The sequence below is a fragment of the Streptomyces sp. NPDC088794 genome, from assembly GCF_044750545.1.
Classification (GTDB): Bacteria; Actinomycetota; Actinomycetes; order Streptomycetales; family Streptomycetaceae; genus Streptomyces.
This window is the reverse complement of sequence record NZ_JBIVKB010000011.1, coordinates 112225-167158: the sequence shown is the minus strand read 5'-3', so window position 1 is coordinate 167158 and position 54934 is coordinate 112225. Positions and strand designations below refer to the sequence as shown.

Annotated in this window: 55 protein-coding genes and 2 pseudogenes (2 of these 57 running past the window's edge); 33 read left to right on the top strand and 24 right to left on the bottom strand. The window is 72.0% G+C overall.

The genetic code is table 11. From position 1 onward, the window contains the following. A protein-coding gene (locus tag ACIP6U_RS28730) for an AfsR/SARP family transcriptional regulator (protein ID WP_401723454.1) crosses the window boundary here: on the bottom strand, nt 1-724 show its beginning. 2207 nt of this gene lie to the left of the window's left edge; 724 of the gene's 2931 nt are visible here — the first part of the coding sequence; it begins with the start codon at nt 722-724; its stop codon lies off the left edge, out of view. Nucleotides 725-835: 111 nt separating this feature from the next. Further along, a complete protein-coding gene (locus tag ACIP6U_RS28725; RefSeq protein ID WP_401723918.1) occupies nt 836-991 on the bottom strand; it encodes a hypothetical protein in 156 nt (51 codons plus the stop codon). Between the two features lie 42 nt (nt 992-1033). On the opposite strand from ACIP6U_RS28725, the gene ACIP6U_RS28720 reads away from it, so the two are divergent. Continuing rightward, nucleotides 1034-1561 carry a DUF2867 domain-containing protein gene (locus ACIP6U_RS28720; RefSeq protein ID WP_401723451.1) on the top strand — a complete coding sequence of 176 codons (528 nt, stop codon included), beginning with the start codon at nt 1034-1036 and terminating at the stop codon, nt 1559-1561. Between the two features lie 24 nt (nt 1562-1585). Here the strand turns inward: ACIP6U_RS28720 and ACIP6U_RS28715 are convergent, their stop codons facing one another. The 3 genes from ACIP6U_RS28715 to ACIP6U_RS28705 form a co-directional block, all read right to left on the bottom strand. Beyond that, nucleotides 1586-3136, bottom strand: a complete 1551-nt coding sequence (locus ACIP6U_RS28715; protein ID WP_401723448.1) for an acyl-CoA synthetase — start codon at nt 3134-3136, stop codon at nt 1586-1588. Further along, on the bottom strand, nt 3133-4242 hold the full coding sequence (locus ACIP6U_RS28710) for an NAD(P)H-dependent flavin oxidoreductase (protein WP_401723445.1): 1110 nt from the start codon (nt 4240-4242) through the stop codon (nt 3133-3135). The genes ACIP6U_RS28715 and ACIP6U_RS28710 overlap by 4 nt, the downstream gene beginning before the upstream one ends. 86 nt (nt 4243-4328) lie before the next feature. Next, entirely contained in the window at nt 4329-5180 is an 852-nt protein-coding gene (locus ACIP6U_RS28705) for a helix-turn-helix transcriptional regulator (RefSeq protein WP_401723443.1), read from the bottom strand. An 87-nt stretch (nt 5181-5267) separates the two neighbouring features. On the opposite strand from ACIP6U_RS28705, the gene ACIP6U_RS28700 reads away from it, so the two are divergent. Next, nucleotides 5268-6062: an SDR family NAD(P)-dependent oxidoreductase gene (locus tag ACIP6U_RS28700; RefSeq protein WP_401723441.1), complete on the top strand. Its 795-nt coding sequence runs from the start codon at nt 5268-5270 to the stop codon at nt 6060-6062. A gap of 57 nt (nt 6063-6119) precedes the next feature. Beyond that, nucleotides 6120-6464, top strand: coding sequence for a DUF2750 domain-containing protein (locus ACIP6U_RS28695; RefSeq protein ID WP_401723439.1), 345 nt, complete (start codon nt 6120-6122; stop codon nt 6462-6464). A 66-nt stretch (nt 6465-6530) separates the two neighbouring features. On the opposite strand, the gene ACIP6U_RS28690 is transcribed toward ACIP6U_RS28695, so the two are convergent. Both ACIP6U_RS28690 and ACIP6U_RS28685 read right to left on the bottom strand, forming a co-directional pair. Next, on the bottom strand, nt 6531-8099 hold the full coding sequence (locus tag ACIP6U_RS28690; RefSeq protein WP_401723437.1) for a phytoene desaturase family protein: 1569 nt from the start codon (nt 8097-8099) through the stop codon (nt 6531-6533). Nucleotides 8100-8195: 96 nt separating this feature from the next. After that, nucleotides 8196-10490: a tetratricopeptide repeat protein gene (locus tag ACIP6U_RS28685; protein WP_401723435.1), complete on the bottom strand. Its 2295-nt coding sequence runs from the start codon at nt 10488-10490 to the stop codon at nt 8196-8198. 265 nt (nt 10491-10755) lie between these two features. Here ACIP6U_RS28685 and ACIP6U_RS28680 point away from each other — a divergent pair, with 265 nt between their 5' ends. Together ACIP6U_RS28680 and ACIP6U_RS28675 are read left to right on the top strand one after the other, a co-directional pair. After that, nucleotides 10756-11910: a PucR family transcriptional regulator gene (locus ACIP6U_RS28680; RefSeq protein WP_401723433.1), complete on the top strand. Its 1155-nt coding sequence runs from the start codon at nt 10756-10758 to the stop codon at nt 11908-11910. Nucleotides 11911-12025: 115 nt separating this feature from the next. Continuing rightward, nucleotides 12026-12847, top strand: a complete 822-nt coding sequence (locus ACIP6U_RS28675) for a class I SAM-dependent methyltransferase (protein WP_401723432.1) — start codon at nt 12026-12028, stop codon at nt 12845-12847. Between the two features lie 27 nt (nt 12848-12874). On the opposite strand, the gene ACIP6U_RS28670 is transcribed toward ACIP6U_RS28675, so the two are convergent. Then, nucleotides 12875-14053: an acyl-CoA dehydrogenase family protein gene (locus tag ACIP6U_RS28670; protein ID WP_401723430.1), complete on the bottom strand. Its 1179-nt coding sequence runs from the start codon at nt 14051-14053 to the stop codon at nt 12875-12877. A gap of 116 nt (nt 14054-14169) precedes the next feature. Then, nucleotides 14170-14544, bottom strand: a complete 375-nt coding sequence (locus tag ACIP6U_RS28665; RefSeq protein WP_401723429.1) for a ferredoxin — start codon at nt 14542-14544, stop codon at nt 14170-14172. Nucleotides 14545-14620: 76 nt separating this feature from the next. Here ACIP6U_RS28665 and ACIP6U_RS28660 point away from each other — a divergent pair, with 76 nt between their 5' ends. Then, the gene (locus ACIP6U_RS28660; protein ID WP_401723428.1) at nt 14621-14929 is read left to right on the top strand and encodes a DUF6479 family protein; all 309 of its coding nucleotides are present in this window, start codon (nt 14621-14623) and stop codon (nt 14927-14929) included. Nucleotides 14930-15022: 93 nt separating this feature from the next. Here ACIP6U_RS28660 and ACIP6U_RS28655 read toward each other — a convergent pair whose 3' ends face one another. Next, a complete protein-coding gene (locus ACIP6U_RS28655; protein WP_401723427.1) occupies nt 15023-15610 on the bottom strand; it encodes a hypothetical protein in 588 nt (195 codons plus the stop codon). Nucleotides 15611-15747: 137 nt separating this feature from the next. Here ACIP6U_RS28655 and ACIP6U_RS28650 point away from each other — a divergent pair, with 137 nt between their 5' ends. The 11 genes from ACIP6U_RS28650 (at nt 15748) to ACIP6U_RS28600 (ending at nt 26508) form a co-directional block, all read left to right on the top strand. Beyond that, the gene (locus tag ACIP6U_RS28650) at nt 15748-16719 is read left to right on the top strand and encodes a YihY/virulence factor BrkB family protein (protein ID WP_401723425.1); all 972 of its coding nucleotides are present in this window, start codon (nt 15748-15750) and stop codon (nt 16717-16719) included. Nucleotides 16720-16792: 73 nt separating this feature from the next. Further along, nucleotides 16793-17155 (top strand): STAS domain-containing protein, encoded by a 363-nt coding sequence (locus ACIP6U_RS28645; protein WP_401723423.1) that lies wholly within the window; start codon nt 16793-16795, stop codon nt 17153-17155. 71 nt (nt 17156-17226) lie between these two features. Continuing rightward, the gene (locus ACIP6U_RS28640) at nt 17227-18078 is read left to right on the top strand and encodes an STAS domain-containing protein (protein WP_401723421.1); all 852 of its coding nucleotides are present in this window, start codon (nt 17227-17229) and stop codon (nt 18076-18078) included. Then, nucleotides 18075-18446, top strand: a complete 372-nt coding sequence (locus ACIP6U_RS28635; protein WP_124001251.1) for an STAS domain-containing protein — start codon at nt 18075-18077, stop codon at nt 18444-18446. Before ACIP6U_RS28640 ends, ACIP6U_RS28635 begins: the two co-directional genes overlap by 4 nt. A gap of 29 nt (nt 18447-18475) precedes the next feature. After that, the gene (locus ACIP6U_RS28630; RefSeq protein ID WP_401723893.1) at nt 18476-18865 is read left to right on the top strand and encodes an anti-sigma regulatory factor; all 390 of its coding nucleotides are present in this window, start codon (nt 18476-18478) and stop codon (nt 18863-18865) included. After that, nucleotides 18853-19917 (top strand): ATP-binding protein, encoded by a 1065-nt coding sequence (locus ACIP6U_RS28625; protein WP_401723420.1) that lies wholly within the window; start codon nt 18853-18855, stop codon nt 19915-19917. Before ACIP6U_RS28630 ends, ACIP6U_RS28625 begins: the two co-directional genes overlap by 13 nt. A gap of 129 nt (nt 19918-20046) precedes the next feature. Beyond that, the gene (locus ACIP6U_RS28620; RefSeq protein WP_401723890.1) at nt 20047-21426 is read left to right on the top strand and encodes a sensor histidine kinase; all 1380 of its coding nucleotides are present in this window, start codon (nt 20047-20049) and stop codon (nt 21424-21426) included. Then, the gene (locus tag ACIP6U_RS28615) at nt 21416-23020 is read left to right on the top strand and encodes a SpoIIE family protein phosphatase (protein ID WP_401723417.1); all 1605 of its coding nucleotides are present in this window, start codon (nt 21416-21418) and stop codon (nt 23018-23020) included. Before ACIP6U_RS28620 ends, ACIP6U_RS28615 begins: the two co-directional genes overlap by 11 nt. A 167-nt stretch (nt 23021-23187) precedes the next feature. Beyond that, nucleotides 23188-24408, top strand: coding sequence for a PP2C family protein-serine/threonine phosphatase (locus tag ACIP6U_RS28610; RefSeq protein ID WP_401723888.1), 1221 nt, complete (start codon nt 23188-23190; stop codon nt 24406-24408). A 31-nt stretch (nt 24409-24439) separates the two neighbouring features. Further along, on the top strand, nt 24440-26062 hold the full coding sequence (locus ACIP6U_RS28605) for a CHASE3 domain-containing protein (RefSeq protein WP_401723414.1): 1623 nt from the start codon (nt 24440-24442) through the stop codon (nt 26060-26062). Beyond that, nucleotides 26059-26508, top strand: a complete 450-nt coding sequence (locus ACIP6U_RS28600; protein WP_401723411.1) for a response regulator — start codon at nt 26059-26061, stop codon at nt 26506-26508. The genes ACIP6U_RS28605 and ACIP6U_RS28600 overlap by 4 nt, the downstream gene beginning before the upstream one ends. A 71-nt stretch (nt 26509-26579) precedes the next feature. On the opposite strand, the gene ACIP6U_RS28595 is transcribed toward ACIP6U_RS28600, so the two are convergent. Together ACIP6U_RS28595 and ACIP6U_RS28590 are read right to left on the bottom strand one after the other, a co-directional pair. Next, nucleotides 26580-26972, bottom strand: coding sequence for a PRC-barrel domain containing protein (locus ACIP6U_RS28595; RefSeq protein WP_401723885.1), 393 nt, complete (start codon nt 26970-26972; stop codon nt 26580-26582). A 198-nt stretch (nt 26973-27170) separates the two neighbouring features. After that, a pseudogene (locus tag ACIP6U_RS28590) lies at nt 27171-27845 on the bottom strand (proline iminopeptidase-family hydrolase); the annotation flags it as partial. Nucleotides 27846-28058: 213 nt separating this feature from the next. Here ACIP6U_RS28590 and dhaK point away from each other — a divergent pair. The 3 genes from dhaK to ACIP6U_RS28575 are packed head-to-tail and all read left to right on the top strand — an operon-like array spanning nt 28059 to nt 30100. Then, nucleotides 28059-29051, top strand: coding sequence for a dihydroxyacetone kinase subunit DhaK (gene dhaK, locus ACIP6U_RS28585; RefSeq protein WP_401723410.1), 993 nt, complete (start codon nt 28059-28061; stop codon nt 29049-29051). Between the two features lie 46 nt (nt 29052-29097). Further along, nucleotides 29098-29697 (top strand): dihydroxyacetone kinase subunit DhaL, encoded by a 600-nt coding sequence (gene dhaL, locus ACIP6U_RS28580; protein ID WP_401723408.1) that lies wholly within the window; start codon nt 29098-29100, stop codon nt 29695-29697. Further along, on the top strand, nt 29690-30100 hold the full coding sequence (locus ACIP6U_RS28575) for a PTS-dependent dihydroxyacetone kinase phosphotransferase subunit DhaM (protein WP_401723406.1): 411 nt from the start codon (nt 29690-29692) through the stop codon (nt 30098-30100). The genes dhaL and ACIP6U_RS28575 overlap by 8 nt, the downstream gene beginning before the upstream one ends. 88 nt (nt 30101-30188) lie before the next feature. On the opposite strand, the gene ACIP6U_RS28570 is transcribed toward ACIP6U_RS28575, so the two are convergent. Then, entirely contained in the window at nt 30189-30884 is a 696-nt protein-coding gene (locus ACIP6U_RS28570) for a glycoside hydrolase family 75 protein (protein ID WP_401723404.1), read from the bottom strand. A 432-nt stretch (nt 30885-31316) separates the two neighbouring features. On the opposite strand from ACIP6U_RS28570, the gene ACIP6U_RS28565 reads away from it, so the two are divergent. Then, complete coding sequence (locus ACIP6U_RS28565; protein WP_401723402.1) at nt 31317-32300, top strand: fibronectin type III domain-containing protein; 984 nt, start codon at nt 31317-31319, stop codon at nt 32298-32300. Between the two features lie 166 nt (nt 32301-32466). Then, nucleotides 32467-33015 (top strand): hypothetical protein, encoded by a 549-nt coding sequence (locus ACIP6U_RS28560; RefSeq protein WP_401723400.1) that lies wholly within the window; start codon nt 32467-32469, stop codon nt 33013-33015. Between the two features lie 12 nt (nt 33016-33027). Here ACIP6U_RS28560 and ACIP6U_RS28555 read toward each other — a convergent pair whose 3' ends face one another. Together ACIP6U_RS28555 and ACIP6U_RS28550 are read right to left on the bottom strand one after the other, a co-directional pair. Next, nucleotides 33028-33654 carry a PadR family transcriptional regulator gene (locus ACIP6U_RS28555; RefSeq protein ID WP_401723398.1) on the bottom strand — a complete coding sequence of 209 codons (627 nt, stop codon included), beginning with the start codon at nt 33652-33654 and terminating at the stop codon, nt 33028-33030. A 22-nt stretch (nt 33655-33676) separates the two neighbouring features. Continuing rightward, on the bottom strand, nt 33677-35692 hold the full coding sequence (locus tag ACIP6U_RS28550; RefSeq protein WP_401723396.1) for an FAD-dependent oxidoreductase: 2016 nt from the start codon (nt 35690-35692) through the stop codon (nt 33677-33679). 118 nt (nt 35693-35810) lie between these two features. Between ACIP6U_RS28550 and ACIP6U_RS28545 the strand changes: the two genes are divergently transcribed. Further along, nucleotides 35811-36968, top strand: a complete 1158-nt coding sequence (locus tag ACIP6U_RS28545; RefSeq protein ID WP_401723394.1) for a M20 family metallopeptidase — start codon at nt 35811-35813, stop codon at nt 36966-36968. A gap of 15 nt (nt 36969-36983) precedes the next feature. On the opposite strand, the gene ACIP6U_RS28540 is transcribed toward ACIP6U_RS28545, so the two are convergent. Together ACIP6U_RS28540 and ACIP6U_RS28535 are read right to left on the bottom strand one after the other, a co-directional pair. Next, a complete protein-coding gene (locus tag ACIP6U_RS28540; RefSeq protein WP_401723392.1) occupies nt 36984-37352 on the bottom strand; it encodes a hypothetical protein in 369 nt (122 codons plus the stop codon). Between the two features lie 128 nt (nt 37353-37480). Next, complete coding sequence (locus ACIP6U_RS28535) at nt 37481-38356, bottom strand: hypothetical protein (RefSeq protein WP_401723389.1); 876 nt, start codon at nt 38354-38356, stop codon at nt 37481-37483. Nucleotides 38357-38632: 276 nt separating this feature from the next. Between ACIP6U_RS28535 and ACIP6U_RS28530 the strand changes: the two genes are divergently transcribed. Next, a complete protein-coding gene (locus tag ACIP6U_RS28530; protein WP_401723386.1) occupies nt 38633-40708 on the top strand; it encodes a SpoIIE family protein phosphatase in 2076 nt (691 codons plus the stop codon). A gap of 105 nt (nt 40709-40813) precedes the next feature. After that, on the top strand, nt 40814-41575 hold the full coding sequence (locus tag ACIP6U_RS28525; protein ID WP_401723383.1) for a hypothetical protein: 762 nt from the start codon (nt 40814-40816) through the stop codon (nt 41573-41575). 9 nt (nt 41576-41584) lie between these two features. On the opposite strand, the pseudogene ACIP6U_RS28520 reads toward ACIP6U_RS28525, so the two are convergent. The 3 genes and pseudogenes from ACIP6U_RS28520 to ACIP6U_RS28510 all read right to left on the bottom strand — a co-directional run. Further along, nucleotides 41585-41728 (bottom strand): annotated as a pseudogene (locus ACIP6U_RS28520) (putative protein N(5)-glutamine methyltransferase); the annotation flags it as partial. 38 nt (nt 41729-41766) lie between these two features. Further along, complete coding sequence (locus tag ACIP6U_RS28515) at nt 41767-41904, bottom strand: hypothetical protein (protein WP_401723915.1); 138 nt, start codon at nt 41902-41904, stop codon at nt 41767-41769. A 45-nt stretch (nt 41905-41949) separates the two neighbouring features. After that, nucleotides 41950-42738: a putative protein N(5)-glutamine methyltransferase gene (locus ACIP6U_RS28510; protein WP_401723381.1), complete on the bottom strand. Its 789-nt coding sequence runs from the start codon at nt 42736-42738 to the stop codon at nt 41950-41952. A gap of 251 nt (nt 42739-42989) precedes the next feature. Between ACIP6U_RS28510 and ACIP6U_RS28505 the strand changes: the two genes are divergently transcribed. Further along, a complete protein-coding gene (locus ACIP6U_RS28505) occupies nt 42990-43418 on the top strand; it encodes a MarR family winged helix-turn-helix transcriptional regulator (protein ID WP_401723379.1) in 429 nt (142 codons plus the stop codon). Here the strand turns inward: ACIP6U_RS28505 and ACIP6U_RS28500 are convergent. Next, on the bottom strand, nt 43391-44167 hold the full coding sequence (locus ACIP6U_RS28500) for a GNAT family N-acetyltransferase (protein ID WP_401723882.1): 777 nt from the start codon (nt 44165-44167) through the stop codon (nt 43391-43393). The genes ACIP6U_RS28505 and ACIP6U_RS28500 overlap by 28 nt on opposite strands. Before the next feature lie 5 nt (nt 44168-44172). Next, nucleotides 44173-45099 carry an NADP-dependent oxidoreductase gene (locus ACIP6U_RS28495; RefSeq protein ID WP_401723376.1) on the bottom strand — a complete coding sequence of 309 codons (927 nt, stop codon included), beginning with the start codon at nt 45097-45099 and terminating at the stop codon, nt 44173-44175. Between the two features lie 216 nt (nt 45100-45315). On the opposite strand from ACIP6U_RS28495, the gene ACIP6U_RS28490 reads away from it, so the two are divergent. The 3 genes from ACIP6U_RS28490 (at nt 45316) to ACIP6U_RS28480 (ending at nt 47471) form a co-directional block, all read left to right on the top strand. After that, nucleotides 45316-45921, top strand: coding sequence for a sulfite oxidase-like oxidoreductase (locus tag ACIP6U_RS28490; protein ID WP_401723374.1), 606 nt, complete (start codon nt 45316-45318; stop codon nt 45919-45921). Continuing rightward, a complete protein-coding gene (locus ACIP6U_RS28485; protein ID WP_401723371.1) occupies nt 45914-46696 on the top strand; it encodes a ferredoxin reductase in 783 nt (260 codons plus the stop codon). The genes ACIP6U_RS28490 and ACIP6U_RS28485 overlap by 8 nt, the downstream gene beginning before the upstream one ends. A 190-nt stretch (nt 46697-46886) precedes the next feature. Continuing rightward, nucleotides 46887-47471, top strand: a complete 585-nt coding sequence (locus ACIP6U_RS28480; protein WP_401723368.1) for a hypothetical protein — start codon at nt 46887-46889, stop codon at nt 47469-47471. A 26-nt stretch (nt 47472-47497) separates the two neighbouring features. Here ACIP6U_RS28480 and ACIP6U_RS28475 read toward each other — a convergent pair whose 3' ends face one another. Further along, nucleotides 47498-48856, bottom strand: a complete 1359-nt coding sequence (locus ACIP6U_RS28475) for an 8-oxoguanine deaminase (protein ID WP_401723367.1) — start codon at nt 48854-48856, stop codon at nt 47498-47500. Nucleotides 48857-48959: 103 nt separating this feature from the next. On the opposite strand from ACIP6U_RS28475, the gene ACIP6U_RS28470 reads away from it, so the two are divergent. The 3 genes from ACIP6U_RS28470 (at nt 48960) to ACIP6U_RS28460 (ending at nt 52081) form a co-directional block, all read left to right on the top strand. After that, nucleotides 48960-49928, top strand: a complete 969-nt coding sequence (locus ACIP6U_RS28470) for an acetylxylan esterase (RefSeq protein ID WP_401723365.1) — start codon at nt 48960-48962, stop codon at nt 49926-49928. Nucleotides 49929-50058: 130 nt separating this feature from the next. Continuing rightward, nucleotides 50059-51225 carry a serine hydrolase domain-containing protein gene (locus ACIP6U_RS28465; RefSeq protein ID WP_401723362.1) on the top strand — a complete coding sequence of 389 codons (1167 nt, stop codon included), beginning with the start codon at nt 50059-50061 and terminating at the stop codon, nt 51223-51225. 130 nt (nt 51226-51355) lie between these two features. Next, entirely contained in the window at nt 51356-52081 is a 726-nt protein-coding gene (locus tag ACIP6U_RS28460) for a GntR family transcriptional regulator (protein WP_401723359.1), read from the top strand. Between the two features lie 30 nt (nt 52082-52111). Here ACIP6U_RS28460 and ACIP6U_RS28455 read toward each other — a convergent pair whose 3' ends face one another. Then, nucleotides 52112-53005, bottom strand: coding sequence for an MEDS domain-containing protein (locus ACIP6U_RS28455; RefSeq protein WP_401723356.1), 894 nt, complete (start codon nt 53003-53005; stop codon nt 52112-52114). 102 nt (nt 53006-53107) lie between these two features. Between ACIP6U_RS28455 and ACIP6U_RS28450 the strand changes: the two genes are divergently transcribed. Then, nucleotides 53108-54934: the 5' portion of an ATP-binding protein gene (locus ACIP6U_RS28450; RefSeq protein ID WP_401723354.1), read on the top strand. It continues 249 nt past the right edge of the window; only the first 1827 of its 2076 coding nucleotides appear in the window; its start codon is at nt 53108-53110; the stop codon falls past the right edge of the window.

Genomic DNA, 54934 nt, shown 5'->3' with positions numbered 1-54934 from the left:
GCTCGATGCCCAGTTCCTCGACCAGCACGCGGCGCGTGCTCGCGTAGGCCTCCAGCGCCTCGGCCTGCCGGCCGCACCGGTACAAGGCGGTCAGCAGCAGCTCGACCACCGCCTCTCGCAGCGGATGCGCGTCGCGTAGCGCCAGCAGTTCCGGCACCGCCGCCTCGTGGCGGCCCAGCTCCAGCTCCATGGACAGCCTCAACTCCAAGGCGCCCAGACGGCGTTCAGCCAGATCGGTCCGCGCGGACTCGGCGTACGGACCGGGCACACCGGCCAGTGCAGCACCGCCCCCGGCGGCCGACACGGTACGCAGCAACCGGACCGCGCCATTCGTGTCACCGGCGACCCGACGGCGCTCGGCCTGCGTCAACGCCTCCTCGAACTCGGCCAGATCACTGGAGATCCGGTCGGTCCGCAGGGCGTATCCGTCCCCGATGGAGACCAGCAGCCCGGACGGCCGCCCTGGCATCCGCTCGGGCTCGAACAGCTTGCGGAGCCGTGAGACGTAGGTACGCACCATGGCGACAGCGCCCGGAGAAGGCCGCGCGCCCCAGACCCCGTCCACGAGATCGGCCACCCCGATCGGCCGCCCCCGGCTGAGCAGCAGCGCCGCGAGCACCGCACACTGCTGAGGGGAGCCAAGCGCCAGTTCGACGGGACCCCGCCAGGCACGCAGCGGGCCGAGCAGGGAGAACCGGAGGCTGTGCGGTCCACTTTCCTCCACGGTCCAGCACAGTAGCGGCCAGGATGCCGAACGCGCGTAGTTGATTCCGGCCACACGTTCGCACGGACGACACGCCTCGGGAATCCGCACGCATCCCACCACTGCGGCCGCTCACAGCAGTTCGCGAACCTGGTCACCGTCGGCGAGCTGCCGGCCGGGGACACGGCACGCGCGTGTGCCGCGCTGCCCGGTGGCGCGCACACTGTTGACGTACTCCCGGTCCTCGAACCCGAAGTCGCCGCACCACAGCGACCGGACCGGGTTCAAGGCGACCGAACGCCGCTGACGTCAACGGGGAGAGAAGCGGACATGACTCGCACGCGGGCACGGCGCGTACGACGAGTCCGGCGGCACGCGCCGCCGGTGCTCGGCGCGTCGATTGCCGATCTCGGTCGCTACGACCATGTCGACGCCGTGTCCGTGGATCTCCCCGTCGGCATCGACGCCGTCGAGTTCACCCGGCTGGTCCTCACCGGCACCCCGAAGTGGGCGAACCGGCTGATGGACCTCCGGGACCGGGTCGTGGCGCCCTTCGGCCTCAAGACCCGGGCACACGTCCGCGCCGCCGACGTCCGTATCGAACCCGGACGCAGGGTGGGCCCGTTCCGGCTGCTCACGGTGGCCGCGGACGAGGTGCTGTGCGGCGAGGACGACAAGCACCTCGCCTTCCGCGTGTCCTTCGCCCTCCGCCCGGTGTCCTGCGGCACCGGGCTGGAGGGCGTCTGCACGACGGTCGTCCGGTTCGAACGCCCCGTCGGCCGCCGGTACTTCAGGGCCATCGAGCCCTTCCACCACCTGATCGTCCACGCCATGGTGGGCAGGGCCGGGCGGACGTGAGACCGGACGCCGTGCGGATCGGGGTCACACCGGTCGCGTACGCCCCTCCCAGTACGGATCCCGCAACCGCCGCTTGTAGAGCTTGCCGTTGGGGTCGCGAGGCATCTCCGCGATGAAGTCGACGGTCTTCGGCCGTTTGTAGCCCGCGAGTTGCTCGGCGCAGTGGTCGAGGATCGCGGCGGCCAGCGCGGGACCGGGTTCGTGGCCCGGGGCCGGCTCGACGACGGCCTTGACCTCCTCGCCCCAGTCGTCGTGCGGGATGCCGAAGACGGCCGCATCGGCGACGGCGGGATGGGCCAGCAGGGCGGACTCGATCTCGGCCGGGTAGATGTTGACGCCACCCGAGATGATCATGTCGATCTTGCGGTCGCGGAGGTAGAGATAGCCGTCCTCGTCGAGGTAGCCGAGGTCGCCGACGGTGAAGAAGTCGCCGATCCGGTTCTTCTTCGTCTTGGCCTCGTCCTTGTGGTAGGCGAAGCCGCCGGTGTTCATCTTCATGTAGACGGTGCCGAGTTCACCGGGCGGGAGCCGGTTGCCGTCGTCGTCGAAGACGGCGAGTTCGCTGATGGGCCAGGCCTTGCCGACGGTCCCGGGCTTCTTCAGCCAGTCCTCCGCGGTGGCGAACGCCCCGCCCCCCTCGCTGGCCGCGTAGTACTCCTCCACGCAGTCGCCCCACCAGTCGATCATGGCGCGTTTCACATGGTCGGGGCAGGGCGCGGCCCCGTGGATGGCGTGCCGCATCGACGAGACGTCGTACGTGCGCCGGACCTCCTCCGGCAGTGCGAGCAGGCGGTGGAACTGGGTCGGGACCATGTGCGTGTGCGTGCACCGGTGGGCGTCGATGACGCGGAGCATCTCCTCGGGCGTCCACTTGTCCATCAGCACCAGCCGGTGCCCGATGTGCAGAGACGCGCCCGCGAATTGGAGCACGGCGGTGTGGTAGAGCGGCGAGCAGACGAGGTGGACGTTGTCGCCGAACGGCTTGATGCCGAAGATGCCGAGGAAGCCGCCGAGGTAGGCCTCTTCGGGGCGCTTGCCGGGCAGCGGGCGGCGGATGCCGCGCGGGCGTCCGGTCGTACCCGACGTGTAGTTCATGACCCAGCCCAGTTCGCGGTCCTCGGGTGCCGACTCGGGCTGTCCGTCGAGGAGTTCGGCGTACGGCCGGAAGCCCTCGACCGTGCCGACGGCGTAGCGGTGGCTCGCCGGGAGTCCGGCCTCCTCGGCCGCGTGGCGGGCCGGTTCGGCGAACCGCTCGTGGGCGATCAGCACTTTGGCGCCGGAGTCGGCGACGATCCAGGCGATCTCCGGGCCGACGAAGTGGTGGTTGATCGGGACGAGGTAGAAGCCGGCCTGGCTGGCGGCGAGATAGGCGGTGAAGGACTCGACGCCGTTGGGCAGCACGACCGCGAAGGCGTCCCCGCGCCCCAGGCCCGCGGCGCGCAGGCCGTGGACGAGGCGGTTGGCGGCGGCGTGCAGCCGTCCTGCGGTCCACTCCTCGCCGTCCGGTGCGACGAGGACCGTGCGGTCGGGGGCCTCGGTGGCCTGGGCCCAGAAACCGGCGGGGGGTGTGCTCACTGGCCGCTCCTTCCGGCGATGCGGTTGATGCGGTCCACGGCCTGCTCGAAGCCGCGGGTGAGGTCGTCGAAGACGGCCTGGACACTGCGTTCGCTGTTCATCCGGCCGACGATCTGGCCGACGGGTGTGCCGAGCAGCGGATCGACCTCGTACTTCTGGATCCGCGAGACGGCGTCGGCGACCAACAGCCCTTGCAGGGGCATGGGGAGGGTGCCGGGTCCGGCCGGGTCGTCCCAGGCGTCGGTCCATTCGGTACGGAGCTGACGTGCGGGTTTCCCGGTCAGCGCGCGGGAGCGGACGGTGGCGCCCGCGTCGGCGGCGAGGAGTTTCTCGATCAGCTTGGGCGAGGGCAGTTCGGCCTCGGTGACGGTCAGCCAGACGGACCCCAGCCACACTCCCTGCGCGCCGAGGGCGAGCGCTGCGGCGACCTGCTGTCCGCTGCCGATGCCGCCTGCGGCCAGTACGGGCAGTGGATCGACGGCGTCCACGACGTCCGGCGTGAGGACCATCGAGGCGATCTCGCCGGTGTGGCCGCCGGCCTCGTAGCCCTGCGCGACGACGATGTCGAGGCCGGCGTCCCTGTGCTTGACCGCGTGCCGGGCGCTGCCCGCGAGGGCGGCGACCAAGACGTCGTGCTCGTGGGCGCGGGTGACCACGTCGGCGGGCGGGGAGCCCAGGGCGTTGGCGAGCAGGCGGATCGGATAGTCGAAGGCGACGTCGAGCTGGTTGCGGGCGACCTGCTCCATCCAGCCGGTGATCCGCCAGCCGGACGCCTCGCCCTCGGCAAGTTCGGGCACCCCGTACTTGGCGAGGGTGTCGACGACGAACTGCCGGTGCCCTTCCGGGATCATCGCCTCCACGTCGGCCACGCTGACGCCTTCGACCTTCTTCGCCGGCATGACCACGTCCAGGCCGTACGGCATCCCGTCGACGTGCGCCTCGATCCAGTCGAGGTCCCGCTTGAGCTCGTCGGGTGCGGTGTAGCGGACCGCTCCGAGCACACCGAATCCGCCGGCCCGGCTGATGGCCGCGGCGACGGCGGGGAACGGCGTGAAGCCGAAGACGGCGTGCTCGATTCCCAGTCTGTTGCTCAACTCGGTCTGCATGAGCGCAGAATGCCGCAGTCCTCCGGACGACGGAAGGCCTTTTCTGATGCTCCGTCAGATTTCTTGCCACGGGGCTTTCCGTGGCGTCAGCCGGACACGCCCATGTGCTGAGTACCGATGACCGAAAGCAGCCGCAGCGCCTCGTCGGACGGCGAGCCGGGGGTGGCGGTGTAGATGACGACCCGCTGGTCGCGGTCGGTGATGTCCAGGGCGTCGCAGTTGACGGTGACCCGGCCGACGACGGGGTGGTCGAAGGTCTTGCGGAGGGTGGGCCCGCCGCCCACCTGGTGGTCGGCCCACAGCCGGGCGAACTCCTCGCTGCCGGACAGGAGTTCGTCGATCAGCCCGGTCACCTCCGGGTCGCCGGGGTAGCGGGCCGCGGCGGCGCGCAGCTCGGGGACGGAGTGCCGGGTGAACGCGTCCGAGTCCGACACGCCGTACAGGCGGCGGCCGTCCGGGTGCGGGCCGAGAAAGGCGCGCCGGAGGAGGTTGCGGTCGCGGCGGGGAACGGCGGAGAAGTCCTCCATCAGGGCGGCCGCGAGGTCGTTCCAGGCGATGATCTCGAATATCGCCGAGGTCACGAACGCCGCTGCGAACGGCAGTCGGTCCAGCAGGTCGAGAATGCTCTGCCGGACCTCTCGCGAAGGACCGGGCGGCGGTCCGGGCGGGGTCCCGGCGAGGTGGTGCAGGTGGTCGCGCTCGGGGTCGGTCAGGCGCAGGGCGCGGGCGAGCTGGGCCAGCACCTCGCGGGACGGATGCGAGCCGCGGGCCTGTTCGAGGCGGGTGTAGTACTCGGTCGAGATGTACGCCAGCTGCGCGACCTCCTCGCGGCGCAGCCCCGGCGTACGGCGACGCGGGCCGCTGGGCAGGCCCACCTCGGCGGGGGTGATGCGTTCGCGCCTGCTGCGCAGGAAGTCCGCCAGTCCTCGTCGGTTCACCTCTCCAGTGTGCGCGTGGGCCGAACCGGCGAGCCAGGTACAGCCGGTGCCTGGATAGCGCCCGCGGCCGGACACAGGCTCGACGGCATGGACAACACACCTCGCACGACACTCGACACCTCCACCGGCCTGCTCGACGACAAGGTCGCGTTCATCACCGGGGCCGGCCGCGGCATCGGCGCCGCGTCGGCCCGGCTGTTCGCCCGCGAAGGTGCCCGGGTGGTCCTCGCGGCGCGTACGGAGGCGCAGCTCAAGGCGGTCACCGAGGAGATCAGGGCGGCGGGCGGCACGGCCGAGTACGTGCTGTGCGACCTGGCCGACGGGGACAGCGTCCGGGCCGCCGTCGACCGGACCGTGGAGCTGTACGGCCGGCTCGACATCGCCCTCAACAACGGCGCCACGATCCAGCCGCCCGGCCCGCTGGACGAGCTGTCGGAAGCCGACTTCGACCGGGTCAGCGCGGTCAACCTCAAGGGGCCGTGGCTGTCCATGAAGGCGGAGATCGCCGCCATCCGCGCCACCGCCGGACGCGGCGCCATCGTCAACAACTCCAGCGTCGGCAGCCTCGCGGCCAACCCCGAACTGCCGGTGTACGGCGCGGCCAAGCGAGCCGTCAACAGCCTCACCGCGTCGGCCGCGGCCACGTACGGCCGCGAGGGAATCCGCGTCAACGCGATCGCCCCTGGCCTGACCCTGACCGAGATGGTCGACGAGTGGGAGCGGAACTCCCCCGGAATCATCGACCGCATCTCGACCCTCAACCCGCTGGGCCGCCCCGCCGCCCCGGAGGAGATCGCGCAGGCGGCGGCATGGCTGCTGAGTGATCGGGCGTCGTATGTGACCGGGGTGATTTTGGCGGTGGACGGGGGGTTGCGGGCGTGAGGAAGGCGTTCCTCGGGGCGTACCGGGGCCGACCTGGTGTGGTTAGGCTCGACGGCCATGAGTCAAAGTGGTTCGCAAGCGACGGCGTTCTTCCGAGACGTCCACCAGAGCCGAGTGGTCTGGCTCGTCCGGGACGACATCGGAAGCCCGACGTCGCTCTCCGCGGACGGCACGCGAAGCCTTCCCTTCTGGTCGACCTCGGCCCGCGCCCGGAGGGCGGCGAAGATCTGGGGGAACGGGCTGCGGGTCGCGTCCATGCCCCTGGAGGACTGGCGTAACCGCGAACTGCCCGATGTCGCCAGGGAAGGGCTCCTGATCGGCATCAACTGGAGCGGGCCGCGCCTCGTCGGCTGGAGCTTCACCCCGGCGGAGGTCCTCAACCGACTGGCGACAGCCGGTTAGCTCACTGGCCCCGCCGCCAGAGCGCGCACCCCGTGCCCGAGCTCTCCGCCTGCGAGCCACTGCTGCTCACGCGCCCCCACCCTCCAGCACCGCCATCGCCGCGTTGTGCCCCGGCACCCCGCTCACCCCTCCCCCGCGCACCGCGCCCGCCCCGCACAGCAGGACGTTGGGGTGCCGGGTCTCGACGCCCCAACGACCCGTGTCCTCCTGGGTGTAGGGCCAGGACAGTTCGCGGTGGAAGATGTTGCCGCCGGGCAGGCGCAGGTCGCGTTCCAGGTCGAGGGGCGTCTTCGCCTCGATGCAGGGGCGCCCCTCGGCGTCGGTGGCGAGGCAGTCGGCGAGTGGTTCGGCGAGGTGGGTGTCGAGCTGGGCGAGGGTCGACTTCAGGAGCTCGTCGCGTACGGCGTCGTTGTCCCGGTCGAAGAGCCGGGCGGGCGTGTGCAGGCCGAACAGGGTGAGGGTCTGGTAGCCCTGCTGGACGAGGTCGGGGCCGAGGATCGTCGGGTCGGTGAGCGAGTGGCAGTAGATCTCGGAGGGCGGGGCACTGGGCAGTTCACCGGCGGCGGCCTGGGCGTGGGCGGTGGCGAGATCGGCGTACCCCTCGCCGATGTGGAAGGTGCCGGCGAACGCCTCGCGCGGGTCGACGGACCGGTCCTTCAGCCGCGGCAGCCGCTTGAGCAGCATGTTCACCTTGAGCTGGGCGCCTTCGGCGGGGGCGGGCGGGGTGTCGTCGGTCAGCTCCGCGAGGGCCTGCGGGGACGCGTTGACCAGGACGTGCCGCGCGGTGACGGCGCCCTCGCCGTCGGGGGTGCGGTACGCGACCTCGGCGGTTCGGCCGTCCGTGTCGATGCGTACCGCCTCGTGGCCGGTGGCGACGACGGCACCCGCGTGGCGCGCGGCCGCGGCGAGGGCGTCGGTCAGGGCGCCCATACCGCCGACGGGGACGTCCCAGGCACCGGTGCCGCCGCCGATGACGTGGTAGAGGAAGCAACGGTTCTGGGCGAGCGAGGGTTCGTGGGCGTCGGCGAAGGTGCCGATGAGGGCGTCGGTGAGGACGACTCCCCGCACGAGGTCGTCGGCGAAGCGGTCCTCGATGGCGACGCCGATCGGCTCCTCGAACAGGACCCGCCAGGCCTCCTCGTCGTCGACGCGTCGGCGCAGCTCCGCACGCGAGGGCAGCGGTTCGGTGAGGGTCGGGAAGACCCGCTCGGCGGCGCGGCCGGTCATGCCGTAGAACCGCTGCCAGGCCTCGTACTCACCCCCGGATCCGGTGAGCCGGGCGAAGGCCTCCCGGGTGCGCCGCTCGCCGCCGCCGACCAGGAGTCCGGTGGGCCGGCCGTCCCGCTCCACGGGGGTGTAAGAGGAGACGGTGCGGGTGCGGACCCGGAAGTCGAGGCCCAGGTCCCGCACGATCTTCTTCGGCAGCAGGCTGACGAGGTACGAGTACCGTGACAGCCGCGCGTCGACCCCGGCGAACGGCCGGGTCGAGACGGCGGCGCCCCCCGTGCGGTCGAGCCGCTCCAGCACCAGCACCGACCGCCCGGCCCGAGCGAGATAGGCGGCGGCGACCAGCCCGTTGTGCCCTCCGCCGACGATGACGGCGTCGTACGTGCGGTGTCCCTCGAGTGCGGTCATGGTTCTTCGTAACACGCGATGATCCGAGGCGGCCAGAGCGGAAACGGGCGGACCCAGGGGTGGACCGCCCAGGAGCCGACGAGCAGAAGCCGCCCCTCAGCGACCGCCCGTCGCCCGCTGCTGCCGCAGCACCGCCACCCTCCGGTACAGCTCGACCGCCTCCGCGCCGCGGCCGAGCTGTTCCAGGCAGTGGGCCTCGTCGTTGCGGCTGGCGAGGGTGTCGGGGTGGTCGGGGCCCAGGACGCGTTCGCGGGCGGTGGCGACCCGGCGGTATTCGGTGAGGGCGTCCGTCCAGCGGCCCAACCAGCCGAGGCTGACGGCGACTTCGCGGCGGCTGACCAGGGTGTCGGGGTGTTCGGGGCCGAGGACCCGGTCGCGGATCGCGCAGACGTCGCGCGACTCGGCGAGGGCCTCCTCCCAGCGGCCCAGACGGCCGAGATTGACGCCGAGTCCGTGGCGGGCGCGCAGGGTCTCGGGGTGGGTGGGGCCCTGGACGCGGGTACGGTCGTCGATCAGGTCGCGGTAGAGGGCGAGGGCGTCCGCGCTGCGGCCGAGCCGGCCCAGGCTGATGCCGACCTCGTAGCGCGCGGCGAGGGTGTCGGGGTGATCGGGGCCGAGGGCCTGGGCGCGGGCCTCGGCGACCTCGTGGTAGGTCTGCAACGCTTCCGGCCAGCGGCCCAACTGACCCAGCGCGTAGGCGACTTCGTAGCGGGTGACCAGGGTGTCCGGGTGTTCCGGCCCCAGCACCCGGGCGCGCGCCACCGCCACCTCGACCGCCATCCGGTACGAATCCTCCAGGCGGCCCAGCCTGCTGAGGTTGAACGCGAGGTTGTGCCGGCAGCGCAGGGTGTCGGGATGATCGGGGCCCATCGCGCGCTCTCGGGCCACGAGTACCGACGTGTACACCTGGTGCGCGTCGAAGTGCCGCCCCAACTGGCCCAGTACGTACGCCATTTCCTGACGCGCGGCGAGCGTGTCGGGGTGGTCGGGACCCAGCGCGCGGGTGCGGGCGGCCGTCACCTGCTTGTACTCCTGGAGCGCGTCGGCGGCCCGGCCGGTCCGGCTGAGGGTGAAGGCGACCTCGTAGCGGCTGGCGAGGGTGTCGGGGTGGTCGGGGCCCAGGAGGTGCGCGCGCTCGGCGGCGACCGCGCGGTGCACCTCGCCCGCCTCCGTCCAGCGGCCGAGCCGGCCCAGGCTGAGCCCCGCGTTGTGCCGACCGGCAAGCGCGGTGATCGCCTCCTGGGACGGGGCCCGCGGCCGGTCCGGCACCGGCTCCTCGGGCCGGCCGCCCGCCGGACGCGGGATCCACTCGCCGGTCAGGCCCGCACCCGCGTCCGGCGGGGTGACCCGCAGTCCCGCGCCGGTGGCCTTGTGGCCGGTGGTCATGCCCCGGGTCCAGGACGGCAGCCGGGTCTCGCGGGACACCTCCGGCAGCCGCGCCTCCCGGGAAGGTTCGGGCAGGCGGACGGCGTTGGAGGACGCCTGCCCCGGCGATTGGAACACCGGCTGCGGGGTCACCACCGTCGGCACGTATGTCGGTGTGGTCCGGCCCGCGCTGATCCTGCGGCTCAACTCCCGGGCGTCGTGCGGGCGTTGCTCAGGCAGCTTGGCCAGCAGGTCCAGGATGATCTTCTCGAAGTACTCGGGCAGCTCCGCCCGCCTGCCGCGCGGCGGTTGGGGCGCGGTGTCGCGGTGGCCGATGAGGATCGCCCAGGCGTCGTCGAGGTCGAACGGCGGTGCCCCGGTGGTGATCTCGTACAGCACGCAGCCCAGTGAGTACAGGTCGCTGCGCTGGTCGACCTCGGAGCCGCTGATCTGCTCCGGGGACATGTAGTGCGGGGTGCCCATCGCGATGCCGGTGCCGGTCAGCCGGGAGGTGAAGCCGATGTCGTGGCCGAGGCGGGCGATGCCGAAGTCGCAGATCTTCACCGTGCCGTCGGTCAGCCGCATGATGTTCGCGGGCTTCAAGTCGCGGTGCACGATGCCCTGTTGGTGGGTGTAGGCGAGGGCGGCGGAGACCTGGTCGGCGATCTCCACGACGTCACCGACCGCGAGGGGATGGTTCTTGTTGTCCTCCAGGAGCTGACTGAGGTTGCGGCCCTCCAGCAACTCCATGACCAGGTACAGGATCCCGTCGGACTCCCCGAAGTCATGGACGACGGTGATCCCGCGATGCTGGAGCGCGGCGGCCACCCGGGCCTCGCGCCGGAAGCGCTCGCGCAGGACTCTGGTGAACGCCTGGTCGTGGTGCGGGCCGAGCGGCTTGAGGCACTTCACGGCGACCTGCCGCCCCAGCGACTCGTCCCGGGCACGCCACACCTCGCCCATGCCGCCGCGCCCGATCAGATCGAGCAGCCGGTACCGGCCCTGGATCAGCCTGCTGTCCCCCATCTCCCGCGATCGCCCCCGTAACTGGTTCGCCCGGCCCTCCCCTGGCTCGTCCAGTATGGCGAGGTGTCGTCCGAGTTTGTACGGCGCCGTGCGGGAGTGCGGGCGCAGCCGTGACACAACGCGGAGATTGTGTTCGGTCATGAGTGACGGGCGTGCACGCGCGGGATTGCCGGGGCGTCGGGGTGCCGGCTCGCACCGGCCCGCGCCCGTCACTCCGGGTGAGCGCGCTTGACATGCGCTCATTGTCGATTCGACAGTGGCGGGCGTGACATCCTCCGCGGTCCGACCCGCCGGACATCCCCTTCGCGAGCTGTGCGAATCCCTGCTGTCGCGGCTCGAGGAACTGAGCGTCGGGGTCACCGACGACATCAGGCGGGAGATCCCCTCCTACGTGGCGATGCCGCTGGCCGAGCAGCGCGACACCGTGCGCAGCCGGCTCCGGGCCATCCTGCGGGGGCTCGCCCTGAATGTGGAGCCGACGGCGGAGCAACTGCTGGAGATCCGGGCCGAGTCGCTCAGGAGGGCGTACTACGGGCTGCCCGTCCAGGACGCGCTCGCGACCTTTCACGTCGGCGCCCGTCGGCTGTGGGACGAACTGCGGGCCACGGCACGGGGAACGGAGGCCGAGGACACCGCGATCGAGCTGGTCGCGCCCCTGTGGGTGTGGGTCCAGTCGGCGAGCGGTGTGGTCGCGGACGCCTACGCGGACGAGGCCGGCGCGCGGTACGGGCGCGAGGCCGGTCTGCGGCAGCGCTTCCTCGAACTGCTCCGAGCCGGCGGGGCACCCCGCGAGCACACCGCCGAGATCGCCCGTGAGCTGGGATTCGACCCGGACGGAGACTTCCGGGCCCTGTGCACACCGGTCGCTACCTGGGCCGCGGAGGGACATCTCGTCCTGCTGCAACGTGCGGCACGGCAGATCAGCGGCCAGGCCTCCTGCGGTCTGAGCGGGCAGCTGATGGTCGCCGTCACCCAGGGGGTCGACGCGGCCGATCTGGTCAGCCGCGTGATCAAGCTGGCCGGCGACGACACGCGCGTGGGCGTCGGCCTCGACCGGGCCGGGCTGGCCGGAGCCGAGATGAGCATCGCCGACGCCGAGCGCGCCCTCGTCGTCTCCGAACGCGGCGGCCACGCGACCTCGTTCGAGGACGTCTGGCTGCGGGCGAGCCTGGTCGACAGCAGGGAGCGGCTGCAACCTCTGTTCACCGACGTCCGCCGGACGGCGGCCGAGCAGCCGCAGTTGGCGGAGACCGTCCTCGCCTTCGCCGACGCGGGATTGTCGCTGTCGCACGCCGCGGAGGCGCTCATGATCCACCCCAACACGGTGGCCTACCGGCTCGGCCAGTGGCACAAGCTCACCGGGACCGACCCGCGCACCTTCACCGGCCTGGTCCGCTCGGTCGTCGGCATCACCAGCTGACGGCGATTGTGGAATCCACAGGAATCCATCCTCGTACTCCATGATCGCGCCGAAGACCGGCACCCCCGCCGATTCCTACACTCCGTGACTGACGACGCGCAGCGGAGGATCAGAAATGGCAGAGACGGACACGGGTTCCTACGTCATGGGAACCACTTCGGAAGAGTCGGACAGGCTCGGCATACAGGCTTCGCTGTACGACCGGCACACCGAGTATCTCCTGCGGACGGCGGGCCTGAGTGAGGGGATGCATGTCCTCGACGTCGGCTGCGGTACGGGCGAGGTGTCACTCGCCGCCGCGCGCATAGTCGGTTCGCGTGGGCGGGTGCTCGGCGTGGACATGGACCCGGGGGTCCTGGAGCGGGCGCGCGTGAATGCCGCCGCGGACTCGTTCGCGAATGTCGGCTTCGTACAGGGCGTGCTTCCGGATCTCGAAGTCGCCGGTTCCTTCGACGCCCTGGTGGGACGGCTCATCCTGATTCATCTCGACGATCCGGTGTCGACCGTGAAGGGACTGACGCGGTTTGTTCGTCGGGGCGGCGTCGTGACGTTCCAGGACTTCAATATTTCGCGGACGCGCGCCGTCCCCGCGGTGCCGTTGGTGACGGAGACCGTGGAGTGGATCAGCGCGGCGCTCCGGGTAGGGGGCCGCGATCCCGAGATGGGTGAGCAACTGGCCGAAGTACTGCGGCTTTCGGGGCTCCCCGATCCCCGTGTGGCGGTCGCCGCGCCCGCCGGTGGTCCCGACTCGGCGGCGGTGACGCTGATCGCCGAGTCGGCACGCAGTCTGCTGCCGGTGATGGAGCGCGGTGGCATCGCCACGGCCCGGGAGGTCGACATCGACACCCTGCGGGAACGCATGGCACGCGCCTGCGAAGTGGCGCGGGCGACGGTCTACGTCCCGGAACTCGTGGCGGCGTGGGCACAGGTGCGTTAGCACTCCGCGCAGGTGGGGTGTCGACGGTCAACGCCGAACTCGCGGCATCCCCAGCCCGATCCACGAGATGATCTCGCGCTGGATCTCGTTGTTGCCGCCGCCGAAGGTGAAGATGACGGCCGAGCGGTAGCCGCGTTCCAGCTCGCCGTGGAGTACCGCGCCCACCGAGCCCTCCTTCAACTCGCCCGCCGCGCCGACGATCTCCATCAGCGAGGCGTAGGCGTCCCGGCGCGCCTCGGAGCCGTAGACCTTCACCGCGGAGGCGTCCTGCGGGGTGAGTGTGCCGTGCTGGACGGCGCTCACCATCTGCCAGTTGAGGAGTTTCATCGCGTCGAGCCTGGTGTGGGTACGGGCCAGCAGACGGCGTACCCAGGGCAGGTCGACGACGCGGCGGCCGTCGGCGAGTTTGGTCTCCGTCGCCCAGCGCTGCACGTCGTGCAGGGCGCGGATGGCCATGGTGCCGTGGGCGGCGAGGGTGACGCGCTCGTGGTTGAGCTGGTTGGTGATCAGCCGCCAGCCCTGGTTCTCGGCGCCGACGCGGCGGGAGACGGGGACACGGATGTTCTCGTAGTAGCTGGCCGTGGTGTCGTGCGAGGCCAGGGTGGTGATGAGGGTGCAGGAGTAGCCGGGGTCGGTGGTCGGCACAAGGAGCATGGTGATGCCCTTGTGCGGCGGGGCCTCGGGGTCGGTGCGGGTGGCCAGCCACACCCAGTCGGCGGTGTCGCCGTTGGTGGTCCAGATCTTCTGGCCGTTGACGACGTACTCGTCGCCCTCGCGTACGGCCCGCGTCTTCAGGGCCGCGAGGTCGGTGCCCGCGTCGGGCTCGCTGTAGCCGATGGCGAAGTCGATCTCGCCGGCCAGGACCTTGGGCAGGAAGTACGCCTTCTGCTCGTCGGTGCCGAACTGCATGATGGTCGGTCCGACCGTGTTGAGCGCCATCAGCGGCAGCGGTACGCCGGCCTGCGCGGCCTCGTCGAAGAAGATGAACTGCTCCATCGCCGTGAGCCCGCGCCCGCCGTACTCCTTGGGCCAGCCCACGCCCAGCCAGCCGTCCGTGCCGAGCCGTCGGATGGTCTGGCGGTAGAAACGCTTCTGGACGGCCGGGTCGCCGTACCGGGCGTAGGCGTTGTCCGGAACCAACTCCGCGAAGTAGGCGCGCAGTTCGGTGCGCAGCCGGAGCTGCTCGGGGGTTTGGTCGAGATGCACGGCGCCTCCAGGCTCCCGGGACCGGTCCTGTCGGCGCACACGGTAGAACGTGTTCCAGAAATTGGGAATGGCGGTGCTGCGGAAAAGAAGCGGAAAGGGACAGGGAAAAGGACAGGTCAGTCCAGCAGGGCCAGGAAGTCGGTGCACGCGTCCGCGCACTCCCGGCACATCTTCGCGGCGTCCTCCGCGCCCGGGTACCGGTCGAAGACGTCCGCGCTCTCCAGGCACACGCTGCGGCACCACTCGACCTGGACGCGGATGCCGGCCTCGTCGAGCCGGTTCTGCTCGGACAGCATCCGGCAGGTGGCGTCGCACACCTCCGCGCACATGACGCCTTTGCGCCGGACGAGTTCCTGCTCCTCGGTCCCGTCCGGATCCACCATGCTCGCGCGCAGGGCACACGCCCGGGCGCACTCGGTGCATGCCAGCGCGCACGAGAAGCGGTCCTCCAGGAACCGGATGAGCTCCCTCTGCGATGTCGTCGTAGTCACACGGCGCGAGTTGCCGGTACCGACCGTGTCAAACCCGGATCGGGTTCATGACGAGGGCCTCGGGTACTCGCGTGCCATGGACAACGCATGGATGGACATGGCCGCGGGCAAGGCCCTCGGAATCGGGCTCGTCGCCGTCGGAGTGGTCGTCGTGGCCCTGCTGCTCGGCGCCTTCTGGGCGGGTGCCCGGGCCCGACGCCGGCAGCCGCCCCCGCCGCGCTCGGACGAGCAGCCGCGGATGCCGGAGGGCGGCCCGGTGCGCGAGGAGCGGGAACACCGCGAGTCCGACGAGGTACCCCAGGACGGCCGGCGCCGGACCCCGCACGAGATGACCAGTTCCTCCACCCCGGTCGACCCGACAGAGCAGGAACGGCGCGAGAACTAGGGCGGCGACCAGCCAGGCGGCGGCCGGGGCGCGCGGCGCGCGGAGTCCCGCCGACGGTCCAAGGCGGGCCGTGCACAGCGGCGCCGTCGCAGGTCAGCCGGTGGTGTGTCCCCACCGCCGTCCGACCCGCTCCCACTCCACGCCCCACCGCTCGGTGGCACGCCGCTGCACCCGCAGCCGCATCAGATACCCGCCGACGAGGACCGCGGACCCGGTGACCAGCGCGGCGCCGGCGCCGGCCAGGGCCGCGCGGGCCGAGGCCTCGGCGGCGTTCACGGGCGCGGGGACCAGGCGGCCGTGTCCGTCGGTCCAGGCCGGGACCGGGCCGCCGGGCTCGGTGTCGGGCTGCACCGGCGCCAGTCCCGTACGGACCGTGCCTTCGGCGTCGGTCCAGCGCACCGAGCCCACCACACGGTCGTGACGGATACCGGTGACCACATCGCGCGTGCTGCCCGGGACGATCCTGACCAGTACGGCGGCGACGGGTGTGCGGGCCGCCCGGTCCCGGGCCAGTGCCCGCTCCGCGGCCTGCGTCCCGACGACCCCCGCGAGCACCGCGAGCACCGTCGCGACCACCCAGGCGGCGAGCAGGATCCACGCCTCGACCACATCGCTGCGCCTGCGCAGCGGATTGCTCCGCCAGCGCCAGGTCAGGACCCTGACGCGTCCGGCCTTCCGCATCGGTCTCACCCCCTCGCGGGCGCAGTGAGGACGGATACATATAAACGGTCTCACCGGATGGGCGCGGACGGGAGGTCCGGGCATGTACGTCCCTTCCGGCGACGCATGGTCGGGCCGGACGGGGATACCCCAGTGCTATGCCACGGACAACGGGACCGGACGACGATGTGCAGGACCGCGAGCCGGATCGGCCCACCAAACTGCCGAAACGCTCCTGGTGGGCCGTGCTCAGGGGCACGGTCAAGGAGTTCCAGGCCGACGAGCTCGCCGACCGCGCCGCGGCCCTGACGTACTACGGGGTGCTGGCACTCTTCCCGGCGCTGCTGGTCCTGGTCTCGCTGCTGGGCATCGCCGGGAAGTCGGCGACCCAGAAGGTCATGGACAACCTCGCGAAGCTGGCGCCGAGCTCGGCTCGGGACATCATCGGCGACGCGGTGCGGGAGCTTCAGGCGCCCGGCGGCATCGGCTCGATCATGGCCGTGGTCGGGATCGTCCTGGCGGTCTGGTCGGCCTCCGGCTACATCGCGGCGTTCATCCGCAGCGCCAACGTGGTGTACGACATGCCCGAGGGACGCCCCCTCTGGAAGGTGCTGCCGATCCGGGTGGGCATCACGGTGGTGCTGCTGGTGCTGACCACGATCAGCGCACTGATCGTGGTGTTCACCGGCGGGCTGGCCCGGCAGGCCGGCTCGTTGCTGGGCATCGGGGACACCGCGCTGACGGTGTGGTCGATCGCGAAGTGGCCGGCGCTGGTGGTCCTCGTCACGATCGTCATCGCGATCCTCTACTGGGCGGCGCCCAACGTGAAGGGCCGCGGCTTCCGTTGGGTCACTCCGGGCAGTGTGCTGGCCCTGCTGGTCTGGATGACCGCCTCGGCGGGCTTCGCGTTCTACGTGGCCCACTTCGCCTCGTACAACCAGACCTACGGCGCGCTCGCCGGCGTGATCGTTTTCCTGGTGTGGCTGTGGATCAGCAACATCGCGGTCCTGCTCGGCCTGGAGTTCGACGCGGAGCTGGCCCGCCAGCGTGCCGTCGCCGGCGGACTGCCCAAGGACGAGGAGCCCTACCTCCCGCCCCGCGACACCCGCACCTGGAGCAAGGAGGCCTAATCCCGTCCTTTCTGGGGACTCGGCGGGCTGGAGGTCACACCATGATTCCCTTCCCGTTGGTGAGCCGCACATCGTGACAGACGAACACCCCATGCACCCGGGCCATTTGACGGTCAGTCAGTCCATCGTCGACGGCGTCCGGGTCGTCGCCCTGCGCGGCGAACTGGACCAGGCCACCCACGACTGCGTGGGCGAGGCACTGAATCCGCCGGCCGATGGCGCGTCGCCCCGGACGGTCGCCGATCTCTCCGGCCTGACCTTCATGGACTCCAGCGGCATCAACCTGCTGATCACCGCCCACCGTGCGGCCGTCGAGGCCCAGGGCTGGCTGCGCGTGGCCGGTACCCAACCGCCCGTGCTGCGCGTGATGCAGCTCGTCGGCATCGACACGCTCATTCCGTGCCGCTCGACGGTCCGCCAGGCACTGGAGGACTGATCACTGAACGGGTGCCGTAGTCTGCACGGGTCAGTTCTGACACAAATATTCGAATATCGAGGAGCGCCCGAATGGTGAAGCGAGACAGCGCTGTGGACCTGGTGGGGCTCCTGTCGGTCGACGGACGGGATCTGGCCGCGTCATGGGTCTCAGAGGTCTCGGGGTCGCTGGGCGGTCGCGTGAGCGCGGCGGAGCTCAACCGCGAGCTGCGCGAACTGTACGAAGCCCTGGTGGAGGCGCTGCGACAGGGCGCCACCGATGTCCACTCGGAGCAGATGTCCGAAGTCCGCGCCCTGTTGAACGAGCTGTCGAGGAACCGGGCGCGGCAGGGATTCTCGCCGAGTGAGACCGCCGTCAGCGTCTTCGCGCTGAAACGGGTTCTCGAACCCGTGCTGGAGACCGGCTCCGCCGAGGAGATCCGGGCCTATCTGCGGCTCGCCATGATTCTGGACGGCCTGGGTCTGTTCACGATCGAGACGTACACACAGACCCGGGACGAGCTGATCACCGCGCAGGCGGAGCAGCTCCTCGAACTGTCCACACCGGTGGTGCGGCTGTGGGACGGGGTCATCGCCGTACCGCTGGTCGGCACGCTGGACTCGGCGCGCACCCAGGTGGTCATGGAGAAGCTGCTGCAGGCCCTGGTGGACACCGGATCCGAGCAGGCGATCATCGACATCACGGGCGTGCCCGCAGTCGATACCCAGGTCGCCCAGCACCTGCTGAAGACCATCGTCGCCGCCAAGCTGATGGGCGCCGAGTGCACCGTGTCCGGTATCAGTCCGCAGATCGCCCAGACCATCGTCGCGCTGGGCATCGAGTTCGACGGCATCGTGACGAAGGCCAGCCTGGCGGACGCCCTGAAGCTCGCCCTGCGCAGGTCGGGCGTGGACATGGTCGCGCACACGGGCGGGCAGCGATGAGCGAGCGCATTCCGATCCTGCGGATCGGCGACACGCTGCTGGTGTCCGTCCAGTTCGATCTGGAGGACCAGACCGTCCTGAACCTCCAGGAGGACCTGGCCGAGCAGATCGTGGCCAAGTCGGCCCGCGGCGTCATCATCGACATCAGCGCGCTGGAGATCGTCGACTCCTTCGTGGGGCGCATGCTCGCGACGGTGGCCGCCATCTCGCGCGTGCTGGACGCCCGGACCGTGGTCGTGGGCATGCGGCCCGCGGTGGCGATCACCCTGGTCGAGCTGGGACTCTCGCTCGGCGGTGTCAGCACCGCCCTCGACCTGGAGAAGGGGCTGGCGAAACTGCGCCAGTCCCCCAGTTCGGCCTTGCAGTGACCGCGCCCTGGACAGCCGGCGAAGAGCCGCTGGTCCAACCCGTCGCGCGCAGCAGTGATCTCGTGCACGTCCGCCAGGCCATCCGGGCGCTGGCCCAGCGGTGCGGTCTGTCCCTGGTCGACCAGACGAAGATGATCACCGCGGCCAGCGAACTGGCCCGCAACACCCTGACCTACGGAGGTGGCGGCACGGTCAGCGCCGGCATGGTGAACGTGGACGGCAGACGAGGTGTGGCCGCCGTCTTCGAGGACTCCGGGCCGGGCATCCCCGACGTCGAACAGGCGATGACGGACGGCTGGACCTCGGGCGGCGGCCTCGGCCTCGGCCTGAGCGGTGCCCGACGTCTCGTCGACGACTTCCGCCTGCGGACCGCGCCCGGCGAGGGCACGGCCGTGACCATCATCAAGTGGGCGAGGTGAACACCGCGACCGTCCTCGAGCGCGAGGACCTGGCGTGGTTCCGGGACGGGCCGTCCCTGTCGGTGGCCGCCCGGGGCGCGGCCGCCGCACTGGCCCGGCGCGTCGGCTTCAGCGGCCACCGGGTGGCCGAGGTCGCCCTCGCCGTCACCGAGGCCGCCACGAACGTCCATCGGCATGCCGTGGACGGGGCCCTGCTGCTGCGCACGGTGCGCGCCGGGGACGAGGCCGGGGTGGAGTTCCTCACCGTCGACTCCGGGCCCGGGATGACCGACGTGGCCGCGGCGCTCGCCGACGGGGCGTCCAGCGCGGGCACTTTGGGCATCGGCCTGGGCGCGGTCTCCCGCCTCGCGGACCACTTCGACCTGCACTCCGTGCCCGGCCGCGGCACGGTCATGACCGCACGGTTCTGGCCACGCACCGGGGACGGCCGAGCCGTCGTCACCCCGGGCGAGCCCACCGCCGACGGAGTCACCAGGCCCATCAGCGGGGAGAGCGTGTGCGGGGACGCGTGGGCCGTCCGCAGGGTCGTGGGGGACGGCGGCGGTGACCCTTCGGCGCTCCTGATCATGCTGTGCGACGGACTGGGCCACGGCCCGCTCGCGGCGCGCGCGAGTCAGGCGGCGGTCAAGGCGTTCCACGGCGCCCACGACCTGCGTCCGGAGGGCGCCCTGAACGCGGTGCACCTCGCGCTGCGGGGGCTGCGCGGCGGAGCCGTCGCCGTGGCCCGGATCGAGCCCGCCGCGGGGCGGCTGCTGTACTGCGGTGTCGGCAACGTCAGCGGGTTCCTCGTCGCCGACGGCGTACGGCGCGCCCTGTTGTCGGCCCCCGGCATCGTCGGCATGCACATGCGCCGGTTGCGGACGTTCGAGGAACCGCTCCCCGACCACGGCGCCCTGGTCATGCACTCCGACGGGCTGACCGAACGCTGGGACCCGGCGGCGCTGCCCGGTCTGCTGGGGCACTCGCCGCTCGTCACGGCCGGACAGCTGCTGCGCGAGGCCGGTGTGCGCCGGGACGACGCCTCCGTGGTCGTGGTCAACGGCGCCTGGTGAGCGAAGCGATGAGTGGGACGAGTGGGAACAGGAGTGGGCGTGCCGACCGACGCGTTTGAGCCGGGCCCGCGTGGCGGCGCGCCCCGCCACCACCGCTCGTCGGCGTCGACGTCGGCGCCGGTCGAGCAGGTGGCGTCGTTCGGCCTGTCCACGCCCCAGGACGTGTTCGGACTCCGGCGAAGCGCCCAACAGGCCGCGGCGGCCGTGGCGTTGGAGCGACAGGACCAGGTGCGGCTGGCCACCGCGCTGAGCGAACTCGGCCGCGACCGCCTCGGCTGCCACGGCCTGGAGGTCACCTTCGGCCTGGACGCGACGGCGCAGCCGATGGCCCTGGTCATCACCTTCGTCTGGAGCGGCGGGCCGCCGCCGGCACCGGACACCCTCGACCTGGTGGCGAAGCTCGTACGCGTCGACCACGAGGCCGGGCCGTCCCGCAGCCGCGTCGTCATCACCCAGCAGCTGCCCGCGGACGGGGCGAGTGCGGCCGAGCTGCACACGCGCCTGGCGAAGGTGCTCGCGGGCGGCGGGCGGTCCACCGAGGCGGACGATCTGCGCGCCCAGACCCGCGACCTGGTCGCCACGCTGGAGGAGACCCGCGCCCAGGGCGAGGAACTCCGGCGGATGAACGAGGAGTTGGAGGAGACCAACCGCGGAGTGCTCGCGCTGTACTCGGAGTTGACCCAGGAGCTGGAGACCACCAACAGCGGTGTGCTGGCCCTGCACTCGGAACTGGACGACAAGCGGCAGCAGTTGCTGGAGGCGAGCGAGGCCAAGACCCGCTTCTGGACCAACATCAGTCATGAACTCCGTACCCCGGTCAACTCCGTGGTCGCGCTCTCCACCCTGCTGCGGGCGCCCAGTTCACCGTCCCTCACCGAGGATCAGCGGGAACAGGTCGATCTCATCGCGTCCTGCGGCCAGACGCTGCTGGCGCTCGTGAACGACCTGCTGGACGTCGCCAAGGCCGAGGCCGGTCACCTCGACATCCATCCGCAGCCGGTGGATCTGCGGCTGCTCCTGGCCCACCTCCGCGGCCTCCTGCACAGCGGCCACGACCAGGACCGCATCGCCCTGGTCACTCCCGGCCTCGACGAGCAGCCGCCCCTGGTGACCGACGAGACGCTGCTGGTCCGCATTCTGCGCAACCTCCTGTCCAACGCCCTGAAGTTCACCGAGCGCGGCGAGGTACGCCTGGACGTCGCCCTCGACCCCGAACCCGCGCCCCGCGCGATCCTGTTCACCGTCACGGACACCGGGATCGGTATCCCCGCCGCCGAACTCGACCGGGTCTTCGAGGCGTTCTACCAGGTCCGCGGCCCGCACCAGAGCGGGCTGCCCGGCACGGGCCTGGGCCTGTCCTACGCCCGCACGCTCACCGAACTGCTCGGCGGCTCCCTCACTCTCACCAGCACCGTGGGCGTCGGCACCCGGGCGCGGCTGCGCCTGCCGGACCTCGGCCACGTACTCGCGGACGAACCGGAAACGGAAGGGTCGGGCCATGACCGATAGAGTCCAGGATCCTTCGCCCGCCACCGTTCTGGTCATCGACGACAACGAGACGAACCGCTACGTCCTCACCAGCTGGCTGCGGCGCGCGGGGCACACCGTGATCGGCGCCGCCACCGGCGAGCAGGGGCTCGCGCGTCTCGGCTCCACCGAGAGCGCGCCGGTGGACCTCGCGATCATCGACGTCCTGCTGCCGGACATGAGCGGCTTCGAGGTCAGCGAACGCCTCAAGGACAGTCCGCGGACGGCCTATCTCCCGATCATCCAGATCTCCGCCGCCGCCGTCAGCCCGGACGATCACGCCGAAGGGCTGCGGCGGGGCGCCGACGCCTACCTCGACCAGCCCATCGACCCCGGCGAGCTCCTGGCCACCGTGACCGCGACCCTGCGCTACGCCAGAGCCCGCCAGCGCGCCGAGCGGCTGGCGCAACGCCTCATCGCGCTCAACACGGCGACGCTGGACGTCTACAGCGCCGTCGGCTTCCACTCCTTCGCGTCGGCGGCGACCGGTGGCGCGGCAAGTGTCCTGGGCAGTCCGGCCAGCGCCGTTTTCCTCTCACCGCAGGCGCAGGCCGTGCACAGCATGATCGACGACCCGCTCACCCCCGTACGCATCCATCCCGCCCAGCCGGGCCTGCTCGACCAGTTGGCGGCGCTCGGGCTGAACCAGGACACCGGGGTCAGGGTCGTCCGGGTCCCGCACGGCCAGTGGCGGGCGCTGCTGCCGGCCGACCACCTCCAGGGCGAGATCGCGCTCGCGGTCGCCCGCACCAAGCGCGGCCGGCCGCCCGTCTGCCTTGCCGTGCCCGCGGCGGCCCTGAGCGACGCGGACGACGAGCAGCTCCTCCAGCAGGTGGTCAACGCGAGCGCCCTGGCCCTGGAGGCGCTGCGGACCTACAACGAGGAACACGCCCTCGGGCTGGCCCTGCAACGCTCCTTCCTGCCCAAGGAGTTGCCCACGGTCCCCGGCATCGACCTGGCCTTCCGCTACGTCCCCGCCTCCGAACACGCCGAGATCGGCGGGGACTTCTACGAGGCGGTGCGGACGGTCAACGGACTGCTGCTGGCAATCGGGGACGTCGTGGGGCACTCGGTGACCGCCGCGACCGTCATGGGTGAGGTGCGCCACGCGCTGCGCGCGTACGCCATCGAGGGCCACCCGCCCCACCACGTGCTGGAACGCCTGGAGACCCTCCTCGGCCAGTCCCAGCCCGGCATCACGGTCACCCTCTGCCTGGTTCTCGTCACGCCGGACGACCACCGGCTGCACATCGCCAACGCCGGCCACATCCCCCCACTGGTGATCGACCCGAGGGAGGGACCGCGGTTCCACCACGCGCACGGCCCCCTCCTCGGCCTCGGCCTGCCCCATCCGCCGCCCACCGTCCTGGACGCCCCGCCCGGCACCCGCCTGCTCATGGTGACCGACGGCCTCGTGGAGGTGCGCACCGCCCATCTCGACACCACACTGACCGAGTTCCGTGACGCGGTGGCCGATGGACCGGAGGATCTGGAGGAACTGTGCGATCTCCTCCTGGCGCGTTTCGGACACAACAAGGACGACGACATCGCGCTGATCGCGGCTCTGTTCAGCTGAGCCGTCGAGCGGAGAGATCCGGCTCAGGTTTGAACCGGCGTGAACTTGTACATCCGGTGAAGGAACTGAAAGGGTCGGCCGCTCGGTGTGGTTATCCTCTCGGCTGTCGTCGTGCGGCGACGGCACCGAGATCCGCGGCGTGTGAGGGCAGGAAGGTCACAAGCATGATGTCGACGTCCGCTGGGGACGCCGAACCAGCGTCGCGTGCGCGGGAGGATGGCGCCGCGGAGTGGGAATGGCGGGAGCCGTCCGTCCTGTTGATCGAGGACGACCCCGGCGACGCCCTTCTGGTGGAGGAACTCGTCGCCGACAGCACCCTGAAGATGCGGCTGCGGTGGGTGCGGTCGATGGCGGAGGCCGCCGACGTCCTGGCCGCGGGGCTGCCCGACTGCGTACTGCTCGATCTGCATCTGTCGGACGCCCAGGGCCTGGAGGCGGTCTCCCGCGTCAAGGCGTACGCCGACCAGGTCGCCATCGTGGTGCTCACCGGGCTCGCCGAGGAACTGACCGGCCTCGCCGCGGTCGCGGGCGGCGCGCAGGACTACCTCGTCAAGGGGCGCGTCGAACCCGAGCTGTTCGGGCGGGCGGTGCGCTACGCGATCCAGCGCAAGCAGGCGGAGCAGTCCGCGGTGGCGCTCCAGGCCAGTCGGATGCAGGCGCAGGAGAACGCGCGTCTCGAACGGGGGCTGCTGCCCCGCCCGTTGCTGCACTGCGACGACGTCGACGTCGTGGCCCGCTACCTTCCCGGACGGGCCCAGGCGCTCCTCGGCGGTGACTTCTACGACATCGTGCAGACCGCCGACGGCACGGTGCACGCGGTGGTCGGGGACGTCTCCGGGCACGGACCGGACGAGGCGGCTCTGGGCGTCGCCCTGCGGATCGCCTGGCGGACCCTGGTGCTCTGCGGTGTCACCGGAGCCGAGCAGATCAGCCGCCTGGAGGAGATCCTGCTCGCGGAGCGCGCCCGCGACGAGGTCTTCGCGACACTCGTCAGCCTCTCCGTCGTGCCGGGCCAGGAGCGGGCCCGGGTGGTACGGGCCGGCCACCACGGATTGTTGCTGCGCACCGATCATGGTGTGGAGTGGGTCGAGCCGCCCGGCGGTCCGGCGCTGGGGGTGGTACCCGGAGGAGCGTCGTGGCCGATGACCGAGGTGGAGGTGCCTGCGGGCGCGGGGGTCGTGCTGTTCACGGACGGCCTCTTCGAGGGACATGTCGGCCGTGGCGCCGAGCGGCTGGGCGAGGCGGGTCTTCTGGCCCTTGCCCAGGAGGAGGCCGCGCTGGCGCCGGAACCGTTCGCCGACCGGCTGATCGAGCGGGTCGGCGGCCTGGCCGAATCACAGGGCGGTCTGGCCGACGACGTGGCCCTGGTGCACCTGTGCTGGAACTGAGCGAGTGGGGCGAGCAGTGCGGGACCGAAGCATGACGGACGGGGCGAGCAGGACATGGATCGGGCGCCGGCTCACGGTGCAGAGCTGGTTCTACCTGGTCCTGGCCCTCATGATGCTGGTGGTCGTGATCGGCACCGCGGTGGGCGCGAGCCTGCTGGACCGGACGGCACGGGTGACCGACGAGCTGCTGGAGCAGGTCCAGCCGGCCCAGACGGAGGCGTACCGGCTGCAGGCGACCCTGGTGAACCAGGAGACCGGCGTCCGGGGGTACGCGATCGCCGCCGACCGGCAGTTCCTGGAGCCCTACACCCAGGGCAGGCGGGACGAGGCCCGGGTGGCCGCCCGACTGCGCTCCCTGGTCGCCGACCGGCCCGCGCTCCTCGCCGACCTCGACGCGGTCCAGCGAGGCGCCGCCGACTGGCGCGACACCTATGCGGACCCCCTCGCCGCCTCCGTCACCCCCGGCCGGCCGCGAACCATCGACCAGCACACCGCCGACCGCGGCAAGGTGAAGTTCGACGACCTGCGCGCCCTGTGGACGAAACAGGACCGGGACCTGGCGCGGGCGGTCCACGACGGCCGGCGGAATCTGGCGCACGAGCGAAATGTCCGCAACGCGGTCCTCACCGGCATCGTGGTTCTCTTCGTGCTGACCGGGCTCACGCTCGCGATCCTCGTGCGCCTGCTCGTCACCCGCCCGTTGGAGTCGCTGCGCGAGGCGTCCCGGCAGGTGGCCGGCGGGGACTTCGACCACGTCATCAAGGGCGGCGGTCCTGCGGACCTGGCCGCGGTGGCCGCGGACGTCGAGGGCATGCGGCAGCAGATCGTCGCCGAGCTGGCGGCCTCCCGCAGCCAGCGGGACGTCCTGACCCGGCAGGCCGCCGACTTGGACGCCCAGGCCGTCGAACTGCGCCGCTCCAACGCCGAGTTGGAGCAGTTCGCGTATGTCGCCTCGCACGACCTCCAGGAGCCGCTGCGCAAGGTCGCCTCGTTCTGTCAGCTGCTGGAGAAGCGGTACGGCGACCAGCTCGACCAACGGGGCCTGCAGTACATCGACTTCGCGGTCGACGGCGCCAAGCGCATGCAGGTCCTCATCAACGACCTGCTCACCTTCTCCCGGGTCGGCCGCGTCAACGACGCCCAAGTGCCCGTAGGCCTCGATCAAGCCCTCGACAAGGCCCTGTCGAACCTGACGGTGGCCGTCGAGGAGTCCGGCGCCGGCGTCGACCGCCCGGACACCCTGCCCGAGATCGTCGGCGACCCCACCCTGCTGGCCATGCTGTGGCAGAACCTCATCGGCAACGCCCTCAAGTTCCGCGACCCGGACCGCCCGCCGCACGTGACGATCACCTGTGCCGTGGACCCCGACCGGCCGGACACCTGGCTCGTGTACGTCACCGACAACGGCATCGGCATCCCCCCGGAGTTCGCCGAGAAGGTCTTCGTCATCTTCCAGCGGCTGCACAGCAGAGACGCGTACGGCGGCACCGGCATCGGCCTTGCCCTGTGCAAGAAGATCGTGGAGTACCACGGCGGCACGATCTGGCTCGACACCGGCCGTACCGAGGGCACCCGCTTCTGCTTCACCCTCCCGTTCGCCGCAGTCCCGGCGGACGCCTCCGACCCCCGCACCGAGAAGAAGGCCCTGACATGACCACTCCCCCCGCCGCCACCATCGACGTCCTGCTCGTGGAGGACGACCCCGGCGACGAGCTGATGACCCGCGAGGCGTTCGAGGACAACAAGATCGGCAACACGCTGCACGTCGTACGGGACGGCGAGGAGGCCCTCGACTTCCTCTACCAGCGCGGCGACCACACGGACGCGCCCCGCCCCGGCCTCATCCTGCTGGACCTCAACCTGCCCAAGTACGACGGCCGGCAGGTCCTGGAGAAGATCAAGTCGGACCCCGAACTCGCCCACATCCCCGTGGTCATCCTCACCACCTCGGCGGCCGAGGAGGACATCCTGCGCAGCTACAAGCTGCACGCCAACGCCTATGTCACCAAGCCGGTCGACCTGGACCAGTTCATCGCCGCCGTCCGCCAGATCGACGACTTCTTCGTCCAGGTCGTCCGGCTGCCCCGCAGCGACGCCTGAGCCCGCACAGGACAGCGGGCACGCGACAGCCCCAGGACTTCTTGGAAGTCCCGGGGCCGAGGTGCGACGGATCAGACCATGGGGCTGCGCGGGGTGCCCATGTCGGGGCCGCCGCGCGGGGTGTCGGTGCCGTAGTAGGCGCCCAGCTCATCGTGGTAGCCCGGGTCCCCGAGGTGCTTCTCGCGGTCGAATTCGGGGGCGTCCTTGATCTGCTGCTTGGTGCGGTCGACGAACACCTTCTCGTCGTCCGAGTCGATCCTGATGACCGTGCTCGCCGGGAGCAGGACCTCCTTGCCGAAGATCCACACACCGGTGTCCACCACCAGATAGGCGTCGCCGACCTCGTCGGAATGCTTGTCGACCTTGCCGATACTGCCGTCCGTGGCCTCTACCTTGTAACCAGTGAGGTCGACACTCGCAAGACGGTCGGCGGTCGACTGGTAATCCCAAACATTCTCATTCACGTGAAAACAACTCCTCCGGAAAATGCGGCCTCGGTGACCGGCGTCCTCCGAGTGCCCAACTCCCCGGGCTTCACGCGGATCAGCGAACCCGGTCCCACTTCGACAGGAACGACGAGAGCGTCCGCATATAGGCCTCCCGGTCCTCCCACATCGCCATGTGCGCGCTGTGGGGGAACTCGACCCGCTCGAGGCCCTGCTGCGCAGCAGGGCCTCGGGGTACGGGTCGAGACGGCAGAATAAGGTGGCGTAGAAGACGTTCACCGCGTCGAGGTATTCGGGCGCGGTGTAGTCGCCCCTCGCCTCGTACTCGTCCAGGACGCTCTGCACGTCGGCCGGGAGGAGCGTGCGCAACTGCCGGGTGCCCGCGGCGAACCGGGGCGCGCTGGACGAGGTGCTGGCCAGGACGACGGCGCCCACCTCGCGGGGGCGGCGGAGCAGGTACTCGATGGCGAGCCAGCCGCCCCACGAGTGGCCGTACAGATGGAAGTGGCGCAGGCCCAACGCGCTTCTGACCGCCTCCAGTTCGGCGACGAACCGGTCGGTCCGCCACAGCGCGGGGTTGTCGGGCTTGTCCGAGTGACCGCAGCCGAGCTGGTCGTAGAAGACGACCGGCCGGTCGGTGGCGAGGTCACCGAGGGACTCCAGGTAGTCGTGGCCCGCGCCGGGTCCGCCGTGCAGCACCAGCAGCGCGGGGCGTCGGCCGCTGCCGACGACGTTCACCCAGACCCGGCCGCCGGGGACGTCGACGTACCGCTGACCTGGCCGGAGACCGGACCCGCCAACCGAACGGGGCTTGGCCCGCGCGGCCACGGGCACGAAGCCGCCGGACGCCAGGGCGCTGGACGACTTGAGAACGTTACGACGGTTGATCATCGTGAGGACTCTCTGCTCTCCTGTTGACGCGCGACGGTCATGGGCGCCCCCGACTGTCCGATCAACCCTCTGCCGCGCGGTCATGATCGTGCATCGGCCAGGTGACCTGCTTCCGACCGCTGCCCACCCCCTGGCCCGACACTCGATCTCGCCTACTCTGACCAGTGAGGAACAGGCCGGACACCCGTCTGCCGTGCACACCAGGAGGTACCGATGAAGATGTTGATCAACGTCCCGGAAACCGTGGTGGCGGACGCGTTGCGGGGCATGGCGGCGGCCCACCCCGAGCTCACCGTCGACGTGGAGAACCGCGTGATCGTACGGCGGGACGCTCCCGTGGCCGGAAAGGTCGCCCTGATCTCCGGCGGCGGCTCGGGGCACGAGCCGCTGCACGGCGGATTCGTGGGTCCCGGCATGCTCTCCGCCGCCTGTCCCGGCGAGGTCTTCACCTCCCCGGTGCCGGACCAGATGGTGCGCGCGGCGGCGGCCGTGGACAGCGGGGCCGGTGTGCTGTTCATCGTGAAGAACTACACGGGTGACGTGCTCAACTTCGACATGGCCGCGGAGCTGGCCGAGGACGAGGGCATCCAGGTCGCCAAGGTGCTGGTCAACGACGATGTGGCGGTCACCGACAGTCTCTACACGGCCGGCCGGCGCGGTACCGGCGCGACCCTGTTCGTCGAGAAGATCGCGGGCGCCGCCGCCGACGAGGGGCAGCCGCTGGAGCAGGTGGCGTCGATCGCCCGGCAGGTCAACGAGAACTCCCGCAGCTTCGGGGTCGCGCTCACCGCCGGCACCACGCCCGCCAAGGGCACGCCGACCTTCGATCTGCCCGCCGGCGAGCTGGAGTTGGGGGTCGGCATCCACGGCGAGCCCGGCCGGGAGCGGCGGCCGATGATGACCTCGGGCGAGATCGCCGACTTCGCGGTCAACGCGATCCTGGAGGACCTGCCCCCGCGCAACCCGGTCCTCGTCCTGGTCAACGGCATGGGCGGCACCCCGCTCCTGGAGCTGTACGGCTTCAACGCCGAGGTGCAGCGGGTGCTCGCCGCCCGCGGTGTCGCCGTCGCCCGCACGCTCGTCGGCAACTACGTCACCTCGCTGGACATGGCCGGCGCGTCGGTCACGCTGTGCCAGATCGACGAGGAGACGCTGCGGCTGTGGGACGCGCCGGTGAAGACGCCGGGGCTGCGCTGGGGCGTGTGACAGGGGGACCGGCGACCGCAACTCACCTACCACGCAAGGAGATCCCGTGCTCGACGCCGACTTCTTCCGCCGTTGGATGACGGCGACCGCCGCTTCCGTGGACCGTGAGGCGGAGCGGCTCACCTCCCTCGACTCCCCCATCGGGGACGCGGACCACGGCAGCAATCTGCAGCGCGGTTTCCGTGCCGTGGCCGCGACGCTGGAGAAGGAGGCGCCGGACACGCCCGGGGCGGTCCTGGCGCTCGCCGGACGGACGTTGATCTCGACGGTCGGCGGCGCGTCGGGGCCCCTGTACGGGACGCTGCTGCGCCGTACCGGCAAGGCACTCGGGGAGGCCGGCGAGGTGAGCGAGGCGGAGTTCGCCCAGGCGCTGCGGGCCGGGGTGGACGCGGTCATGGCGCTCGGCGGTGCCGCGCCGGGCGACAAGACCATGATCGACGCCCTGGTGCCGGCCGTGGACGCGCTCCCGGACGGTTTCGGCGCGGCCCGGGCCGCCGCCGAGGAGGGTGCGCTGGCGACCACGCCCTTGCAGGCGCGCAAGGGTCGGGCGAGCTATCTCGGCGAGCGCAGCATCGGGCACCAGGATCCCGGGGCCACCTCGGCGTCCCTGCTGATCGCGGCCCTGGCGGAGGCGGACGGTGAGTGACGGCAAGCTGGTCGGGATCGTGCTGGTGTCGCACAGCGCGGAGGTCGCGACGTCGGTGGCCGAGCTGGCGAAGGGCCTGGCCGGTGGCGGCACCGATGTGCCGGTCGCCGCGGCGGGTGGCACCGAGGGCGGCGGCCTGGGCACCAGCTCGGAGCTGATCGCCGCGGCTGCCGCGTCCGTGGACCGGGGTGCCGGGGTCGCGATCCTCACCGACCTCGGCAGCGCGGTCCTCACCGTGAAGGCCCTGCTCGCCGAGGGCGACGAACTCCCGCCCGACACGCACCTGGTGGACGCCCCGTTCGTCGAGGGCGCGGTGGCGGCGGTCGTCACGGCGTCGACGGGCGCCGACCTGGCGGCGGTGGAGGCGGCGGCCGGGGAGGCGTACACCTACCGCAAGGCGTGAACGGGCGGCGCCGGCGGACCCGGAGGAGTCCGCCGGCGCCCTCGCCGAGGACCTCGGCTCACACCACCTCGGCGCGACAGGCCTCGGCTCACTTGCCCTTCACGAACATCTTCGCCAACCGCTCCCCCGTGGCGACCGCCGCGGCATGGTCCTCGATCGGCTTGACCTGGGAGTCCTTGAAGACGATGTAGGTGACGCCGGAGGCCGTACCGCCGCCGCGCGGGTCCGGCTCGATGCCGAGGCCGCGGGCGGTGGCGTAGGACGCCTCGCCGATGATGTCGTGCGGGCCGACGTCGCCGACCACGGCGTACTGCACGCGGTCCCGGTAGACGACGGCGGCGACCGAGCCCCCGCGCACCCCGTGGTCGCGGTGGTTCCAGATCCGGCTCACCATGGGCACGACGATGTAGGGCAGCTGCTCGGCGCTCAGGTGACGCCCGTCGGCCTGCTGGTAGGCGGTCATGTCGGAGAAGAGCGGGTCGGTACGGCGGTTGCAGCGGGCGGTGGGGCGCCCGTCGCAGTCGATGTCCATGTCGGCCTTCCAGAAGACGGCGTCCCGGGTGCCACAGACCGGGATGTCGGCCGGTTTGCCGTCGTCGCTGCGGTAGCGGCCGCGGGAGACCTGGGTGCAGTCACGCGCTTTCGCCAGCAGGTCCGCGGCGGTCACGGCGCCCTCGCGCCACACCACCGGCTCCTGCTCGATGTGGTGCGCGGCGGCGGGCACGGTCGTGGGGGTGAGCAGGGCGGCGCTTGCCGCGGCCAGTGTCAGCGACTGGACACGCACGATAAGGAAGCCTCTCCTGGGGGACACTGACGGACACTCAGCCCACCCTGGTGCCGTTGCGATCATGCGGCCACCGTTGGGGGGCCGTACGGTGCACGACCCCGTCGGCGGGCCCCTGTCCCCGAACTTCCGGCAGGGGCCGGGCGCCTGAGCCCGTATCGGCTCCGGCCGCCCGGCCGCCCACGTCAGGCGCGGGATCAGCGACGACAGCGGCCCGCGCCACCGGCCCGAACTCCCCAGCCCTCAAAGGATGTTCGGCCGTCAGAAGCTTCAGCATACGAAACCTTCATAGGCGGTCACCAACGGGTCCGCCCGTCGTCCGCGCATCGCCCGCCCACGGTCCGACCACCGCACGCCCTCTTGATGCGACCACGTCAGCCGGGTCATATTGGTCCGGACCATTGCCGTCGCGCCGTCCGGGGAGGCAGAGTCGTGCGTCGTGTCGTCCTACTCCTGCGCACAGCCGCCACGGCCTGCGCGGCCGTGGCCCTGCTCGCGTCCTGCGCCTGGGGCGGCTCCGACACCGATGACGGCGGCCGGCTCCCCGGGGCGCCGGTCGGCGTCACCGCGGTGGCGGGCAGTTCCACGAGCGTGCACGTGATGTGGAACGCGGTGACCGCGGACCCGCCCGTCACCTCCTACGAGGTGTACCGGGGCACCACCAAGGTCCAGGAGGTGCCGGCCTCCGAGCGCATGGTGGACGTCATCCGGCTCAAGCCGGCCACCGGGTACGTCTTCTCCGTCCGGGCCCGCAGCGGCGAGGACCTGCTCGGCCCGCGCAGCAGGGAGGTCCGGGCCACGACCCCCGCGGCCGTGGCGGCGGACGCCGAGCCCCCCACCCGCCCGGGCGCCACCGAGGGCAAGGCGGTCGGCAGCCGGGCCGTCCAGCTCTCCTGGTCCGCCTCGAAGGACGACCGCGCGGTGCTGTCGTACGACGTCTACCAGGGCACCACGAAGATCCACAGTGTCGGCGGGAACCAGACGGCGACCGTGGTGACGGGGCTGCGGCCGGGCACGCACTACGCCTTCAGCGTCCGGGCCCGGGACGCGGCCGACAACCTCTCGCCGCCCGGCGCCACCGTCCGCCTCACCACGCCGGGTACCGACGACGGCCGCAACACCGCGCCCACCGCCTTCCGCGCGACCACCCACCGCGACGACGGGGCGTACTACATCGACCTCTCCTGGGTCCCGCCGCGCACGGACGGCGTGGTCACCGAGTACGAGATCCGGCTCGACGGACAGACCGCCACCTCGCTCGTGTACGGCGGGAACCCGCCGCGCGACAAGGCCACCTACTCCTTCTACATCGGCAAGGACGCGGGCGTCAGCCATCGGGTGCGGATCCGGGCCAAGCTGCCCGACGGCACCTGGGGCGGCTGGTCACCGGAGGTCACCTGCACGACGGCCTCCTGACGGCGGAGCGCGCATGGGCCGGACGAAGGAATCCGTCACCTGCCCGGTGGCGCTCCGCATGCGGGACGGGCCGGGAGCACATTGGCTGCCCCTGAGGCAGCACGGGCGTTCCCCAACCCTCGGCGGCGCTAGGGATGTCCCGCCAACCGTGCCGTCGGAGGCTCCCATGCGCATGACTCGTCCACCCCTCCGCACCGCGGCGGCCGCCGTCGCGCTCCCCCTGGCCCTGACCGCCGGCCCGGCCGCGGCCGCGGGATCGGGGATCTCCGTGAGCACGAGCGGGTCCACGGTCTCGGTGACGACCGCCACCTGCTCACAGACCAGCAGCAGCGGCAGCTGGGGCACGGCCTCGCTGCTCAACAGCAGCCAGGCGAACTTCGCCCAGGGCCGGCAGGTGGCCCTCTCGGGCACGACCGGCCTCCAGTCCGCGGCCTGGCAGACGGTGAACCCCGGCACGTACACCGTCGTGGTCATCTGCTCGGGCGGCGCCAGGAGCACCGCGGGCACCCAGTCCGTGATCGTGTCGGCCGCCTCCACACCCACCATCTCCGCCACGGCCTCGGCTTCCCCCTCGCGCGGTGTCATGGGCGGGATCGGCGGCGCGGTCAAGGACTACGGGACGCTCACCCTGACCGCGGGCAGTGCCCTGGTGGGGGCGGGTGTCATCGCCACCGCCTGGGTCCTGCGCCGCCGCGCCAAGCCCTACCGGCTCTGAGACCGGGCGGGCTCAGGCCCGCCCGGCACCCGGGAGTCCGGCCGACGGCGGTTCGACACGGGCCGGTTCGGCATCGGCCGGTTCGACATCGGGCAGCTCGACATCGGGCAGTTCGGCGAACTCCTCCACCGCATGCGCGAGCCACCGTGTCCAGAAGGTCTCCAGGTCGATGCCCGCCCGCAGCACCAGGTGGCGCAACCGGTCCTGGGGACCGTCCTTGCCGGGCGGGAAGTCGCGCCGCTCGATCTCCTCGTACTCCGCCAACTGCCGCTGATGCAGGTCGAGATGGCGGCGCAGATCGATCTCCACGCCCGCCGTGCCGACCACGGCCGCCGCGCGCAGCCTGAGCAGCATCGTGTCCCGCAGCGGCTTGGGGTCGTGGGCGGCGGACGTCCAGCGGGCCAGTTCGGCGCGGCCCGCGGGCAGCACCTCGTAGCTCTTCTTCTGACCGCGGGCGGGCTGCTCGGTCGGCAGCGCCCTGATCTGCCCCTCGGCCTCCAGTTTTCCCAGCTCGCGATAGATCTGCTGGTGCGTGGCCGACCAGAAGTAGCCGATCGACCGGTCGAACCTGCGGGTCAGCTCCAGCCCCGAGGACGGCTTTTCGAGCAGGGCGGTGAGGATCGCGTGCGGGAGTGACATGCGGTCATCCTAGGGACGGGCCCTACAGGGCGGCGGCAACCTCGGTGCCCTGCTTGATCGCCCGCTTGGCGTCCAGTTCGGCGGCCACGTCGGCGCCGCCGATCAGGTGCGCGGCGCGGCCCGCGGCGACCAGTTCCTCGTACAGGCCCCGGCGCGGTTCCTGTCCGGTGCACAGCACGATCGTGTCGACGGGCAGGACCGTGCTCTCCTCGCCGACGGTGACGTGCAGTCCGGCGTCGTCGATGCGGTCGTAGCGGACACCCGGGACCATGGTGACGCCCCGGTGCTTGAGTTCGGCGCGGTGGATCCAGCCGGTGGTCTTGCCGAGGCCCGCGCCGACCTTGGTCTCCTTGCGCTGGAGCAGGTGCACCGTGCGGGGCGGGGCGGTCCGCTCGGGTGCGGTCAGGCCGCCGGGCGCGCGGTATTCCATGTCGACGCCCCACTGCCGGAAGTACGTCGACGGGTCCTCGCTCGCCTTGTCGCCGCCGTCGGTGAGGTACTCGGCGACGTCGAAGCCGATGCCGCCCGCGCCGAGGATCGCGACGCGGTCGCCGACGGTCGCCTCGCCGCGCAGGACGTCGAGGTAGCCGACGACGCTCGGGTGGTCGACGCCGGGGATGTCGGGGGTGCGCGGGGTGACGCCGGTGGCGACGACCACCTCGTCGAAGTCGGCCAAGTCCCCTGTCGCGACCGGCGTGTTGAGGCGTACGTCCACTTCGTGCTCGTCGAGCCGGGTGCGGAAGTAGCGCAGCGTCTCGTCGAACTCCTGCTTGCCCGGGACCTGTCGGGCGACGTTGAGCTGTCCGCCGATCTCGCTCGCGGCGTCGAAGAGCGTGACCTCGTGTCCGCGTTCGGCGGCGGAGACCGCGCACGCGAGTCCGGCCGGGCCCGCGCCGACGACGGCGACGCGTTTGCGCAACCTCGTGGGCGCCAGGACCAGTTCGGTCTCGTGGCAGGCGCGCGGGTTCACCAGACAGGACGTGATCTTGCCGCTGAAGGTGTGGTCGAGGCAGGCCTGGTTGCAGCCGATGCAGGTGTTGATGGCCTCGGGCGTGCCGGCCGCGGCCTTGTTGACGAAGGCGGGGTCGGCGAGCATCGGGCGGGCCATGGAGACCATGTCCGCGCAGCCGTCGGCGAGCAACTCCTCGGCGAGTTCGGGGGTGTTGATGCGGTTGGTGGTGACGAGCGGGACCGACACCTGGCCCATGAGCTTCTTGGTGACCCAGGTGTAGGCGCCGCGCGGGACCGAGGTGGCGATGGTGGGGATGCGGGCTTCGTGCCAGCCGATGCCGGTGTTGATGATCGTCGCCCCGGCCGCCTCGACGGCCTTCGCGAGGGTGATCACCTCGTCGAGCGTGGAGCCGCCGGGGACCAGGTCCAGCATGGACAGACGGTAGACGAGGATGAAGTCGTCGCCGACGGCCTCGCGCACCCGGCGCACGATCTCGACCGGGAAGCGCATGCGGTTCTCGTATGCGCCGCCCCAGCGGTCGGTGCGGTGGTTGGTCTGCGCCGCGATGAACTCGTTGATGAGGTAGCCCTCGGAGCCCATGATCTCGACGCCGTCGTACCCGGCCCGGCGGGCGAGGCGGGCGGTGCGGACGTAGTCGTCGATCGTCTCCTCGACCTCCGCGTCGGTCAACTCACGCGGCGGGAAAGGGCTGATGGGCGCTTGGAGCGGGCTCGGCGCGACCAGATCCTGGTGGTAGGCGTACCGCCCGAAGTGCAGGATCTGGAGCGCGATCCGGCCGCCCGCGCGGTGCACGGCCTCGGTGACCACCGTGTGCTGCTCGGCCTCGGCGTCGGTGGTGAGCTTCGCGCCGCCCGCGTACGGCCGTCCCGCGTCGTTGGGCGCGATGCCGCCGGTGACGATGAGCCCGACTCCCCCGCGCGCCCGCTCGGCGTAGAACTCCGCCATGCGCTCGAAGCCGCGCTCGGCCTCCTCCAGGCCGACGTGCATCGAGCCCATCAGGACGCGGTTGGGCAGCGTGGTGAAGCCCAGGTCGAGCGGGCTCAGCAGGTGCGGGTAGCGGCTCATCGTCGGGCCCTCCGTGCGGGGTGTGGTGCCTTCTTTTGTAGAGGTCCGCCGCTTGTTTTGCAACTAGTTGCATAAACGAGGGCGGGTGACACCGGACACCCGGGGGCACAGTGGCCTCATGAGGACCGCGGACGCCGAGGTGGTCGACCTCGCCCAGGAGCTGATCCGCCGCCCGAGCCGCGGCGGCATCGACGACTACGGACCCGTCCTCGGCGTCCTGGAGGACTGGCTCGGCGCCCACGACCTGCCGTACCGGCGGCTCCACGACGACGGGCGGCCGGTCGCCCTGCTGGTGGAGGTCGCCGGTGCCCGGCCGGGGCCGTGGTGGGCACTGGACGCCTGCGTGGACACCGCCCCCTACGGCGACGAGAGCGCCTGGTCCTTCCCGCCGGACCGCGGGGACGTGGTGGACGGCTGGCTGCGGGGGCGGGGCGCGGCCGACTCCAAGCTGGCGGCGGCGCTGTTCTGCCGTATCGCCGCCGAAGTACGCGAACGAGCCGACGGTCTGCGCGGCGGCCTCGCCGTCCTGCTCGACGCCGACGAGCACACCGGCGGTTTCGGGGGCGCCCGCGCCTACCTCGCGGACCCGACGGCGGAGCGTCCGGCCGGGGTGCTGATCGGCTATCCGGGGCCGGACGAGGTCGTGGTCGGCGGACGCGGGCTGTGGCGGGCCACGATCACCGTGCACGCGGACTCCGGCCACTCCGGGTCGAGGCGTACGACGCCGGGTGCGGTCTCTCGGGCGGCGCGGTTGGTGCGACTCCTGGAGGAGGCCGAACTGCCCGGCGTCAAGGGCGAGTTCCCGCTTCCGCCGAAGCTGACGGTGACCTTCTGCCACGGGGGCGAGGGCTTCTCGGTGGTGCCGGGCGCCTGTGAGCTGGGCGTCGATGTGCGCACGACGCCGGGGTTCGCCGCCGGCGCGGCCGAGGCGCTGGTCCGGCGCGCGGTGGCCGAGCTGGACGCGTCGGTGCCGACGCCGCGGCCGTCCGTGATCACGCCGGTGGCCGCCTGGCCGGCGTACCGACTGGGCGCGGACCAGCAACCCGCCGCCGCGCTGCTCGACGCGGCCGCGCGGGAAGGGCTGACGGTTCGGGCGAAGACTGCCGGACCATCGAACATCGGCAACCTGCTGGCCGGTGAGGGCATCCCGGCGACGGCCGGTTTCGGGGTGCGGTACGAGGGGCTGCACGGCGTCGACGAGCGGGCCCGCCTCGCGGACCTGCCCGTCGTGCACGCCGTCTACCGGCGTGCCGTGCTCGGCCTGCTCAAGGGATAGCGGATGTCCGGCCGGTCAGCGGCTCTCCAGCCGTACGTGCAGTTCGCGCTCCTGGTCCCCGGAGGCCGAGGCGAGGTCGCGGACCGTGAAGAGGGAGTCGAGGGTGGAGCGCAGTCGTTCGATCGCCCAGTAGCCGCCCTGGGCGTCGGCCTCGACGGAGGACGCGAGCCGGGCGGGCGGTGGGCAGGTGTGCTTGTCGGTGACCTCGAACGTGCCGAGCCACACCATCGGCCGGGTCTCGTGGAGCTGCTGCGGGGCCTCGTCGGCGCCCCGGTCGGACTCGAAGCACGTGGCGAGCGTGTCGAACACGATCCGGGCGTCCTCCTTGCTGCACCCGCTGATCTCGAGGGAGACGGGTTCCTCGTGCTGTCGCTCCCGGTCCATGTGATCGCTCCTCTCGTGAATGTGGCGCGGCACCGCGGGTTCCCCGCGAACCGCGCCACATCACCAGACAAGCACTCCCGTCCGCACCGGACCAGCGAGCGGATCGGCTCTTGTCGAGAGCGAGCGGCTCAGCTCTTGGTGAAGCGGTACGTCTTGCTGTCCGTCAGCACGCAGAAGCCCGGCGACACGACGATCACGCGCAGGGTGCCGGTACGGCGGTCGTAGTCGATGCCCTCGGCCTCGAAGGTGCCGGAGCAGCCGCTGCGCAGCGGGAGCTGGCGCAGGGCCGTGACGTGGCCGGAGACGTCCCCGCTGCCGCTGGGCTGGGCGGAGAGGTCGACCTGGAGGAGCGGCTTGGTGATGCCGAACAGCGTGCCCGCCGGGTCGTCGGAGGAGCACAGAAGCGTGGTCGCGCCGGAGAAGTCGCAGCCCTGCACGTCACGCACGGGGTGGTCGAGGTTGACGACGGAGACCTGCGGGAGGTTCGCCGAGGGCGAGGTGCTCGCGTTGACGCCGGGCGTCGGGAAGACCAGGAAGCGGCTCATGGTGCCGTACTCGCCGGACAGCATCCACTGGCCGTCGGGCGAGATCGCGACCCAGGAGTTGTTGAGGGCCTCGCCGGGGCTGAGCGTGTGCACGTACTCCGACCAGGCCCCGCCCGGTGCCTGCACGCGGTACATCTTCGCGGTGCCCGAGTCGGCCTGGTACGGCTCGACGTAGTAGCCGTTGTAGGAGGCGTCGGGGTCGCCGACGTGGTTCCAGCCGCGGACGCTGACGCCGACGGGGATGGTGCCGATGCCCGTGTAGCGGTTGGCACTGTTCGCCGGGACCTCCACGGAGGTCAGACCCTGGCTCTCGGTCAGCGGGTCGGCCCGGTCGGAGCCCACCTCGGTCCAGGTGTCGGCGGCCGACGCGGGCGGGGCGGCGGACAGGACGGCCGCGGTGGCCAGGGCGAGCAGGGCGGTGAGCGTCGCGTGGCAACGTCTCCGGGCGCGCAGGGGCATAGGGAGTGCTCCTCCGTGGGGGGCGGAAACAGATCGCCGGACAGTCTGTCGGGCCGACGTAGGCATGTACAGACCAATAGGAGAACAGCGGCCGTCCAGTCGGCGACAGCCCCTCGCGGGTACTGTCGTCACGGCTTCACCGGACGTCCGTGGCCGTGTTGAGAGATGGTGGAGGAGAGCGGCCAAAGCGTCACAGAGACGGTTGAGCGCGGTAGAACAGGGGTGTCGGCACGGGGGACGGCGTGCCGCGTCGAAGGGGCGAAGGCGGTGCGTGGAATGAGAGCACCTGGGATTCCACCGGCCGGGAGCGACGGGTCGGTAGGACCGAGCGGGCTGCTCGACGTGCTGCGCGTGGCCTCGGTGGTGCTGGACGCCAAGGGCCACATCGTGCTGTGGAGCCCCCTGGCGGAGGAGCTGTTCGGCTACTCCGCGGACGAGGCGCTCGGGAAGTACGCGGCCCGGATCATGGTCGACGAGCAGCATCTCGACCTGGTCGTCAAGCTGTTCGCCGACGTCATGCTCACGGGGCAGAGCTGGGCCGGTGCCTTCCCCATCCGGCGCAAGGACGGCAGCACGCGGCTCGTGGAGTTCCGCAACATGCGGCTCCTTGACGAACAGGGCGACATCTTCGCGCTCGGCCTGTGCGCCGACCAGTCGACGGTACGGCGCCTTGAGCGGGACGTGGCGCTGTCCACCCGGCTGGTCGCGCAGTCGCCGGTCGGCCTCGCCGTCCTGGACACCGATCTGCGGTACGTCTCGGTCAATCCGGCGCTGGAACGGATCAACGGCATTCCGGCCGCGGAGCACATCGGCCGCACCTTCCGCGAGGTGCTGCCGCATCTGGACGTCGAGGCGATCGAGTCCGCGGCCCGGCGGGTGCTGGAGACCGGCTGCCCGATCGTCGACCGCCAGACCGTCGGCCGTACGCCGGCCGATCCGGACGACGAGCACGTCTGGACGATCTCGCTCTACCGCCTGGAGGACGCGGTCGGCACGGTCATCGGCGTCGCCGGATCGGTCGTGGACATCACCGAGCAGCACCGCGCGGGCGTCGAGGCCGAGGCCGCGCGCCGGCGGCTGGCGCTCATCGCGGACGCCTCCGCGCGCATCGGCACCACCCTCGAACTGGACCGCACCGCCTGCGAACTGGCCGACGTGGCAGTGCCCGAACTCGCCGACATCGCGGCCGTCGACCTGCTGGAGGCGGTGGTCGACGGCCGGCGCAGCAGCCTGGGCCCCGCCGAGCATGCGGTGATCCGGGCGCTGGCCGTGCAGGCGGAGGACGCGCCCGAGGCGCTGCGGGCGGCCGACCCGCCGGGGCAGGTGGCCCGGTACGGCCCCGACCGCCTGGTCACCGAGTGCGTCCGGACGGGCGCCCCGGTGCTGGTGGCGCGGGTCGGGGCGGACGACCTGCCGCGGATCGCCCGCTCCCCCGAGGCCGCCGAACTGCTGTCCCGGGCGGGCGTGCACTCCTATCTCGCGGTGCCGCTGATCGCGCGGGGCGAGGTGCTCGGCGCCCTGGACCTCAAGCGCACCCGCAATCCGCTGCCGTTCAGCGACGACGACCTGCTGCTCGCGCGGGAACTGGCGGCGCGGGCGGCGGTGCAGATCGACAACGCCCGCTGGTACCAGAACGCCCGCGACACCGCCCTGACCCTTCAGCGCAGCCTGCTGCCCAGCCACCCACCGGTGATCGGCGGCCTGGAGGTCGCCTCCCGGTACCAGCCCGCCGGCGCCACCACCGAGGTCGGCGGCGACTGGTTCGACGTCATCCCGCTGGACGGCCGCAAGACCGCGCTGGTGGTCGGCGACGTGATGGGCAGCGGCATCAACGCCGCCGCGACCATGGGCCGGCTGCGCACCGCGACGACCACACTGGCCTCCCTGGACCTGGACCCGGCCCGGCTCCTGGACCACCTCGACCGCATCACACAGGACCTCGACCACTCCATCGCGACCTGTGTGTACGCCGTCCACGACCCGGAGCTGCGGCAGTGCCGGATCGCCAACGCGGGGCATCTGCCACCGGTCCGGCTGCGCGAGGGGCGGCCCCCCGAGCTGCTCGACCTGCCCACTGGGGCGCCGCTGGGCGTGGGCGGGGTGGCCTTCTCCACGACCGAGATCGACCTCGAACCCGGCGACCGGCTCGTGTTCTACACCGACGGACTCGTGGAGACCCGCCAACATCCCCTGGACGAGCGTCTGGACGCGCTGCTGTCCTTGCTCGAGGGCCCCGACCGACCGTTGGAGGAGGTCTGCGACCTCCTGCTGCGCACGCTCCACCAGCCCGACAACTCCGACGACGTGGCACTGCTCATCGCGCGCGTGCAGAAACAGGACGGACGTGAGTGACCGCGGAGCCGTTCTCACAGCTCTTGATTACCTGCTCCTTATCGGGCGCATCCCACAATCACAGCTAGGCGTGGCACAGGGGTGCCGGGCCGATGGGAGCTTGCCGTGACGCACGAACCGGACCAGCAGCCCACCGCCGGGGGCGAGCCGCCCGAGCGGCCTTTCGGTGAGACATCCGACTGGGAAGTGATGACGGGCCCGGGCGGCGCCGAGCGCTCACCGGGTCCCACCTGGGACCGGGTCTGGCGGCACCGGTCCGGCCGGGCGCGGGCGGTGATCGCGGCAACTACCGTGGCGGTCCTGGCCGTCGGCGGCACGGTCGCCTTCGCGGCCACGTCCGGCGGCTCCGGCGAGAGTGCCTCGCCGGCGGCCGCGTCGGCCTCGGCCTCGGCGTCCCCGTCGCCGGACGGTCCCGGCGAGCGGCACGGCGGCGGCCGCTGGTTCGGGCTCGGCGGCATGGGCGCGCACGGCGAGGCGACCGTCAAGGACCAGGACACCGGCAAGTGGGTGGTACGGGTCTGGCAGCGCGGCACGGTCGAGAAGGTCGACGGCGACCAGGTGACCGTGAAGAGCGGCGACGGCGCCGCGTGGGTCTGGACGGTGCCCTCGGACGCCACCGTGTTCCACGACGGCGCCAAGGGCTCCGGCGCGGACGACCTCAAGAAGGGCGAGACCGCCTTCCTGGCCGGCACCCGCGCCGACGACGGCACCAGGACCGCGACCAACGCCCTCATGGGCACCTGGGACCACAAGGGCGGCCCGGACGGCGACCGGCGCGGGGGCCCGGACCGAGGCGGCCCGCACAGCTGGCTGCCGCCCTCCCCCTCCGCGCCGCCCTCCCCGTCGGACAGCGGCGCCACGACGTGACCCGTCCGGTCAGGCCCTGACGCCGATCACGACGTGGGCGTACAACTCCTCGCCCGTGGCGAGACGGGAGGTCAGGCCCGCCTCGCCACGGACGACGAGTGCCGCGTCGGCCTGGTGCTCGCCGGTCTCGACGAGCAGGCAGCCACCAGGGGCGCGGCCGTCGAAGACGCACGACCACAGGACCCGGTCCGTCAGCCCATGACGCCGATGACGACGTGCGCGTACAACTCCTCGTCCGTGGCGAGACGGGAGGTCAGGCCCGCCTCGCCACGGACGACGAGTGCCGCGTCGGCCTGGTGCTCGACCGCGTCGACGTACAGGCAAGCCACCAGGGGCGCGGCCGTCGAAGACGCACGACGACAGGACCCGGTCTGTCAGCCCATGACGCCGATCACGACGTGGGCGTACAACTCCTCGTCCGTGGCCAGGCGAGCCGTCAATGCGCCGCCGGCAAAAGCGGCGAGTGCCGCGTCGGCCTGGTGCTCGCCGGTCTCGACGAGTAGGCAGCCGCCGGGGGCGAGCCAGTCGGACGCCCCGGCGGCGACCCGGCGCAGCAGGTCGAGTCCGTCGGAGCCGCCGTCCAGCGCGGTGCGCGGTTCGTGGTCGCGGGCCTCGGCGGGCAGCAGGGCGATCTCGTCGGTGGGGACGTACGGGACGTTGGCGGCGAGGATGTCGACCCGGCCGCGCAGCGCGGCGGGGAGGGCCTCGTACAGGTCGCCGGTGTGCACGTGACCGCCGTACGCGGCGATGTTGCGGCGGGCGCAGCGCACGGCCGGGGGGTCGATGTCGGCGGCGTGCAGTTCCACGGCGCCGAGTGCGGCGGCCAGGGCGGCGCCGACCGCGCCGGAGCCGCAGCACAGGTCGACCACCACGGCCGCGTGCGGGTGCTGGGCCAGCGCCTGGTCGACGAGGAACTCGGTGCGGCGGCGGGGCACGAAGACGCCCGGTTCGACGGTGACGCGCAGTCCGTGGAAGCCGGCCCAGCCGAGGACCTGTTCGAGGGGCTCGCCGGCGATCCGGCGGTCGGTGAGGGCGGTGACCTCGTCCGGGGTGCGCGCGCCGGCGAGTATCAGCTCCGCCTCGTCCTCGGCGAAGACACAGCCGGCGGAACGCAGGGCGGTGACGACTGTGGACAGCAGAGCGGGGGAAGCGTGAGGGGGCATGAAAGCCGAGAGCCTTTCGGTGATCCGAAGGGCGCTCCCGCGGTCACCGGCGAGCGGTGATCCGTGTCGTCGCTACGAGGCGAGAGCACCCGACCTGAACAGCGGTAATGGGTCTCACCTCCAAGGAACGGCGGCCGGGACGGACCCCGGCCGGACCCGCACACCCTACCCCAGCGTCGGGAACGGCCGAAGGGCGGCGGCCACCGGCCCAGTTGTACTGTGCAACCAGGTGAGCCAGTGAGGGAGGTCCCATGGACGCGGCCGAGGCCGTGGAGGTCATCCAGCGCGAGATGACGGCGTTCGCCCGCCGTGCCCGGGCCTCCGCCGGACGGATGCATCCCGAGCTGTCGCTGGTCTCGTACACGCTGCTCGGACATCTGGAGGAGAGCGGCGGCTGCCGGGCCACCGACCTGGCGGCGCACTACGCGCTGGACAAGTCCACGGTCAGCCGGCAGGTGTCCGCGCTGGAGCGGGCCGGGCTGATCGGGCGGCACCCGGACCCGGACGACCACCGGGTCCAGACGCTGCACCTGACGGACGCGGGCCGGGAGATCCTCGCCCAGGTCACCCGCAGCCGCCGCACCGCCTTCCGGGAACGGCTGGCGGACTGGCCGGAGGAGGACCTGAAGCGGTTCGCCGCCTATCTGGAGCGCTACAACGCGGGTACCGCCGCGGACTGACCCAGCGTCTGGGGCACCCGGACCCCGAGGAAGACGATCCTGCGGCGCAGTCGGAAGCCGAGGGCCTCGTACAGCCGGATGGCGGTGGTGTTCTGTGCTCCCGTGTGCAGGAAGGGCGTCTCGCCGCGCTCCCTGATGCCGTGGGCGACGGCGCGGATCAGCCGGGTCGCCAGGCCCTCGCCGCGGAAGGCGGGGTCGGTGCAGACGGCGCTGATCTCGGTCCAGCCGGGCGGGTGCAGCCGCTCCCCCGCCATGGCGATGAGCGCGCCGTCACGGCGGATCCCCAGGTAGGTGCCCATCTCTATGGTCCGCGGCAGGAAGGGTCCTGGCCTGGTCCGTTCGACCAGGTCGAGCATCTCGGGCACGTCGGCGGGGCCGAGCAGGACGGCCTCCGGTTCCGGCGCGGTGGCCAGGCCGTCGTCGACGAGCTGCACGCCGTCGATCCGGAAGGTGACCTCCCAGCTCTCCGGGACCTCGCCCCGGAAGCCCGGCAGCGCGATCTCGGCGCCGGGACCCGCGAGGGCCGCGACATCCGCCCAGTCCTCGGCGTCGGTGTCCTCGGGCAGCGCCAGCCACGGCGACACGTCGGCCGGGTAGCGCAGCACCCGCCCCTGCCGCTCGGCGAAGTGCGCGTGCGGGCCGGTCAGGGCGCCGAGGGCGGGGTTGTCGAGGACGTGGGCCGTGCCGGCGACGGTGTTCGGGCCACCGGCGCCCGAACCGGTCGGGCCGCTCGCGTCCGTACCGTTCATGTCGCTCATCCGGCGACCTCGACCACGATCTTGCCCCGGGCGTGGCCGTCCTCGACCGTGCGCAGCGCCTCACCGGCCTGTGCCAGCGGGAAGGTCTGTGTGACATGCGGATCCAGCTCGCCGGCCAGGACGAGCCGCGCGAGTTCGTCGAGGACGGCGGACGTACGGGCGCGTTCGACGCGGGAGCCGCCCAGGTCGGCCACGGTCTGGGGCGGGGCGCCCGCGGTGATCAGCTTGGACCGGTCGGTGAGCAGGGTGGCCGCCTCGGTGAGGACCGGGTCGCCGACCAGGTCGTACACCCCGTCCACGCCGTCCGGCGCGGCGGCGCGCACCCGCTTGGCGAAGCCGGGACCGGAGGGCACGTGCACGGCGCCGAGTGCCTCGACGAAGTCCTTCTTGCCCTCGCTCGCGAGGCCCACGGTCCGCAGGCCGAAGGCCCGGGCGATCTGCAGCGCCGCGGCTCCCACGCCGCCGCCCGCGCCGGTGACCAGCAGGGTCGCGCCCGCGGGCAGGTCGAGCTGGCGGACACCGTCGTACGCGGTGGCCGCGGCGATCGGCAGCGTGGCCGCGTCGGTGAAGCTCAGGTCGGCGGGCTTGCGCGCGGTGACCGCCGCGGGCAGCAGGGCGTACTCGGCGTATCCCCCGGCCACGGTGTTGCCGAAGACCTCGTCGCCGACGGCGAATCCGGTCACGCCCTCACCGGTCTCCTCGACGACACCGGAGACCTCGCCGCCGAGCACGACGGGGAAGGCCGTCTTCTCGCTCTCGCCTGGGCGGCGGTAGCCCCCGCGCAGCTTCCAGTCGACGGGGTTCACTCCGGCGGCGCGCACCGCCACCAGGATCTGGCCCGCACCCGGGCGGGGCCGCTCCACGTCGACGAGCGCCTCGGTATCCGGGCCGCCGTGCCGCGTGTAGACGTACGCCTTCGGCATTGCTCCCACTCTCCCTTCACGGTCACCGGTCCGGCGGTCGTCCGGGCCACCGGAACCGGCACGTCTCGTCCAAGGAAGATCGCCGGACGGCTATTCCCGGAGGCCGGGACACTTCACACAGCCTTAATGATCGCGGGGCGCCCGTGGTCGGGCCACACCTGACATGGACGTACGGTTGAACACGCAAGCACTCCGCACCCGCACCGCTGGATCCGTATGAACGTCACCCGAGGCTTCACCGGGCGCCCCCGCGTCCACAATCCGGGCCTGCCGCCGGGCCAGTACGACGCGGGCGACGACTGGCCCGTCCTGTCCGCCGAGGTCACGCCCGAGCTGACAGCCGCCGACTGGACGTTCCGGATCGACGGCCTGGTCGAGCGGCCGCACACCTGGGACTGGGAGCGGGCGCACACGCTGCCCGCGTCGGCGTACGCGGGTGACATCCACTGCGTGACGAGCTGGTCGAAGTTCGGGGTGCGGTTCGGGGGCGTGTCCCTGGACGCCTTCCTCGACGTGGTGCGTCCGCACGCGTCGGCCACCCATGCCGTCGCCTACTCGCACACGGGGTACACCGCCAACCTCCCGCTCGCGGACCTGACCGGCGGACGGGCCTGGATCGCGTTCGAGTACGAGGGTCAGCCGCTCGCCCCCGAACACGGCGGTCCTGCGCGGCTGTTGGTGCCGCACCTGTACTTCTGGAAGAGCGCCAAGTGGATCGCCGGCATCCGGCTCCTCGACCACGACGAACCGGGGTTCTGGGAACGGAACGGCTACCACGCGCGGGGTAACCCCTGGGCCGAGCAGCGGTACGCCGGTGACTGAGACCTCCGCGCCTTCGACGCGTCGTACGCCCTTCACGCCCGCGACGCGATTCGCCGTGCCCGGCCGGATCGCCGTCAGCGAGCAGGCCGCCGCCGACTGGCAGTCCGCCACGCTGACCGCGATCCGCCGCGAGACTCCGCGCGCCGCCACCTTCCGGTTCGCGGTGCCCGCCTGGACGGGACATCTGCCCGGCCAGCACCTGATGCTGCGGCTGACGGCCGCGGACGGCTACACGGCCCAGCGCCACTACTCGATCGCGTCCGCGCCCGACGACTCCGGGCACATCGAGCTGACCCTGGACCACGTCGAGGGCGGCGAGGTCTCGGGCTGGTTCCACACCGAGGCCAGGCCCGGCGACCGGGTCGAGGTGCGCGGCCCGGTGAGCGGCTTCTTCGCCTGGCCGGGCGACCGGCCCGCACTGCTGCTCGGCGCCGGCTCCGGGGTCGTACCGCTGATGTCGATGGTCCGGCACCACAGGGCGCAAGGCCTGTCGGTGCCGTTGCGACTGCTGGTGTCTGCACGCGACCCTGAACAGCTCATCTATGCGCGGGAGTTCGGCACCGAGACGACGCCGGTGTTCACGCGGGGCGCGCCGCGTGGTGTGCCGGTGGGGCGGCTGGCCGCCGCCCATGTGGCGCCGCTGCTGGCGGAGTTGCCGCCCGGTGGGTGGGAGGCCTACGTGTGCGGCTCGAACGCGTTCGCCGAGCATGCCTCGCGGCTGCTGGTCGCGGCCGGGCAGCCGGTGGACCGGATCCGGATCGAACGCTTCGGCTGACGCTTCTCGGCCGATTTTCCTTCAGTCAGCATCTACTTGGCGATTTCCGGCCGGTCCTGCACTGAACGTTGTGCGGACTTCGGGGTAACAGCATGCGTGTACGCACGCGTACACACAGGCGCTGCCGAGGGACGATGCGGACCGGACACGGTACGGCTCCTCCGGCTCAGGTCACGTCGAGGAGGTCGGCATGCGAACCCGGGTGCGCGGCTGGCGGTGGCGGCGCAATCCACTGCGCCGCCGGTCGGACGTCGTGGAGGCGTGGACGGCACTGGCGGTCGCGGTCCTGCTGTTCGTCGGCGCCCCGCTCGCGGGAGCGCTCGTGGGCTGGTGGGCGCACGACGAGGCACGGTCGGTCGCGGCGGCCCAGCGGGCCGAGCGCCGACAGGTACGGGCCGAGGTGGTGGGGAAGACGCCCGTCACGCTGCCCACGACGCAGAGCAGGCGGGAGCACCCGTACCGCGTGGACGTGCGCTGGACCGATCCCGTCACCGGAGTCCACACGGCCACGGCCCGGGTCCCGTCGGGCACGCGGCACGGGGACACCGTCAAGGTGTGGTTCGACTCGGAGGGCCGGGCCGTCGCCCCACCGCCGGGCGTGAGCGAGATCTGGCAGCACACCGTGAGCCTCGGCATCTGCGCGGCGGGCGGCACACTGGCCCTGACGCTGCTCGGCGGGACCTTGATTCGTCATACGGCCCACCGCAACCGCCTGCTGGAGTGGGAACGGGAGTGGGCACGCACCGAGCCGGAGTGGACGCGGCGCGGGGTGTAGACGCCCCCGGCGACGGAGCCACCGCCTCAGCCGACCCCTTGCATCCGCCGCGCGATCCGCCCGTGGTCCCGCAGCGCGTCCGCCAGCCCCGGCAGCACCGGTTCGCCCCGGTCGACCAGGACCCGGCCCCCGACCACCGTCGTCCACGCCCTTGCCGGTCCGCAGCGCAGCCACGCCTCGACGGGATCGCTCAACGCGCCGGCCAGGGCGACCTCGTGCAGGTCCCAGACGACCAGGTCGGCACACGCGCCCGGCCGAAGATGCCCCAACTCGTCGGCGCGGCCGAGGCATCGCGCCGAACCGCGGGTCGCGAGGTCGAGGGCGTCGCGCGCGGTCATGGCGCCTGGACCGCCCCGATAGCGGCCCAGGAGCAGGGCGTTGCGGGTCTCCATCCAGAGCGAGGCGTGGTCGGTGGAGGCGGAGCCGTCGCAGCCGATGCCGACCGGCAGCCCGAGGTCCCGCATCTCCTTCACGCGCGCGGTGCCGCCGCCGATCAGCATGTTGGAGCTCGGGCAGTGCGCCACGCCGACGCCCAGGGCGCCGAGCCTGCGCAGTTCGTCGTCGTTCGGGTAGATGCAGTGCGCGACCCAGGTGCGGTCGGTCATCCAGCCGGTGTCCTCGAAGTACTCGACGGGACGGCAGCCGTAGGTCTCCAGGCAGTACGTGTCCTCGTCGCGGTCCTCGGCGAGGTGCGTGTGCAGGCGTACGTCGTGGCGCTCGGCGAGTTCGGCCGTCGCCGTCATCACCTCCTTGGTCACCGAGAACGGCGAACAGGGCGCGAGGGCGACCCTGATCAGCGCGCCTGGCCTCGGATCGTGGTGGGTCTTGATCAGCCGCTCGCTGTCGGCGAGCACCTCGTCCGTGGTCTGGGTGACACTCCTCGGCGGCAGTCCCCCGTCCTCGACGGAGCGGGTCATCGAGCCCCGGGTGGCGTGGAAGCGGAAGCCGATGTCGCGGGCGGCGCGGATCTCGGCGTCGACGAGGTTCGGGCGCGGGTGCACGTACAGGTGGTCGGAGGACGTGGTGCAGCCGCCCATCAGCAGCTCGGCCATGCCGACGTACGCGGACACGTAGGCGGCCTCCTCGTCGAGGGCGGCCCACAGCGGGTAGAGCGTGGTCAGCCAGTCGAAGAGGGTGCCGTTCACGGCGGGGGCGTAGGAGCGGGTGAGGTTCTGGTAGATGTGGTGATGCGTGTTGACCAGCCCCGGTGTGACCAGCCGGCCGGCGGCGGAGACGGTCGCACGGGCCTCGGGTTCGCTGCCCGCGGTGCCCACGGCGGTGACCCGGCCGCCCGTGACGGCCGCCCAGCCGCCCGGGATCTCCCGCTCCCCGTCCACGAGCAGCAGTCCGGCGTCCTTGACCAGCAGATCCACGGCTGACGTCATGGCGCCATCGTAGACAGGGGGTACGACAAAGGCCTGGCGAGTCCTCCGAGGTCACACGTACGGTGTGATCATCCACGCTGTCCCTTCACAAAGGCGGTCCTGCATGGCCCTGTTCGACCTCCCCCTCGACGAGCTCCACGAGTACCGCAGCGCGTCCACCGAGCCCGACGACTTCGACGTGTTCTGGTCCAAGACCTTGCAGGAGGCCCGGGAACACGACCTGGACGCCCGGTGCGAACCGGTCGACACGGGCCTGTCCACGGTCCAGGTGTACGACGTGACGTTCGCCGGCTTCGGCGGGCACCCGGTGAAGGGCTGGCTGCGGCTGCCCGCCGGAGCGACCGAACCGCTGCCGCTGGTCGTGGAGTTCATCGGCTACGGAGGCGGGCGCGGGCTGCCGCACGAGAACCTGCTGTGGGCGTCGACGGGCCGGGCGCACTTCGTGATGGACACTCGTGGCCAGGGCAGCGCCTGGGGCGGCGGGGGCGGCACCCCGGACCCGGTGGGCGGCGCGCCCGCGTACCCCGGCTTCATGACGCGGGGCATCGACGCGCCCGAGAACTACTACTACCGCCGGGTGTTCACCGACGCCGTGCGGGCCGTGGAGGCCGCCCGCTCGCACCCGCTGACCGACGCCTCACGTACCACGGTTCTCGGCGCGAGCCAGGGCGGCGGGATCACGATCGCCGTCGGCGGGCTGGTCCCGGACCTGGTCGCGATCGCGCCGGACGTGCCGTTCCTGTGCGACTACCCGCGCGCGGCGACCCTGACGGACCGTCACCCCTACCGCGAGATCGGCCTGTTCCTCAAGACCCACCGCGGCCGCAGCGAGGACGCCCTGCGCACGCTCTCCTACTTCGACGCCGTCCACTTCGCCGCCCGCGGCAGCGCGCCGGCCCTGTTCTCGGCCGCACTTGAGGACCAGACCTGCCCGCCCTCCACCGTGTTCGCGGCCTTCAACGCCTGGGCGCACGAGGACAAGGCGATCGAGGTGTACGACTTCAACGACCATGAGGGCGGCGGCCCCTACCAGGAGGCGACGAAGCTGCGCTGGCTGCGGTCGTTCGGCTGAGCGGCGGCTTTCGCCACGCCGAGAGGTTGTCGTCGCGTCACTCTTCCGTCCAGTCCGACCAGTCGGTACGTTCGGCTTCGCCCGGGTCGCAGCGTCGCGGTCCGGGGCTGCGCGGACGACGGAGGTCCCCATGGCGGAGCGCGAACCCACGGTGCACGGCGACTGCGACGAGCGGTTCGCGGCGGTGCGGACGGCCTTCGAGGAGAACTTCCGCGACCGGGACGAACTCGGCGCCGCCGTCACGGTCACCGTCGGCGGCGAGGTCGTGGTGGACCTGTGGGGCGGGTGGGCCGACGGGGCGCGCACGCGGCCCTGGGAGCGGGACACCCTGGTCAACGTGTGGTCGACGTCGAAGGGTCCGGTCGCGCTGTGCGCGCACATCCTCGCCGACCGGGGCCTGCTCGACCTCGACGCTCCGGTGGCCGCGTACTGGCCCGAGTTCGCCGCGGCGGGCAAGGAGAACGTCCTCGTACGGCATCTGCTGTCCCACCGCGCGGGGCTGGCCGGACTGTGTGAGCCGCACTCGCTGGAGCAGCTCTACGACTGGGAGTTCACCACGCGGCGGCTCGCGGCGACGGAGCCGTGGTGGGAGCCGGGCACGGTGTCCGGGTACCACGCGCTGACGTACGGCTTCCTGGTCGGTGAGGTGGTGCGCCGGGTCTCGGGGCTGCTGCCGGGGGCGTTCCTGGAGCGGGAGGTGACCGGGCCGCTCGGTGTCGACTTCACGATCGGGCTGCCGGAGAAGGAGGCCGGCCGGGCCGCCGAGCTGATGCATCCGCCGGTCGCGTCGGCGAGCGAACAGGCCGCGATCTTCAGCCAGTTGACGCCCGTGGCGATCGCGGCGCTGACCAACCCCCTGGCGGGCGCGACCGAGGCCAACTCGCCCGAGTGGCGGGCGGCCGAGATCCCGGCCGCCAACGGCCACGGCACGGCACGGGCCGTCGCCACGCTCTACGGGGTGCTCGCGGGCCGGGGCTCGTACGGCGGCCACCGGGTGCTGTCCGCCGAGGCGGCCGAGCGGGTCCGGGAGGGGCAGGGCAGTTGCCGCGATCTGGTGCTCGGTGCCGGGTTCGAGCACGAGACGGAGGTCGCGCTCGGGCTGTGGCTGAGCGGCCCGAACGGCTCCTACGGACCCAACCCGCGCGCTTTCGGACACGACGGCTTCGGTGGTTCCTGCGGACTTGCCGACCCGGACGCGGGGGTATCGCTCGGCTACGTCATGAACCGCATGGGGCCTCATATCGCGGACGACCCACGGAAGATGGCACTGGTGGACGCCCTGTACAGCGCCCTCTGAACGGTGATCCGCGCGGGCTTGTTTCGGCCGAACCGGCCGACCGCCCTTCCCTGCTGGTTTAGACCAATGCTAGACCTTGTGGCGCAATGAGCCCGCACGGCTACGGAACGTCACCAACAGGAGGCGCGGCATGGCCCGCACCGATCACCCGGTCTCCGAAACACAGCCGCTGTACTGGCGCGTCGCGACGGAGCTGCTCGAAGAGCTGCGCAACGGGCCACCCGGCGGGCGGCTGCCCAGCGAGCGGCGGCTGGCCGAGCGCTTCGGCGTCAGCAGGGAGACCGTGCGGCAGGCCCTGGAGGTGCTGCGCCGGGACGGGCTGGTCGCCACCGACCGGCGCGGCAGTCACACCACGCTGCCGGGGCTGCCGGTCGAGACGCCGGCCGCGCTGACGTTCCCGGTCGGTGCCCGGGCCGCGGAGCCGGGCGCCGACCGGACCTCGGTCACCTGGGAGACTCCCCCGCCCGCGCACGCCGAGGCGTTGGGGCTCGCCCCGCACCGGCCCACCCTGGTGCACCGCTACGAGTCCGCGGACGCGGACGGCCGCGGCCGGCGTACGGCGGTGACGTCATTCTCCGCGGTCGCGCTCTCGGAGGTCGAGGAGCTGGGCCGCTACCGCGACCGTGCCGACGGCGCCGCGTCGGCCCAACTCCGGCGTACCTACGACTGGATGCGCAAGGCGGGCCTGACCCTGCACCACCGGGACTCCATCACCCGGCTCGCGGACGCGCCCTCGGTCCTGGTCACCCGGCGCGTGCACGATCAGTACGCCCGCCCCCTGGAGATCACCGACCTCCTCGTGGACGCCCAACAGGACGCCCTGGTCTACGAGTTCACCCTTCCCGCGGCGGGCTGACCGGTAGCGGACGGCGGCGGGAGAGGCGGGTCATGGCAGCTCGTCCGGGAGCTCGAAGCGCAGTCCCGGCACCCGGTCCCAGCCGGCCACCCGCATCACCCGCCGCACGTGCGGGGCGACGCCGGTCAGCACGAGGGTGCCGTCGGACGCGTACAGGCCCAGCGCAGTGAAGACCAGCAGGCGCAGCGCGCCCACGTCGATGAAGTGCAGTTCGCGCAGGTCGAGTCGGATGCACGCGCCTCCGGCCGTGCGGGCGCGGGCGCGGGCCGTCTCGGCGTGCAGGGCACGGGCGACGGCGGTGACGTTGGTCTCGTCGACCTCTCCGGCGAGGGCGAGGCCCGGGGGTGCGAAAGTGCGGGTGATCGTAAGGAGTTCGTCGCGCCACACGGCGTCGGCGCCGACCCGGCCGTGATGCAGTCCGGCGATCGGCACCAGCTCGGCCTCGTCGAACAGCCGGCGGTCGTACTGGCAGATGCCGAGCACCGGCAGCGAGGCGAACACGGGGTCCAGCAGCAACTCGCTGTCGTGCAGGGTCTTCAGGCCCTTCCCGGCCTGGGCACGCAGCACCTCGGTGCACACGCGCAGCCCGAGGAAGCCGTCGCCGACCGCGCGACGCGCCTCACGGCGGATCGCCTCGTCGAGGTCCCACAGCCCCTCCGGGACGGCCAGTTGGGGGTCGACGCAGAGCCGGCCGGTGGCGATCTCCTCGTCCACCCGGCAACCGTGCGCCTCCAGGAAGGACAGGGCGACGCCGGCGGGGATGTCGGCGGGTGGCAGGACGAGCCCTCGATGGCCGCTGGCCAGGCCGTCGAGAAGGAAGGCGGCGAGTACGGTGTCGCGCTCCTCGTCCGTGTCGTAACCCAGGAGCAGATGGTCTCCCTGGCGCATCTGTCCCACGGTTCTCAGGGCCGGTACGACGGTCATCCCCACACCTCCCTCGGTGGGCGGACCGCTTCCACGCTACGCCGGGATCAGGCCTTCCGTGAGGGGTTATGGTGTCGGCGTTCGGCTGGGTGAGGGGGGACCATGGCGGCCTCGGTGCAGGGCGGCAGGACCGGCAACCTTCCCGCCGAGGCGAACGCGTTCATCGGCCGTCGGGGTGAACTCGCCGAGATCGCGGGGCTGTTGGGGAGCACGCGGCTGGTGACACTGACGGGACCGGGCGGGGTGGGCAAGTCGCGGCTTGCGCTGCGGGCCGCGCATGCGGCGCGGGCCGGCTTCCCGGGCGGGGTGTGGCTGGTGGAGCTGTCCGAGCTGCGGGACCCGGACCTGCTGACCAATGCCGTGGCCCAGGCCACCCGACTGACCGAGCAGACCCTGCGCCCGCTCCTCGAAGCGGTCGCGGAACAGCTCACGGGCGCGCCGTTGCTGCTCGTCCTCGACACCTGCGAGCACGTACTGGAGGAGTGTGCGCGGGTGGTAAACGAACTCCTTGCGAGCGTGCCGGAGTTGCGGGTGCTGGCCACCAGTCGTCAGCCGCTGGGGCTGCCCGGGGAGCAGTTGCTGGCGGTGGCTCCGTTGCCGCTCGGTGAGCGGGACGACGCGGTGGCGCTGTTCGCGGCCCGGGCGGCGGCCGCGGTCCCGTCGTTCGCGCTCACCGAGGCCAACCGGGCGGGCGTGGCCGCGGTCTGCGCCCGCCTGGACGGGATACCGCTGGCCCTGGAACTGGCCGCGGTGCGGCTGCGCGGCTTTCCGCTAGACCGTCTGCTGGAGGGCCTGGACTCCCGGTTCGACCTGCTCGTCTCGCCCGCGCGGCCACGGCTGGCCCGGCATCAGACACTGCGCACCGCGATCGGCTGGAGCCATGAACTGTGCACCCCGCTGGAGCGGTTGCTGTGGGCGCGGCTGTCGGTGTTCGCCGGTGGCTGGGACGTCGAGGCGGCCGAATTCGTGTGCCACGGCGGCCCGTTGGACGCCGAGGAGATCCTCGCCCTGCTGGCCTCGCTCACCGAGAAGTCCATCGTCACGCGGGACGGCGAGGCGGTGGGCACGCGCTACCGGATGCTGGACACGGTCCGCTCGTTCGGCGCCGAGTGGCTGACCGGCCTGGGCGAACAGGACGCGGTGCGGCGCAGACACCGGGACTACTTCCGGTGGATCGCCCGGCAGGGCGAGGCGGAGTGGCTCGGGCCCGGCCAGCGGATGTGGGCCGAGCGGCTGACCTCGGAACACGCCAATCTGCGGCTCGCGGTGGAGGAGTGCCTGACCGCGCCGGAACCCGAGACGGCGCTCGAACTCACCGGCTCCCTCTGGTTCTTCTGGTTCGCCTGCGGCTTCACCGAGGAGGGCCGCGGCTATTTGGAGCGGGCGCTGGACCGCGCGCCCGAGTCCGGCGGGCCCGACCACACCCTCGCGGTCTGGGCGCACCGGCTGGTCACCGTCGTACCGGACGACCTGGAGGCCGCCGAGTCGGTGAGCGCCGCGTACGTCTGGCTCGCGGAGGAACGTCGACTGCCGGTGCCCGCGCTGCCGTTGACGGGGGCGAGCCTGGCCGTGCGGGGCGAGTCGGCGCGGTCGGCGGTGCTGTACGGGGCCGTCGGCCAGGCACCCGCGGGGGACGGCGGGGCCGAGTTCTTCCAGCTGCTGACGCTCGCCCTACAGGCGTATCTGCTGGCCGGCCAGGCCGCGTTCGAGCGGTGCGCGGCGGTCGCCGAGCGGTTGCGCGCGGACTGCGCCAAGCGCGGTGAGCTCTGGATGCGGGCGTGGGGCGACTTCTTCGTCGCACTGGCCGGGATCGGTCTCGGTCACGCGGACGAGGCGCTGCTGTCGGCGCGCGCGGCCCTGACCGCCAAGTGGCGCGTCCACGACCGGATCGGCGCCGCCGCGGTCGCCGACCTGCTGGTCGCCGCGCAG

What these genes read in the sequence shown, in the direction of transcription:
- ACIP6U_RS28610 (WP_401723888.1), top strand. Translation starts at nt 23,188, where the DNA reads ATGTCGACGTCCGCTGGGGACGCCGAACCAGCGTCGCGTGCGCGGGAG.
- ACIP6U_RS28465 (WP_401723362.1), top strand. Translation starts at nt 50,059, where the DNA reads ATGGCGGAGCGCGAACCCACGGTGCACGGCGACTGCGACGAGCGGTTC.
- ACIP6U_RS28510 (WP_401723381.1), bottom strand. Translation starts at nt 42,738, where the DNA reads ATGCCCCCTCACGCTTCCCCCGCTCTGCTGTCCACAGTCGTCACCGCC.
- ACIP6U_RS28490 (WP_401723374.1), top strand. Translation starts at nt 45,316, where the DNA reads ATGAACGTCACCCGAGGCTTCACCGGGCGCCCCCGCGTCCACAATCCG.
- ACIP6U_RS28480 (WP_401723368.1), top strand. Translation starts at nt 46,887, where the DNA reads ATGCGAACCCGGGTGCGCGGCTGGCGGTGGCGGCGCAATCCACTGCGC.
- ACIP6U_RS28675 (WP_401723432.1), top strand. Translation starts at nt 12,026, where the DNA reads ATGGCAGAGACGGACACGGGTTCCTACGTCATGGGAACCACTTCGGAA.
- ACIP6U_RS28690 (WP_401723437.1), bottom strand. Translation starts at nt 8,099, where the DNA reads ATGACCGCACTCGAGGGACACCGCACGTACGACGCCGTCATCGTCGGC.
- ACIP6U_RS28470 (WP_401723365.1), top strand. Translation starts at nt 48,960, where the DNA reads ATGGCCCTGTTCGACCTCCCCCTCGACGAGCTCCACGAGTACCGCAGC.
- ACIP6U_RS28475 (WP_401723367.1), bottom strand. Translation starts at nt 48,856, where the DNA reads ATGACGTCAGCCGTGGATCTGCTGGTCAAGGACGCCGGACTGCTGCTC.
- ACIP6U_RS28720 (WP_401723451.1), top strand. Translation starts at nt 1,034, where the DNA reads ATGACTCGCACGCGGGCACGGCGCGTACGACGAGTCCGGCGGCACGCG.
- ACIP6U_RS28710 (WP_401723445.1), bottom strand. Translation starts at nt 4,242, where the DNA reads ATGCAGACCGAGTTGAGCAACAGACTGGGAATCGAGCACGCCGTCTTC.
- ACIP6U_RS28560 (WP_401723400.1), top strand. Translation starts at nt 32,467, where the DNA reads ATGCGCATGACTCGTCCACCCCTCCGCACCGCGGCGGCCGCCGTCGCG.
- ACIP6U_RS28605 (WP_401723414.1), top strand. Translation starts at nt 24,440, where the DNA reads ATGACGGACGGGGCGAGCAGGACATGGATCGGGCGCCGGCTCACGGTG.
- ACIP6U_RS28685 (WP_401723435.1), bottom strand. Translation starts at nt 10,490, where the DNA reads ATGGGGGACAGCAGGCTGATCCAGGGCCGGTACCGGCTGCTCGATCTG.
- ACIP6U_RS28530 (WP_401723386.1), top strand. Translation starts at nt 38,633, where the DNA reads ATGAGAGCACCTGGGATTCCACCGGCCGGGAGCGACGGGTCGGTAGGA.
- ACIP6U_RS28535 (WP_401723389.1), bottom strand. Translation starts at nt 38,356, where the DNA reads ATGCCCCTGCGCGCCCGGAGACGTTGCCACGCGACGCTCACCGCCCTG.
- ACIP6U_RS28700 (WP_401723441.1), top strand. Translation starts at nt 5,268, where the DNA reads ATGGACAACACACCTCGCACGACACTCGACACCTCCACCGGCCTGCTC.
- ACIP6U_RS28500 (WP_401723882.1), bottom strand. Translation starts at nt 44,167, where the DNA reads ATGAACGGTACGGACGCGAGCGGCCCGACCGGTTCGGGCGCCGGTGGC.
- ACIP6U_RS28545 (WP_401723394.1), top strand. Translation starts at nt 35,811, where the DNA reads ATGAGGACCGCGGACGCCGAGGTGGTCGACCTCGCCCAGGAGCTGATC.
- ACIP6U_RS28600 (WP_401723411.1), top strand. Translation starts at nt 26,059, where the DNA reads ATGACCACTCCCCCCGCCGCCACCATCGACGTCCTGCTCGTGGAGGAC.
- ACIP6U_RS28460 (WP_401723359.1), top strand. Translation starts at nt 51,356, where the DNA reads ATGGCCCGCACCGATCACCCGGTCTCCGAAACACAGCCGCTGTACTGG.
- ACIP6U_RS28655 (WP_401723427.1), bottom strand. Translation starts at nt 15,610, where the DNA reads ATGCGGAAGGCCGGACGCGTCAGGGTCCTGACCTGGCGCTGGCGGAGC.
- ACIP6U_RS28455 (WP_401723356.1), bottom strand. Translation starts at nt 53,005, where the DNA reads ATGACCGTCGTACCGGCCCTGAGAACCGTGGGACAGATGCGCCAGGGA.
- ACIP6U_RS28540 (WP_401723392.1), bottom strand. Translation starts at nt 37,352, where the DNA reads ATGGACCGGGAGCGACAGCACGAGGAACCCGTCTCCCTCGAGATCAGC.
- ACIP6U_RS28695 (WP_401723439.1), top strand. Translation starts at nt 6,120, where the DNA reads ATGAGTCAAAGTGGTTCGCAAGCGACGGCGTTCTTCCGAGACGTCCAC.
- ACIP6U_RS28635 (WP_124001251.1), top strand. Translation starts at nt 18,075, where the DNA reads ATGAGCGAGCGCATTCCGATCCTGCGGATCGGCGACACGCTGCTGGTG.
- ACIP6U_RS28505 (WP_401723379.1), top strand. Translation starts at nt 42,990, where the DNA reads ATGGACGCGGCCGAGGCCGTGGAGGTCATCCAGCGCGAGATGACGGCG.
- ACIP6U_RS28660 (WP_401723428.1), top strand. Translation starts at nt 14,621, where the DNA reads ATGGACAACGCATGGATGGACATGGCCGCGGGCAAGGCCCTCGGAATC.
- ACIP6U_RS28555 (WP_401723398.1), bottom strand. Translation starts at nt 33,654, where the DNA reads ATGTCACTCCCGCACGCGATCCTCACCGCCCTGCTCGAAAAGCCGTCC.
- ACIP6U_RS28495 (WP_401723376.1), bottom strand. Translation starts at nt 45,099, where the DNA reads ATGCCGAAGGCGTACGTCTACACGCGGCACGGCGGCCCGGATACCGAG.
- ACIP6U_RS28640 (WP_401723421.1), top strand. Translation starts at nt 17,227, where the DNA reads ATGGTGAAGCGAGACAGCGCTGTGGACCTGGTGGGGCTCCTGTCGGTC.
- ACIP6U_RS28650 (WP_401723425.1), top strand. Translation starts at nt 15,748, where the DNA reads ATGCCACGGACAACGGGACCGGACGACGATGTGCAGGACCGCGAGCCG.
- ACIP6U_RS28615 (WP_401723417.1), top strand. Translation starts at nt 21,416, where the DNA reads ATGACCGATAGAGTCCAGGATCCTTCGCCCGCCACCGTTCTGGTCATC.
- dhaK (WP_401723410.1), top strand. Translation starts at nt 28,059, where the DNA reads ATGAAGATGTTGATCAACGTCCCGGAAACCGTGGTGGCGGACGCGTTG.
- ACIP6U_RS28550 (WP_401723396.1), bottom strand. Translation starts at nt 35,692, where the DNA reads ATGAGCCGCTACCCGCACCTGCTGAGCCCGCTCGACCTGGGCTTCACC.